37 protein-coding genes (1 of these 37 cut by a window edge) are annotated in these 43,027 nt (G+C 69.7%); 19 read left to right on the top strand and 18 right to left on the bottom strand.

The window, feature by feature from the left end; translation table 11 throughout:
- Window positions 1-762, top strand: a 762-nt coding sequence (locus AB0O93_RS11440; protein ID WP_363343413.1) for an NAD(P)-dependent oxidoreductase, incomplete at its 5' end; no start/stop codon positions are given.
- A 66-nt stretch (window positions 763-828) separates the two neighbouring features.
- Window positions 829-2,880, top strand: coding sequence for an acyltransferase family protein (locus AB0O93_RS11435; RefSeq protein WP_363343411.1), 2,052 nt, complete (start codon window positions 829-831; stop codon window positions 2,878-2,880).
- Here AB0O93_RS11435 and AB0O93_RS11430 read toward each other — a convergent pair.
- The gene (locus tag AB0O93_RS11430; protein ID WP_363343409.1) at window positions 2,843-4,351 is read right to left on the bottom strand and encodes a glycosyltransferase family 39 protein; all 1,509 of its coding nucleotides are present in this window, start codon (window positions 4,349-4,351) and stop codon (window positions 2,843-2,845) included. The two genes, AB0O93_RS11435 and AB0O93_RS11430, sit on opposite strands and share 38 nt — an antisense overlap.
- Here AB0O93_RS11430 and AB0O93_RS11425 point away from each other — a divergent pair.
- Together AB0O93_RS11425 and AB0O93_RS11420 are read left to right on the top strand one after the other, a co-directional pair.
- Window positions 4,295-5,458, top strand: a complete 1,164-nt coding sequence (locus tag AB0O93_RS11425) for a glycosyltransferase (RefSeq protein WP_363343407.1) — start codon at window positions 4,295-4,297, stop codon at window positions 5,456-5,458. The two genes, AB0O93_RS11430 and AB0O93_RS11425, sit on opposite strands and share 57 nt — an antisense overlap.
- A gap of 23 nt (window positions 5,459-5,481) precedes the next feature.
- On the top strand, window positions 5,482-6,591 hold the full coding sequence (locus tag AB0O93_RS11420; RefSeq protein ID WP_363343405.1) for a glycosyltransferase: 1,110 nt from the start codon (window positions 5,482-5,484) through the stop codon (window positions 6,589-6,591).
- Here the strand turns inward: AB0O93_RS11420 and AB0O93_RS11415 are convergent.
- From AB0O93_RS11415 to purE, 7 genes are all read right to left on the bottom strand, one after another.
- Window positions 6,542-8,266, bottom strand: coding sequence for a glycosyltransferase family 2 protein (locus AB0O93_RS11415; RefSeq protein WP_363343403.1), 1,725 nt, complete (start codon window positions 8,264-8,266; stop codon window positions 6,542-6,544). The genes AB0O93_RS11420 and AB0O93_RS11415 overlap by 50 nt on opposite strands.
- Window positions 8,256-9,005, bottom strand: coding sequence for an ABC transporter ATP-binding protein (locus AB0O93_RS11410; protein ID WP_363343401.1), 750 nt, complete (start codon window positions 9,003-9,005; stop codon window positions 8,256-8,258). Before AB0O93_RS11410 ends, AB0O93_RS11415 begins: the two co-directional genes overlap by 11 nt.
- Window positions 9,005-9,880: an ABC transporter permease gene (locus AB0O93_RS11405; protein WP_363343399.1), complete on the bottom strand. Its 876-nt coding sequence runs from the start codon at window positions 9,878-9,880 to the stop codon at window positions 9,005-9,007. The genes AB0O93_RS11410 and AB0O93_RS11405 overlap by 1 nt, the downstream gene beginning before the upstream one ends.
- A gap of 76 nt (window positions 9,881-9,956) precedes the next feature.
- A complete protein-coding gene (locus tag AB0O93_RS11400; protein ID WP_363343397.1) occupies window positions 9,957-12,419 on the bottom strand; it encodes an SH3 domain-containing protein in 2,463 nt (820 codons plus the stop codon).
- A gap of 171 nt (window positions 12,420-12,590) precedes the next feature.
- On the bottom strand, window positions 12,591-13,715 hold the full coding sequence (locus tag AB0O93_RS11395; protein ID WP_363343395.1) for a glycosyltransferase: 1,125 nt from the start codon (window positions 13,713-13,715) through the stop codon (window positions 12,591-12,593).
- Between the two features lie 3 nt (window positions 13,716-13,718).
- Window positions 13,719-15,092 carry an LCP family protein gene (locus AB0O93_RS11390; protein WP_363343435.1) on the bottom strand — a complete coding sequence of 458 codons (1,374 nt, stop codon included), beginning with the start codon at window positions 15,090-15,092 and terminating at the stop codon, window positions 13,719-13,721.
- Between the two features lie 65 nt (window positions 15,093-15,157).
- Window positions 15,158-15,625 (bottom strand): 5-(carboxyamino)imidazole ribonucleotide mutase, encoded by a 468-nt coding sequence (purE, locus tag AB0O93_RS11385; protein WP_363343433.1) that lies wholly within the window; start codon window positions 15,623-15,625, stop codon window positions 15,158-15,160.
- Between the two features lie 183 nt (window positions 15,626-15,808).
- Between purE and AB0O93_RS11380 the strand changes: the two genes are divergently transcribed.
- Window positions 15,809-16,651 carry a nitroreductase family protein gene (locus AB0O93_RS11380; RefSeq protein WP_363343393.1) on the top strand — a complete coding sequence of 281 codons (843 nt, stop codon included), beginning with the start codon at window positions 15,809-15,811 and terminating at the stop codon, window positions 16,649-16,651.
- A gap of 45 nt (window positions 16,652-16,696) precedes the next feature.
- Here the strand turns inward: AB0O93_RS11380 and AB0O93_RS11375 are convergent, their stop codons facing one another.
- The 3 genes from AB0O93_RS11375 to AB0O93_RS11365 all read right to left on the bottom strand — a co-directional run bounded on the left by AB0O93_RS11375 (window position 16,697) and on the right by AB0O93_RS11365 (window position 19,402).
- Window positions 16,697-17,836, bottom strand: a complete 1,140-nt coding sequence (locus tag AB0O93_RS11375) for a 5-(carboxyamino)imidazole ribonucleotide synthase (protein WP_363343391.1) — start codon at window positions 17,834-17,836, stop codon at window positions 16,697-16,699.
- Between the two features lie 85 nt (window positions 17,837-17,921).
- Window positions 17,922-18,491 carry a PH domain-containing protein gene (locus AB0O93_RS11370; RefSeq protein ID WP_310890157.1) on the bottom strand — a complete coding sequence of 190 codons (570 nt, stop codon included), beginning with the start codon at window positions 18,489-18,491 and terminating at the stop codon, window positions 17,922-17,924.
- A 113-nt stretch (window positions 18,492-18,604) separates the two neighbouring features.
- Window positions 18,605-19,402 carry a biotin--[acetyl-CoA-carboxylase] ligase gene (locus AB0O93_RS11365; protein ID WP_363343389.1) on the bottom strand — a complete coding sequence of 266 codons (798 nt, stop codon included), beginning with the start codon at window positions 19,400-19,402 and terminating at the stop codon, window positions 18,605-18,607.
- A gap of 122 nt (window positions 19,403-19,524) precedes the next feature.
- Here AB0O93_RS11365 and AB0O93_RS11360 point away from each other — a divergent pair, with 122 nt between their 5' ends.
- Both AB0O93_RS11360 and AB0O93_RS11355 read left to right on the top strand, forming a co-directional pair.
- Window positions 19,525-21,114, top strand: coding sequence for an acyl-CoA carboxylase subunit beta (locus AB0O93_RS11360; RefSeq protein ID WP_363343387.1), 1,590 nt, complete (start codon window positions 19,525-19,527; stop codon window positions 21,112-21,114).
- A complete protein-coding gene (locus tag AB0O93_RS11355) occupies window positions 21,111-21,320 on the top strand; it encodes an acyl-CoA carboxylase subunit epsilon (protein ID WP_363343385.1) in 210 nt (69 codons plus the stop codon). The genes AB0O93_RS11360 and AB0O93_RS11355 overlap by 4 nt, the downstream gene beginning before the upstream one ends.
- Before the next feature lie 553 nt (window positions 21,321-21,873).
- On the opposite strand, the gene AB0O93_RS11350 is transcribed toward AB0O93_RS11355, so the two are convergent.
- Genes AB0O93_RS11350 through AB0O93_RS11335 form a run of 4 tightly spaced genes read right to left on the bottom strand, consistent with a single transcriptional unit; the run spans window position 21,874 to window position 26,265 of the window.
- Complete coding sequence (locus AB0O93_RS11350) at window positions 21,874-22,938, bottom strand: hypothetical protein (RefSeq protein ID WP_363343383.1); 1,065 nt, start codon at window positions 22,936-22,938, stop codon at window positions 21,874-21,876.
- Window positions 22,935-24,182, bottom strand: coding sequence for an ATP-binding protein (locus AB0O93_RS11345; protein ID WP_363343381.1), 1,248 nt, complete (start codon window positions 24,180-24,182; stop codon window positions 22,935-22,937). The genes AB0O93_RS11350 and AB0O93_RS11345 overlap by 4 nt, the downstream gene beginning before the upstream one ends.
- The gene (locus tag AB0O93_RS11340) at window positions 24,172-24,861 is read right to left on the bottom strand and encodes a response regulator transcription factor (RefSeq protein WP_363343379.1); all 690 of its coding nucleotides are present in this window, start codon (window positions 24,859-24,861) and stop codon (window positions 24,172-24,174) included. The genes AB0O93_RS11345 and AB0O93_RS11340 overlap by 11 nt, the downstream gene beginning before the upstream one ends.
- 9 nt (window positions 24,862-24,870) lie before the next feature.
- Window positions 24,871-26,265: a TRAM domain-containing protein gene (locus tag AB0O93_RS11335; RefSeq protein WP_363343377.1), complete on the bottom strand. Its 1,395-nt coding sequence runs from the start codon at window positions 26,263-26,265 to the stop codon at window positions 24,871-24,873.
- A gap of 83 nt (window positions 26,266-26,348) precedes the next feature.
- On the opposite strand from AB0O93_RS11335, the gene AB0O93_RS11330 reads away from it, so the two are divergent.
- Window positions 26,349-27,023, top strand: a complete 675-nt coding sequence (locus AB0O93_RS11330; protein ID WP_363343375.1) for a Maf family protein — start codon at window positions 26,349-26,351, stop codon at window positions 27,021-27,023.
- A gap of 101 nt (window positions 27,024-27,124) precedes the next feature.
- A complete protein-coding gene (locus AB0O93_RS11325; RefSeq protein ID WP_363343373.1) occupies window positions 27,125-28,891 on the top strand; it encodes a biotin carboxylase N-terminal domain-containing protein in 1,767 nt (588 codons plus the stop codon).
- A gap of 33 nt (window positions 28,892-28,924) precedes the next feature.
- On the opposite strand, the gene AB0O93_RS11320 is transcribed toward AB0O93_RS11325, so the two are convergent.
- On the bottom strand, window positions 28,925-30,037 hold the full coding sequence (locus AB0O93_RS11320) for an alpha/beta hydrolase (RefSeq protein WP_363343371.1): 1,113 nt from the start codon (window positions 30,035-30,037) through the stop codon (window positions 28,925-28,927).
- A gap of 56 nt (window positions 30,038-30,093) precedes the next feature.
- Window positions 30,094-31,542, bottom strand: coding sequence for an NAD(P)H-quinone dehydrogenase (locus AB0O93_RS11315; protein WP_363343369.1), 1,449 nt, complete (start codon window positions 31,540-31,542; stop codon window positions 30,094-30,096).
- An 88-nt stretch (window positions 31,543-31,630) separates the two neighbouring features.
- Here AB0O93_RS11315 and AB0O93_RS11310 point away from each other — a divergent pair, with 88 nt between their 5' ends.
- Genes AB0O93_RS11310 through AB0O93_RS11300 form a run of 3 tightly spaced genes read left to right on the top strand, consistent with a single transcriptional unit; the run spans window position 31,631 to window position 34,846 of the window.
- Window positions 31,631-32,464, top strand: a complete 834-nt coding sequence (locus AB0O93_RS11310) for a purine-nucleoside phosphorylase (protein ID WP_363343367.1) — start codon at window positions 31,631-31,633, stop codon at window positions 32,462-32,464.
- A complete protein-coding gene (locus AB0O93_RS11305; RefSeq protein WP_363343365.1) occupies window positions 32,461-34,233 on the top strand; it encodes a phospho-sugar mutase in 1,773 nt (590 codons plus the stop codon). Before AB0O93_RS11310 ends, AB0O93_RS11305 begins: the two co-directional genes overlap by 4 nt.
- Before the next feature lie 31 nt (window positions 34,234-34,264).
- Window positions 34,265-34,846, top strand: a complete 582-nt coding sequence (locus AB0O93_RS11300) for a GNAT family protein (protein ID WP_363343363.1) — start codon at window positions 34,265-34,267, stop codon at window positions 34,844-34,846.
- 104 nt (window positions 34,847-34,950) lie between these two features.
- Here AB0O93_RS11300 and AB0O93_RS11295 read toward each other — a convergent pair whose 3' ends face one another.
- The gene (locus AB0O93_RS11295) at window positions 34,951-36,915 is read right to left on the bottom strand and encodes a PTS sugar transporter subunit IIA (protein WP_363343362.1); all 1,965 of its coding nucleotides are present in this window, start codon (window positions 36,913-36,915) and stop codon (window positions 34,951-34,953) included.
- A 138-nt stretch (window positions 36,916-37,053) separates the two neighbouring features.
- Here AB0O93_RS11295 and AB0O93_RS11290 point away from each other — a divergent pair, with 138 nt between their 5' ends.
- From AB0O93_RS11290 to AB0O93_RS11260, 7 genes are all read left to right on the top strand, one after another.
- Window positions 37,054-37,359: a PTS sugar transporter gene (locus tag AB0O93_RS11290; RefSeq protein WP_363343360.1), complete on the top strand. Its 306-nt coding sequence runs from the start codon at window positions 37,054-37,056 to the stop codon at window positions 37,357-37,359.
- A gap of 56 nt (window positions 37,360-37,415) precedes the next feature.
- Window positions 37,416-37,694: an HPr family phosphocarrier protein gene (locus tag AB0O93_RS11285; protein WP_363343358.1), complete on the top strand. Its 279-nt coding sequence runs from the start codon at window positions 37,416-37,418 to the stop codon at window positions 37,692-37,694.
- On the top strand, window positions 37,694-39,373 hold the full coding sequence (ptsP, locus tag AB0O93_RS11280) for a phosphoenolpyruvate--protein phosphotransferase (RefSeq protein WP_363343356.1): 1,680 nt from the start codon (window positions 37,694-37,696) through the stop codon (window positions 39,371-39,373). The genes AB0O93_RS11285 and ptsP overlap by 1 nt, the downstream gene beginning before the upstream one ends.
- On the top strand, window positions 39,370-40,932 hold the full coding sequence (locus AB0O93_RS11275) for a PTS mannitol transporter subunit IICB (RefSeq protein WP_363343354.1): 1,563 nt from the start codon (window positions 39,370-39,372) through the stop codon (window positions 40,930-40,932). The genes ptsP and AB0O93_RS11275 overlap by 4 nt, the downstream gene beginning before the upstream one ends.
- Before the next feature lie 141 nt (window positions 40,933-41,073).
- The gene (locus AB0O93_RS11270) at window positions 41,074-41,514 is read left to right on the top strand and encodes a PTS sugar transporter subunit IIA (protein ID WP_363343352.1); all 441 of its coding nucleotides are present in this window, start codon (window positions 41,074-41,076) and stop codon (window positions 41,512-41,514) included.
- Entirely contained in the window at window positions 41,511-42,677 is a 1,167-nt protein-coding gene (locus AB0O93_RS11265) for a mannitol-1-phosphate 5-dehydrogenase (protein ID WP_363343350.1), read from the top strand. The genes AB0O93_RS11270 and AB0O93_RS11265 overlap by 4 nt, the downstream gene beginning before the upstream one ends.
- Window positions 42,678-42,686: 9 nt before the next feature.
- Window positions 42,687-43,027, top strand: the 5' end (the start) of a protein-coding gene (locus AB0O93_RS11260) for an alpha/beta hydrolase (protein WP_363343348.1). 493 nt of this gene lie beyond the right edge of the window; the window shows 341 of its 834 coding nt (coding positions 1-341); the start codon lies at window positions 42,687-42,689; its stop codon lies off the right edge, out of view.

The following is a 43,027-nucleotide window of genomic DNA, read 5'->3' as shown; positions in this document are numbered from 1 at the left end:
CGGGACACCCTCGACCTCACCTCCCCCACCCTGGACACCGACCGGCGGTGGCGGGACTACGACACCATCATCAACGCCGCCGCCTACACCGCCGTGGACACCGCCGAAACCCCCACCGGCCGCACCACCGCCTGGGCCAGCAACGTCACCGCGACCGCAGCGCTCGCCCGCATCGCCACCGACAACGGCATCACCCTCGTCCACATCTCCAGCGACTACGTCTACGACGGCACCCACACCGGCGAATACACCGAAACCGACCCGATCAACCCCCTCGGTGTCTACGGGCAAACCAAAGCCGCCGCCGACACGATCGTTGCCACCGTCCCCCGCCACTACATCATCCGCACCAGCTGGGTCATCGGCGACGGCAACAACTTCGTCCGCACCATGGCCACCCTCGCCGAACGCGGCATCAACCCCACCGTCGTCAACGACCAAACCGGACGCCTCACCTTCACCACCGACATCGCCGCCGGCATCCACCACCTCCTCACCACCCCGGCGGCCTACGGCATCTACAACCTCACCGGGACCGGGCAACCCACCACCTGGTACGACATCGCCCGCCACGTCTACCAACACACCGGACACAACCCCGACCGCGTCACACCCGTCAGCACCGAGCAGTACTACGCCAACACCACCGGACCCATCGCACCCCGACCCTGGAACAGTCTCCTCAACGTTGACAAGCTCACCGCAACGGGATTCATGCCACGGGACGCGGCGAAGGGCCTCGAGACATACCTTTCGCAATAGTTCCTGTTGATGACGTCTTACACTTCTCCCCGGGCGGAACTCATCGTCCGGAAACGGAACGACTGAGTGGCAAGCAGCACGGTGTCACGCCGGCAGTCGACACCTGTCGGCCGTCATGTGCGTGCGGATATTCAGGCCCTTCGAGCGGCGGCGGTGCTGGCGGTCGTCCTCTTCCATCTCTGGCCGGGCGCCCTTCCCGGCGGGTACGTCGGCGTGGACGTGTTCTTCGTCATCTCGGGCTTCTTGATCACAGGCCAACTCGTACGCTTGCGTTCCGAGAACCGACTGCGGCTGCCGCAGTTCTGGGCCGCCCGGGCGCGGCGCCTTCTCCCGGTGAGCTTGTTTGTGCTCGCAGTTAGCGTCGCGCTCACTGTTGTATGGGCGCCCCCGACTGTTCAGGCTCAGTATCTGCGATCGATCATCGGGAGTGCCCTGTACGTCGAGAACTGGTTTCTCGCCGCGGACGGTATCGACTACCTCGCGGCGGACAACGCCCCGCCGATCGCGCAACACTACTGGTCGCTATCCGTTGAAGAGCAGTTCTACCTCCTCTGGCCGCTCCTCATCCTTGCTGTGGCGGGGCGAGCAGTGTTCGGCGCAGGAACGCGCCGACGGCTCTACATCGTCCTTGGAGCTGCAAGCGGACTCTCCTTTGCCCTGAGCGTGACCCTGACCTTCGTCAGTCCGCCGTACGCATACTTTGCGACCCCAAGTCGCATATGGGAGTTCGGTCTCGGCGCTCTGCTCGCCCTCTCGCCAGCACTCACCCTTCGACGAGCCTCGCGTGTGGCCATCTGGGTGACGGCGTGGGGGGCGATCGTCGCATCGGCTCTCTTCTTCGACAAGTCGACCCCATTTCCTGGATTTGCGGCGCTCCTGCCGACCGTGGGCACCGCGGCGATCATCGCAGCCGGACCGCACCTCGGCGTCCGGCGGCTCGACCGGGCCGTAACAACACGGCCTATTCAATGGATCGGCGACCAGTCGTATGGGATCTACCTGTGGCACTGGCCTCTCATCGTCATCGCGCCTGCGGTCGTGGGGCCGGATGTTGACTTCTGGGAACGCTTGACGATTCTCGCTCTGACGCTCGTCGCGGCTGCTCTCACTACGCGCTTCGTCGAGGATCCCATTCGATTCCACGAGCGTGCCCGTTCAGCTCGTCCGCGCACCGTCGCGGCGTTCTCCGCGATCGCCATGGCGATCGTCATCACGATGGCCGTCATCCCGCTCGGAACTAACGCGGTCGCCGCGTCGCAGCGGGAGGCGGAGGTGGCGGAGCAGCTCGCAGCCCCGAGCGGTTGCCTCGGCGCGAGTCTCCTCTTGGAGAGCGAGTGCGCCGACCTCGGTGACGAGTCGATTCCAACAGACGAACTGGTCCCGGCACTCACGTCTTTGTATGAGGACACGGGCGGAGCGTTCGCGTGCTACGACCAACAACCTTCTGCGACGCTCTCGACCTGCACCTTAGGATCGGACGCCTCCGACGCGGTCCGTGTAGCCGTCACCGGCGACTCCCACGCCGCCATGCTCATTCCCGGACTCCGAGACCACGCAGAGCGCCTGAATTGGCGCGTGGACACCTTCGTCGGGCGCGGGTGTGTATGGCAGGACGCATCGACAGCGGGTGCCGAGTGTTTCGAGCGGCAGGCGGCGCTCGAGCGAACCCTGGCGTCCGGAGAGTACGACGTAATCCTTGTGGCGCGATGGAATCGAGAAGAGGATGCAGAGGCGCGTGCCGCCGCGGCTGACGGTATGGCAAGAGCCTGGACGGAAGCCAAGGAGCGCGGCTCAACGGTGATCGGTCTTATCGACAACCCCACGGTCCCCGAATCGTCGGCCACGTGTCTCGCGGCCGAGGCGGAGTTCAGCTCGGACACATGCGCCTTCGCACCGGACTTTGATGCTTCGGCGGAAGACCCGATCCGCGCGGCCGCGGCACTGTCGGATGCCGAACTGATCGACTTTTCATCAGCGTACTGCCGAGACGGCAGCTGCCCGATGGTAGCCGGCGGAGTGGTGATCTACCGCGATCTGCACCACATCACGGCGACCTTCAGCCGGACGCTTGCGCCCTATCTCACCGAGGAGATTTCTGCGGTTCTGGGTACGCAGTGACGGCGTGCTCGGCCCGCGGCGTGACGAGCTCCGTAACTGCGGCGACGACGACCGCCACGACTGACACCGTGAACACGGCGTGCACCGCTATCGACACGCCATATGGCAGCGGCGACCAAGAGTAGATGGCGTCCAGCCGCTCGAGAAAACTCGCCCCTGTTGCGCCCCACGAAGAGAAGATCGCGATAAGAATGCGCCAGAGAGTCGCGGCCAGCCCCGCGGCGAGAATCGCACTGAGGGCGACGCGCTGGAAGGAGTCGCGGAGGACGATGCTCGCGACGAGCGCAAAAGCCGCGGCTGCCCCGATCAATGCGGGGTAGAGGTAACGTCCCTGAACGCCCGCAGCGACCCCGGTGACAACGGTGTAGCGGTAGGACTGGACGGCGACGATAGTAGCCATGACAAAAAGGGGCGCGGACAGCACGAGCGCGTTTGCCACCGCACGACGGTGCCGCTTGCCTCGCGCGAGGAGAACAACGAGAACCCCGACATACAGAAGCGTGACCGCGGCCGCAAGACTCACTCCGATGGCACCGACCGTCGGTCCGTTCGCCCCGAGCCAGTACCGAGCGAAGAAGCGATCGACGAAGGTGTGGAAGTAGATCGGCCACGCGTCGACCCACGCCAAGGGCCCGTCCTGGAGCGCCTGGCCGTGCCCCGATGGCTGGAGGGTGCCGTAAATGAACAGATTTCGCACCCACCACCACCACCCTGTCGCCGATACGACGACCATCGTCAGGAGTGGACCGACCACCGGGCGCAGAGACCCGCGGCGCACAGCAACGAGCAGGTACGCCGATCCTGCTACGGCCGCGATCGGAAGGGCGAACGCCTTGGTGAGGAGAGCGATGGCGAGCGCGACACCGATCCCCACCGAGGTTCGAAACCGCAGGTCTCCGGTCAGGACGCATCCCACACCGAGCAGAGCCCATGCGGATGCGGCGACGAGCAGATTGTCGTTGTTGACCGACGCTGCGACCACCTGCACGCCCGGGATAAGAGCCGTCGAGGCTGCGGCGGCGATCACCATCAGGCGTGATGCACCGAGCCGGCGGGCGAGAGCCGCCGCCAAGAGAGGCAATGGCGCGATCAAGACGACAGAGAGGAACCTCCACGCCCAGATCTCGAGGTCGAAGGGGAGGTCCCCCGGCGCCACAAGCTCGTGCAACACGGCCAGCCCGGCGTAGTAGAGCGGCGGATGTTGCGACATCTGATTGAGCGTCGTCGCGCTGAGATGATTTTCCGGTGTCGTCAATTCTCGGAACGACGGTCGCTCCGGTCGCGGTTTCGCCTCGTCAACGGCAAACGGTGATCCCCCGATCTCCTCAGCGGCGCGCATCGCCGAAAGCATGAGCGGCATCTCTTTGAAACCCGGCCAAGCCTGAAACTCGTGGGCATAAAGCACGGCGCTCACATGCGCGCGTTCGTCCTGAGCCGTCAGAGTTGCGCGGCTGAACGTCCACAGACTCATCGTCGCCACCATGAGTGCACAGAGGAGCCAGACAAGCGCGGGCAGGCCTCGGAAGAGAGGTGTGTGGTTCACCGGAGATGTGGCCGGGGGCATGGATCTCTCAGACGCGGTCACCGGTCCATCGTAGGCACGACGACCTGGGCGGACGCTCCCTGTAGCCTCGTGGAAGCCACCCCACCGCCGGAGTCCCTGATGCCGCCTCGCGTTTCCATCATCACCAGAACAAAAGACCGACCTGTCTTTCTCCTTCGCGCGCTGAGAAGCGTAAGAAGACAGACATTCTCAGACTGGGAGGTCGTCGTCGTCAATGACGGCGGAGACCGTTCGATAGTCGACGACGTGATCATCCGCTCCGGAATCGACGCAAGGCGTGTTCGCGTCATCGATCACCCTGTCAGCCGGGGCCGCTGGGAGGCGGCGAACGCTGGTGTGCTCGCCGCCGCGGGAGAGTTCATCGTCTTGCACGATGACGACGACTCTTGGGCCGAAGCGTTTCTCGGCGCCGCTGTCGCATATCTCGACGAGCACCCGGACCGCCGAGGCGTGGTCTCTCGAATCGAAATCGTGTGGGAACAGCGGGTCGGTGACAGAATCGAGGTGCTGGGGCGCGAAGAGTTCCTCCCCGACGCGGTTGCGCCGCTCCTCATGGATCAGCTGCAGTTCAATCGATTCGTTCCGATCGCCTTCCTCTACCGGCGCACGGTACACGACGAGGTGGGCCTTTACGACGAAGACCTCCCTGTCGTGGGCGACTGGCTGTTCAACACCAAGGTCTTGCGGCTCGGCCCCCTGGAGTACCTCGCAGGAGACCCTCTGGTCTACTGGCATCAGCGCCCATCGGCTACCGGCGTCGACGGCAACAGCGTCATCGAGTCGGGCAGGGAGCACGCGCTGCACGACGCTCTGGTGAGGGATTCGGCGCTGCGCGAATCGATGGCGCGCGATGGGGAGGGGCTAGCCCTCTATCTGACCCGCTACATCGACAAGCGAGTTGCCGAGACCGAGTTCGCCATTCGCGCGGACCTGCGCGCGATCCGCGACGAAGCCACCAACCCGCTGTTCGTGGGAGCCCGCCGGGCGTGGCGACAGCTTCGGCGCCGTCACTGAACACAGCCGGGTATGATCGTCCGGTGACGCCTGGACCGACCGTGCTCGTCTTCCCAGCGTGGCGGTCGAATCCGTACCTGAATATGCTCAGTCTTTCTGCGCGCGCCAGCGGTTATCGCTTCGACGGTGAAACGGAGTTCTTCGGATTTCTGCGAGCGATACGACGTCTATCGCGCGGCGATATCGTTCACGTGCACTGGACGTCTCCGATCGCGCAGGCTGCCCTCAGCGGTCGGGAGGCGAGGGGACGAGTAAACCGCTTCGTCCGAGCTCTGCGGCGTTCGAAGCGCAGAGGCGTGAAGCTTGTCTGGACCGTCCATAACCGGCTCCCCCATGAGCTGGACTATCCGGACGACGAGACGCGAATCTACGGCTCTTTGGCAGAACTCTCCGACGCGATCCACGTGATGACCCCCGACACGGCAAACGTCATCAAGGATGTGACAGAGCTCCCGCTCGCCAAGATCCGCGTCATCCCGCATCCGAGCTATCAGGGTATCTACGACACAGGCATGTTTCGTGACGATGCGCGTGACCATTTCGGGTTGACCGACGAGGAAGTCGCAGTGCTCTTCCTCGGACAGATCCGTCCCTACAAGGGCGTCACAACGCTACTCCGCGCCATCGAGCGAGCCAATCGCAGTGACGGGAAGCGCCTCGTACTACTTCTTGCCGGACACACGACCCCGACTTCCCTCGCCGAGTTGGAACCTGTCCTTCCCGAGCGTGTGCGAACGATCACCCACCTGGATTTCGTCCCTGACAGTGAGATTGCAACCTGGTTCCAGGCAGCGGACGTCGCTGTCTTCCCCTATCGTCAGATCTTGAACTCCGGAAGCGTTCACCTCGCCGCGACGTTCGGTGTCCCTGCGCTTCTCCCACGCGAACCGCACCTCGAACTCCAATACGCGGGGCAACGATGGGTATCACTCTTCGACACCGTCGACTCGGAGGCGTCGCTGGCGGAGCACCTCGGTGATCCTCGCCTCACGGGCGACGTCACTCGTGAGGACTTTCGCGCCTACATCGACGCGGTTTCACCCTGGCGTGTCTCCGCGCTCTACAAAGAGCTCCTGGACGCACTCACGCGCCCCGCGGACGAACCAATCGCCGGAGCTGAGCGGCAACAATGATCAGTGCCCGCCGGACCGCGCGGAAGACCCGTCCGCGCCGGCGGTACAGTACGACCACATCGCGGTGGCGCTCATAGATGAAGGAGTCGAATACCGAATACTCCGGCAACGGCGGCCTCGAGTCGATGCTCACGATCCGACCGTTCTGACGCAGACGCAGGCAAGGCTGGAGTTCGGTCAGTAGGGGGAGAGCAGTCCGCCGGTAATCAGCGGTCCACTGCCAATGAGAAGTTTGGTGGCCTTCACCGACCTCCCGACTCCAGCTGACGGAGGACGGGACTACGACGCGGGCCTTGCCGGAAAGATCCCACAGCACCGGCTCGCATTCGGCGCCCGAGAGGTCGCTTTGGCCCTCGACCGTGAGACGGGAGCCTCCCCGCAGTGCGCGAACGACGCCCCCCGCCTGTGCTCGCCCAGGGACGACGTCGAGCAGGGGCACCTTACCGCCGTCGAGGTCCGCGATGGAATCAAGCACCTTACGGCCGAACGCGGCGCCCGCCGTCTCCGCGGCGTACGCCCACAGGCCCGCGTCCCTGCGCTCGGGAATGTCCGCCTGAAGTGCTCGCCGGGTGAGCCAGCCGACCCTCTCACGGGACTCAGCACGACGGGGGGTTTCAACGAGAGTCGTGTAGGCGCGGAGAAAGTCCGCGAGGTCGCCCAGGTCCGGAGTCAGAAACCCGGTTTCCCACTCCCCCGCCACTTTCGCCGCAGCCCAGCGCCCCTGCGCACCGAGCGACATCGTCAGGACTTTCAGGTCTCCGACGCTCGAGGGTGGCGGGCCCGCATATGTCAGGAGCTCGCGGAGGAGTTCAGCGGCTCGACGTTCTCGATCGTCATCCGCCCTTTGCGCAGACGCAAACTTCGCCACGTGGACGAATCCGTCGCGGTCCCAGATCAGACGCGAGTACGTCGATGTGAGCGCCTCATCGCCCATCGCGGAGATCAGACGCGCGCAGGCAAGCTCTTGGGTGAGATAGCTCAGCATGGAATCAGTCGAATCCGCCCGTGCTGTCATCGACGTCGATCCGGGCCGTTCTCGGTACAGGTAGACGACCGAATCGATGATGTCGACGGCCCCCGCGCGCACGTACGCCTGCGTCATTGGCACGATGTCATTGGAGCGGGGGACGTCCGGGAAAGCGAGTGCTTCACGCACCCAGAAGTCACGCCGAAACACCTTGTTCCAGCACGGTCGGGACAGGATGAGAGTGGGCTCATCGACGAGTCGCCGTCGCTGTGCGGGGCGGGAGAACGCCGCCATGGTCGCCGTCGGCCGCCACGTGTCCGTCGGCGAGAATTTGAGGAAGTCGCCGAAGGCGATGTCAGACCCACTTGCCTCGAGGGAATCAACGAGCGCCCGATACGCACCGGCGGGGACCAGATCATCGCCGTCACAGAAGGCGATGTAGCGCCCTCTCGCCTCTTGAACTCCGCGATTGCGCGCCGAGCCGCCGCCGCGCGCAGCGGCACGGATGAGCCGAACTCTTGAGTCCTCCGCAACGGCGAGGTTCACGAGCGACAGGGTGTCGTCCTCAGATGCGTCGTCCACCACGATGATCTCCATGTCGGGGAGATCCTGCGCAAGCACCGATCTGAGGGTCTCCTCAATCCACGGCCCGACGTTGTGGGTTGGAATGACGACGGAGAGCGATATGGCGGGAGGTTCAACCGGCAACGTGCTCGACCGCCTCGTCGATGACCCCGTCAAAGACCTTCTTGCCCTTCCGGATGACGATGCCTCGGCGACAGAGCTCCTTGATCATCTTGGTGTCGTGACTGACGACGACCATCGTCACGCCGCTCGCGGTGAGTTCGCGAATCTTCGCATAGCACTTCGCGCGGAATGGGGCATCGCCGACGGACAGCACCTCGTCGACGAGGAGGATGTCGACATCGACGTGGATCGCTACGGAGAAGGCCAGACGCATGAACATGCCCGACGAGTAATGCTTCACCTCTTGGTCGATGAACTCGCCGATCTCGCTGAACGCGACGATATCGTCGAACCGCTCGTCGATGTCCTTGCGGCCCATCCCGAGGATCGCGGCGTTGAGGTAGACGTTCTCGCGACCCGACAAGTCCGGATGGAAGCCGGCCCCGACTTCGATGAGCCCTGCGACGCGACCACGGGTGTAGACACCGCCCGCGTCTGGCTCAAGGACTCCGGAGATCAGCTTCAAGGTCGTCGATTTGCCGGAGCCGTTCAGTCCGAGGATGCCGACGGCTTCGCCTTCGCCGATCTGGAAAGAGATGTCGTTGAGAGCGGTGAACGTATCCGCCCTCACCTTCTTGCGCTTTATCCAGCCGACGAAGGCCTCCTTGAAAGAGTGCGTATTGCGGCGCAGGAAGCGCTTGGAGACATGGTCGACGACGATGCAGGGAGGCGTCGCCGTCTCGGCGATCAGCTGGCTCATCACAGGTCCTGTGCGAAGGTTCGCTCGAAACGGCGGAACGTGAGCTGACCGGCCACCAACGCCAGAACGGTGACGGCGACGGCCGTGAGGGCGGAGTAGCCGAACCAGTCGGGAAGCGCATATGCCGAATCGGTGGTCGGTTGCCAGAAACCGGCATGGAACATTTCCACCGCGACGGTGATCGGATTGGACATGTACAAGAAGAAGAGCCATTCGTGATTTCGCAGCGCCTCGGCGACGAGGGCCCACGTGTACAGCACTGGGGACGTCCATGTGGAGAACATCTTGATCAGATCGACGAAGTTCTGCGCGTCGCGAAAGCGGACGTTGAGGCCGCTGAAGAACAGGCCGAGCCCGAGCGAGAATGCCACGACGAGCAGAATGCCCAGGACGACGCCGATCAATCCGATCACGCTGGGTGCCCACCCCACGAGGAGACACACGGCCAGGAGTATGACCAGCTGCGGCAGAAAGTGGACGAAGGCGACGATGATGGCGGCGATTGGGAACAGCTCACGCGGCAGGTAGATCTTTTTTACGAGAGCTCGGTTGTCGACGATCGCGTTTGTCGCGTTGCCGAATGCTTCATTGAAGAGATTGACGACCACGATGCCGGCGAACAGGTAGATGGCGAAATTCTGAACATCGCGGTGGAACTGCAGGATGATCCCCATCACGAAGTAGTAGATGAGGAATTGCGAGGCGGGCTTGACGTACGACCACACCCAGCCGAGAACCGAATTCCGGTAGCGGGTCGCTGTGCCCTTCCTCACCAGAAGCCGCAAAAGGTAGCGCCACTGAAGGACATCGAGCAGCCCGCGTCCGCGGCCTGGTACGTCGAAGTCAGCGACGTCGAGACGGGTTCCTGCCGACAATGCTCACACTCTCTCCCGGGGCGCCCTTGCGGGCCAAGGGAAGATACTACTGGACCGTGCTGAGCGGAACTCCGACTCAGCCGGCGAGTGCCTTCGCGGTGTCGGATCGTAGGACCCAGTACTCGCCGTCAGTCAGGCGCAGCTTCAACCAGTCACCCGCTGCGGTCACGGCAGTTGCCGTGGCGACCGTGCCTGCCGCGAGGGCGGCCGAGCCGGATGCACAGTCACCATAAGGCGCCGTCCGCGCCACGGTGTCCACAGTGATGATATACGTCAATCGAGCCGGCTTCGCATCGCTCGGAGCAGGACAGGTTTCGCCCGTCGTGGCATAGCGGACCGAAGCGCGCGGAACCCACAGCGATCCCTCCTCGAGGTTGAGCCGCAGCCAATCCCCTGCTCCCGTCACCTCGGTCGCAACCGCGGTCCGGTTTGATGGCACCGTCACCGCTCCGGTGCCGCACTCGGGATATGGCGCGGTGCGTGCCGTTTCTTCGGCCAGGAACGTGTATACCTTGTGCGCTTCTCGCGTACCGGAGACCGGGGCGCACGACTCGGCAGCAGTGGCGTAGCGGACGGCATCCCGCGGGACCCACAGCTCCGATGATCCCAGCCGAAGTTTGAGCCAGTCGCCTGCCGCCGTCACCGCTGTAGCCGTCGCAACCTGGCCGACGACGACTTCAGTGCCCCCCTCGGAACACTCTGGATACGGTGCAACCCGCGCCGAGGTGGCGGCGATCACTGTGTATGTGAGCTTCGCTCCGCGAGCGTCCGCGGGCTGCAACTGGCACAGTTCCGATACCGAGATTGCGCGTGCAGAGATCCGCGGCACCCACCGCTCGCCATCCGGCGAGTCGACGCGCAACCACTCTCCGGCAGCCGTGCTCTCGCTCGGCCTCAGGATGGAGCCGGCCGAAAGAGCAAGAGATCCCGCGGTGCACTCGAGAGACGGTGCACTGTAGGCGCGCCCCTCCCCCTCGACCACGTAAAGGCGAACAGCCGCTCGCGACGTGCCAGAGAATTCGCACAGATCGGCTGACCCGGTCGCTGTCAAGTGTGCACGATTGACCCACTTCTCCCCGTGCGCCGTTGCGACCTTCAGCCAGTCTCGCGCCGCGTTGGCCCCGACGGCTCGGACGATCGTCCCGCCGCTCAGACTGACATGTTCAATCCCGCAACCGGTGTCCGGCGCAGCCCGCCCCGACGTCCCTGCTGCGCGGATCGTGTAAGTGAGCTTCGCCGCGCCGGTGTCTCCCGGGACCACACAACGCGCCTGCGCATCGGTCGCCTTGATAAGCGCGGCTCGATCGATCCAGCGGTCACCACCTTCCAAGCGAACCTTGACCCAGTCGCGAGTCGCGTTGACAGCGAACGCCTGAACGACAGTTCCGGTGGGAACATCCGTCGTCGAAACGGCACAAGCAGCGTTCGGGACAATCCGTCCTGCGGTGTCCGACGTCACTAGATACGCATACTGTGCGGTCCCCGTACCGCCCGGCAACGCACATGCGGTCTCGGACTCCGACGCATAACGTACGTACTCCCGGGCGACCCATCGATCGCCCGACTCGGTGTTCACCCGCAGCCAACCATCTACTACTGCAGTCGCCTGAACCACCGTGCTCTGCGGAAGCGAGAGCACCCCGCGCCCGCACGAGGTAGACGGTGCCGATCGGGCGTTGAGGCTCGACGGTGTGACGACGTATGTCTTGAACGCTGACTTCAGGTCGCTTGGGACCGCGCACGGATCGACGGGGGGCGCCTGCGCGGACCCGAACCAGTCGGTGAAGAAGTTGTAGAAGTTGCGGTTGCCGTATGCGGAGCAGCCGTCGCCCGTGCCGTAGCCGGCGCGGAGCGCGGCGACGTTCGGCTGATACGGGGTGTAGTAGTAAAGGTTCGCCGTGGCCTGGTTCTGGATGTAGACCGGCGAGGAGCCGCAGGAGTGATTCGGGTTGTAAAGAACGTTCCATGTCTTCCCCGGGGCGTACCAGGTGAAGTACTGGCTGGTGCCGGCGGGGTTCGCGTAGCGCTTGAACTGCCAAGCCGCGCCGTAGACCTGATTGAAGAAGCCGTAGTACCGGGTGTCGCACGCGGCGGTGTCGGGGCACCCCTGGCCCATCGCGATCGTGTAGCGCCACTCGCTCGGCCACGTGTGTCGGACGAGACCCTGCTCCTTCTCGAGAGTGGCGAGGATGACCTGCGGGTTGATGCCGCACGCCTGCGCAACCTTATAGATGATGCGCGACGCCCGCTCGCGCACGCCGCCCGAATAGGCGCCGCACATGGCATCCGCCGTCGTCGTGCGTGACGTGTCGTACCAGTCCTTGAGACAGGTGTATCCGGACTGGCAGTTCGGAACGCGAGCCTCGAGGAAGGCCTGGATCTGCCCCTCGGTCATGGTCGAGCTGTTGAAGAACGCGGCGTCCGAGATGATGTTGCCCGGCTGGAACTTCGTCAGATCAGCGGAGGGTACGTGTGCGGACTTCGCGTAGGTGACGGGGGCTGCGACCGCGGTCGGGACGGGGGCCAGCGGCCCTGCCACGAGCGCTATCCCGGCGACCACCGCCGCGATCCAACGTGAAACTGCTCTGCGTCGTGCGGGGAGTCGGGCGCCAGGCATGTGAACAGTGTGACGGATGTGACGAATGAGTACAACAATCGCCGATATCGGGCCCGTTCGACACGCCGAAGTCAGCGTTCTTGCGGATGTCGTTCAGAGTTCGGCGTGCAGGTGCCAGACCTTGTCGGCCGCTTCGCTCCACGAGAAGGCCCGGCCGCGGTCGTCGGCCATCACGGCGAGGCGCTCGGCCGCCTGCGTCGAGCCCAGCGCCCGCGACAGGGCGACGCCGAACGCGTCGCCGGCGGCTGCGGCATCCGTCACATCGATGAGCTCTCCCCCGTCGGCGACGACGTCGCGATGCACCGAGGTGTCGGCCGCGAGGACGGGCACCCCGAGCGTCAAGGCGTCGAGGACGCGCCAGGGGAACGCCGTGCGCGTGGCCGGGGCGACGAACGCCAACGCCGCGCCGAACACCGCAGCGCGGTCGGCGGTGTCGAGGGATCCGCGCACGTGGACGCGCCGTTCCGGAACGCCGGCGGCCTCGGCGAGCTCGGCGACGGCGGGCTCTTGCCCCTCGGGCACATCGATGACGACGACGGGGTGATCGACACCGGATGCCGCGATCCCCGCGAACCCGGTCGAAAGGCCGGTCGAAGCGTGGGTATCGCCGCTCAGCAGCACGAAGCCCTCGGGCAGGTCCATCTCGCGCCGTCGGCCGATGTCATCGGTGGGCACGGCGAAACCCGCAGGCGCGGCGCCCGCGATGACCCGCACGCGATCGCCGAGCTTGGCGAGCGAACGCAACCGCTCGGCCATGGAGTGGGTGGGGGCGACGATGGCGTCGGCGTGCTTCGCAGCGCGCTTCAGCATCGCCTTCTGCCAGCCGACCGCGAGGCGCGAGAGCTCATCCGGCGCCTCCCACGCCCGCAGGTCCCACACCGTGACGACGGTCTGATCGCCGTCGTGCGTGCGGTCGTGCTTGACGAGCGGCGCGAAGAGCGTCGGCGCGTGGATCATTCCGCCGCCGATCCCGGTCGGCGCTCCCAGCTGCAGAGCCGTCGCCAGCTCGCGACGCGGCAGTCCCGCGCGACGCACGTCAGCGAGTCCCGCAACGACCGCGGACTCGGCATCCGTTCCGCCGGGCACGATCCCCTCAACGACGCAGCCGCTCGGCGCACCGTCGACGAGTGCCCGGGCGAGCTCGCGCGACGCCTCGGCGAGCACCGGGGAGGTGGGAGCGACGACCTGGTCGAGCATGACGCGGAGGGTGGCCACCATCGCTCAGCCCTCCGGCGTCGGGGTCGGGGTCGGCGGATACAGCGCCTGCTGGATCAGCTCGCGGATGTAGGGGTAATCCGGGTTGTACTCGTCGATGCCACCCTGGGGTGTCAGCTCGATCGTCGTGACCGGGAGCTCCCGCGCCTTCAGCGCCAGCTCCGACAGCGTCGGCAGCAGCTCGTCGGGGATGTCGGTCTCGACGAGATCCGCCCCGGCAGCGGCGAGCTGCTGGAAGTTCGCGAGCACCGTCTGCGGCGTGAACTGGGCGAGGATCGCCTGCTGGAGGATGCGCTGGCGCTCCATACGGTCGAAGTCGCTCGTGGTGTAGCGCGAGCGGGCGTACCACTGCGCGGTGTCGCCGTCCATGCGCTGCAGGCCCGGTTCGATCCAGCCGATCGCCCACTCGTCCACGGGCTGACCGTCGTAGGCCGGGCCGCCGCCCTTGGGCAGACGCTCGGCGACCTCGATCTCGACACCGCCGAGGGCGTCGACGAGCGCCGCGAACCCGTGCATGTCGACGAAGACGTAGTACGGGATCTCGATGCCGAGGATTCCCTCTGCGGCATCCTTCGTCGCCTCGATGCCGGGCGCCGAGCCGTTGCCCGCCGCATCCGGGTACAGAAGCGAGCCGTCCTGGCAGACTTCGACCTCGGTGCGGAGCTGGTTGATGCCACTCCCCCATCCGCAGGTCGGATTGGCGAAACCCTCGTGTCCGTTCGGGTAGGTGTCCTGCATCGGACCGGGGGCGAACGGGAAGTTCGGCATGTCGCGCGGGATGCCGGTGATCGTCGTCGCGCCGGTCTCGGCGTTGACCGAGACGACCGAGATGCTGTCGAAGCGCATGGAGTCGCGCCCCTCACCCGAGTCGGCACCGAGCAGAAGGATGTTGTAGTAGCCGTTCGAGGGCGGGACGACCGGGCCGCCCTGCCCGAAGATGTCGCCGAGCGTCGTGCGCGTGGTCCCGGCGAGCGTCGCGCCGTACGCGGCGGTGCCCCCCGAGACGACGAGGAGGACGATCGCGAGCACGGCGATCCCCACCCGCGCGAACGGCGCGGTCTTCACGAGGCGGACGAGCCGCAGCGTGTCGACGGTGAGCACCGCCCACAGGAGGGCGTAGCCGGCGAGCAGAACCTGTGCCGCCAGGAGGAAGAAGGGGTTCGTCCCGAGGACGAAGAGGACCCCGGGCCACAGCGCCGCCGTGACGACGCCGGCGATGACGAGCAGCCACATCGCGAGCGTTGCACCGAGGCCGATGCGCGCGAGGCGGCGCCCACCCGCGACGGCCTGCGCCGAGCCGGGGATCAGGAAGTTGAGCCCCACGAGCCACCAGCCGCGGCGCGACATCAGCGCGCGCGAACGGGTGTCGGGGAAGCGCATCGGGCGCTCCTGGATGAGGCGCGTGCGGGACGCCCCGGCGCGCGGGCGCGTGATGTCGGCGACGCTCACAGGGACTCCTTGAGCCGCCGGTTCTTCTCCTCGACCTGCGCTTCCAGCGATCGCGCGTAGTCCTCGAGTGCGTCGGCGACCGCGGGATCGACCGCGCCGAGGACGCGCGCGGCGAGGAGACCGGCGTTCTTCGCGCCGTTGATCGACACGGTGGCCACGGGGATGCCGGCGGGCATCTGCACGATACTGAGGAGCGAGTCGAGACCGTCCAGCGTCGCCAGCTGCACGGGCACGCCGATGACGGGCACCGGGGTGACCGAGGCGAGCATGCCCGGAAGGTGCGCCGCCCCTCCGGCCCCGGCGATGATCGCCTTCAGCCCGCGGGCACGCGCCGAACGGCCGTACGACATGAGCTTGTCGGGGGTGCGGTGGGCCGAGACCACCTCCACCTCGTGACGGATGCCGAGATCGGTGAGGATCTGCGAGGCATCGCTCATCACGCGCCAGTCGGAATCGGATCCCATGACGACGCCGACCAGCGGCTCGTCGGAAGAGTGCAGCGGCCGGGTCACCCGACAAGGCTAGGGCGAGAGGCTGGACAATCCCCGCAACGGCGCGGAAGACCGGCGAACCCCGGGAAGAATCCGATGGGTGGCGGCGTTCGCCTCTCGAGTGCCCCGTCCCTCCCCCCGACCTCAGGAGCCCCCGTGACCCCGGCCACCACCACTGACACCGACGTGAACACGCTGCTGCGCGCCCGCTACGGCGACGCCGCTCCCGAGCTGACCGAGGCCGGCCTCCTCGAATCGCCGGTGCTCGCGCAGCTGCTCCAGCACCGCTCCGTCCGCCGGTTCACCACCGAGCCGGTGACACCCGAGACCGTCACCGCTCTCGTGGCCGCCGCGCAGTCGGCCGCCACGTCGTCGAACAACCAGGTGTGGAGCGTCGTGGAGATCCGCGATGAGACCGCCCGGACCCGGCTGGTGCACGAGGCGGGTGGGTCGTCCTTCGTGGCGGATGCCCCGGTGATCCTCCTGTTCGTCGCCGACTGGGCGCGCGCGGCGGCGATCGCCGACCAGCACGGCGAGCCTGCGGAAGCTGCGGACTACCTCGAGTCGACCCTCGTGGGCTTCGTCGACGCCGCCCTCGCCGCCCAGAACGCCGTCGTCGCCGCCGAGGCCCTCGGGCTCGGCACCTGCTATCTCGGGTCGCTCCGCAACCACCCCGAGGTCACGGCGAAGATCGCGGGGCTCCCCCCGCGCTCCGTCGTCGCGTTCGGCGTCGCCGTCGGGCATCCCGACCCGACCGACCGCGCCGGCATCAAGCCGCGTCTCGCCCCGCACGTCGTCCACGGGATGGAGACCTACCGGCCGGTGGAGCCGACGGATGTCGAGGCCTACGAGCGCGAACTCGCGGCGTACAACGCCACCCAGGGCCGGGCATCCGGGTGGGTGCGTGCGGTCGTCGGGCGCGTCAGCCGCGTCGCCGGCCTCCACGGGCGCGAGCCGATGCGCGCGTGGCTCGAGGCGCGCGGGCTCCCGTCGCGCTGAGCGGATCTTCCGGCATCCGCCGCCCGGCGGCCGGACGCTTGCCGGTCAGTCGTCGAGGAAGTGGGATGCCGCTGCCCGCGCCTGGTAGGCGACATCATCGAGGTCGGCACCGATCGCCGTGACGTGTCCGACCTTGCGGCCCGGACGGGGGTCCTTGCCGTAGGTGTGGACCTTCGCCGTCGGGTGCTCGCGCATCGCCGCCGGGAACCGCTCGACGAGCCCCCCTTCGCGGGGGCCGCCGAGGATGTTCACCATCACCGACCACGGCGCGATCGGATCGGTCGCGCCGAGCGGCAGGTCGAGGACCGCCCGCAGGTGCTGCTCGAACTGACCGGTCACTGCACCGTCCTGCGACCAGTGGCCGCTGTTGTGCGGGCGCATCGCCAGCTCGTTGACGAGGATGCGGTCATCGGTGGTCTCGAACAGCTCGACCGCGAGCATGCCGGTCACACCCAGGCCTTCGGCGATGTCGACGCCGACGCGGGCGGCGACCTGCGACATCCGCTCTCCGGCGTGGGGCGCCGGAGCGAGGACCTCCGCGCACACGCCGTTGCGCTGGATCGTCTCGACGACCGGGTACACGGCCACGTCACCGGACGGGCGCCGGGCCACCTGCTGGGCGAGTTCGCGGGAGAAGTCGACGAGCTCTTCGACGAGGAGCTCTCCGCCCCGGGCGTCCTCGGCGAGCGCCGTGAACCATTCGTCGGCCTCGGTCGCGGCCGAGACGACGCGGACGCCCTTACCGTCGTACCCGCCGCGCGGGGTCTTCACCACCGCGCGTCCGCCGTGGGCGTCGAGGAAGTCCTGGAGACCGGCGCGATCGGACACCGCGGCCCAGTCCGGCTGCGGCATCCCGAGCTCGGCGAGCCGGGCGCGCATGTGCAGCTTGTCCTGGGCGAACCGCAGCGCGTCGGGTCCCGGATGCACCGCGACGCCGGCGTCGACGAGGGCGGTGAGGACGTCGTGCGGCACGTGCTCGTGATCGAAGGTGAGCACATCGACCTCGCGGGCGAACGCACGGACGGTCTCGACGTCGCGGTAATCGCCCACCGCGGTCGCGGCGAGCGCAGCCGACATCCCCTCGGCCTCGGCGAGGACCCGGATCTCGACGCCCAGCTCGACCGCCGGGGCGATCATCATGCGCGCCAGCTGTCCGCCGCCGACGACTCCCACACGCAGAACCATGCCCGACCTCCTCGATGCTCGGCGCGCCCGGAGGCCGCCCGTGTCCGGGGTCCATCTTTCCGCACCGTCGGAGCGGATTCGACCGTCAGCGGCGCGGGAGCGGCGGAGGCGGTCCGGGCGGGAGCGGCTGCGCATCGCGGTGCGCGAGGATCTGATTCACCTCGACCTGGTCGACCAGCACCTCGTGCACCAGCGCGGCACTCGGGACGTTCACCAGACGCAGGGGCGCATCCACCCCGTTCGAGAGCGTGAGGGTGCCCGCACCCCACATCCGCTGCAGGATGCCGCGGCGCATCCCGATCGTGTATCCGCGGACGTGGCTCAGCTCGCGCCGGCGGGCGACGAAGATCCCGGTGCGTTCGATGACGCGCCGCGTGGTGATCGTGTAGACGTGCGTCCACCACGCCAGGAACGGCAGGAGCGCGAAGAGGAACACCACCGCGCTGGCCGCCGCCACCAGCATCCAGTTCTCGAAGCCCGCCGGGAGATTGTCGAAGAAGTACCCGGTCGCACCGGCGACGGCGATGACGACGAGCGCCGACCAGACCAATCGCCGCGCGTGCGGACGGAAGCGCGCGACACGCAGCTCCGGTGTCGGCGCACCGGGCGCCGGCATCAGAGGCCGTCCCCCGTAGCTGGCCGTCGGCTGCGTCATGCCTCCCATTGTGGGGGACGCCGGCGGGCACTCCGCGGCGCCTCGCGGGCATCGGCGGGTCTCCGGCGTCGCTCACGCGGGGTCACCGGATGCGGAGGTCAGCGGACGGGGGGTCAGCGGACGTGGACGACGTCCCCGGCCGAGACCGCGGTGGCCGATCCGTCGTCGCGCTCCACCAGGAGCCGCCCGTCCGCGTCGAGCCGGGTGGCGACACCCTCGAGCACGGAGCCGTCCGGAAGGCTCACGCGCACACGGCTGCCGATCGTCGTGCACAGCTCCTCGATCCTCGCGTGCAGGCTCGCACCGGCCGCGCTCCCACCGGCCTTCGTCAGCGCCTGCACCTGCGCGTCGAGATCGCGGAGGAAATCCGCCAGCAGCCGGTCATCGTCGCACTCGAGGCCCACCGCCTCGAACGAGGTCGCGGTCGAGACCGGGAGGTCGACGGCCGCCATCCGGGTGTTCACCCCGGCGCCCACCACGACGGCATCCGGATCCGTGTGGGAGACCTCGGCGAGGATGCCGCAGATCTTGCCGCCGTCCACCTGCACGTCGTTCGGCCACTTCAGCCCCACCGCGTGCGCCTCGGACGGCATCTGCGCCGCGACGGCGCGCGTCATCGCGGCGCCCGCGAGGAGCGGGAGCCAGCCGCGCGCGGTGACCGGGAGATCGCGCACGCGCAGCACCACCGACACCGCGAGCGCCGTCTCGGGGGGCGCGGTCCACGAGCGGTCCATCCGGCCGCGTCCGTGACGCTGATCGGTGGTCAGCAGCACCGAGAGGTGCGGCCACTCCGCGGGCTCCTCCGCGAGGTGGTGCAGGACATCCGCGTTCGTGGAGTCGGTCTTCTCGACGACCTGGACGCGCGGGCTGACGGCGGCGGTGAGCGGGTACCCCTCGGCGGGAATCGGCATGCGGCCACCCTATGCGCTCGCACGCCGCCGCGGACCGATGGTTCGCGCGGGTGGAGGAATCCACTGGTCCTTTGTACGAACCCTCCAAGCTCCGCGGGCATCCCGCCGATAGGGTGGATGCCGTGACCGACCAGCCCGATCTCTACACGACCGCCGGCAAGATCGCCGACCTTCGCGCGCGCTACCAGGAAGCGGTCGTCGACGCCGAGCAGACGGCCCAGGACAAGCAGCACGCCAAGGGCAAGCTCACCGCCCGCGAGCGCATCGCGCTGCTGGTCGACCCGGGCAGCTTCGTCGAACTCGACGAGTACGTCCGCCACCGCACGACCGCCTTCGGCATGGAGCGCTCCCGCCCCTACGGCGACTCCGTCGTCACCGGCACCGCGACCATCCACGGCCGGAATGTCGCCGTGTACGCGCAGGACTTCTCCACCTTCGGCGGATCGCTCGGCGAGGTGGCCGGCGACAAGATCATCAAGGTCATGGAGCTGGCCCTGCGCAGCGGCATCCCGATCGTGGGCATGCTCGACTCCGGTGGCGCGCGCATCCAGGAGGGCGTCGTGGCCCTGGGCAAATACGGCGAGATCTTCCGACTCAACACCGCGGCATCCGGCGTCATCCCGCAGATCTCGATCATCATGGGACCCGCCGCGGGCGGTGCGGTGTACTCCCCCGCGCTGACGGACTTCGTGGTGATGGTCGACAAGACCAGCCAGATGTTCGTCACCGGCCCCGACGTCATCAAGACCGTGACCGGCGAAGACGTCGGCATGGAAGAGCTCGGCGGCGCGCACACGCACAACACCCGATCGGGCGTCGCGCACTACCTCGCCGAGGACGAGGACGATGCCCTCGACTACGTCCGGACGCTGCTCGGGTTCCTGCCCGACAACAACATGTCCGACATCCCGCTGTACGAGCACGAATTCGAGTTCGAGACGACGGATGCCGACCGGGCGCTGAACACGATCATCCCCGACTCGCCCAACCAGCCGTACGACATCCACGAGGTCATCCGCGGGATCGTCGACCACGAGGACTTCCTCGAGGTGCAGCCGCTGTTCGCGCCGAACATCGTCATCGGCTTCGGCCGGATCGAGGGCCGCTCGGTCGGCATCATCGCCAACCAGCCGTCGCAGATGGCCGGCACGCTCAACATCGAAGCGGGCGAGAAGGCGAGCCGCTTCGTGCGCTTCTGCGACGCGTTCTCGATCCCGATCGTCACCCTCGTCGACGTTCCGGGATACCTCCCCGGCACCGACCAGGAGTGGACCGGCGTCATCCGGCGCGGCGCGAAGCTGCTCTACGCCTACGCCGAGGCCACCGTCCCGCTCGTGACCGTGATCCTGCGCAAGGCCTACGGCGGCGCCTACATCGTGATGGGCTCGAAGCAGCTCGGCGCCGATGTGAACCTCGCCTGGCCGACGGCCGAGATCGCCGTCATGGGCGGTCAGGGCGCGGTGAACATCCTCTACCGCGGCGAGATCAAGAAGGCGGAGGAGGCCGGTGAAGACGTCGCCGCCGTCCGCACCCGGCTCGCCAACGAGTACACCTACAACGTCGCCTCCCCCTTCCTCGCCGCCGAGCGGGGTGAGCTCGACGGCATCATCGAGCCCGCGCAGACCCGCGTGTCGATCGCGAAGGCGCTGCGCGCCCTCCGCGGCAAGCGCGCGAGCCTGCCGCCGAAGAAGCACGGCAACATTCCGCTATGACCGGCGAGATCCCCCGCGAGGACATCACGATCGACGTGCGCCGCGGCAATCCCACCGAGGAGGAGCTCGCGGCGCTCATTGCCGTGGTCAGCGAGGCGTACGCGACCGAGGCGGCCACCGCCGTGGTCGAGGAGGAGCCGAGCCGCTCGGCCTGGGCGGTCTCTCAGCGCGGCCTGCGGACTCCGCTTCCGCGCGTCGGGTGGTGACCGCGCGGGCACTCTGACCCATGGCCTTGTCCCCCGAAATACCTACAGACAGGTCGTCCGAAGGCGTCGGATACTGAAGGAGCTGGAACGCTTCTGCGTTCGGTCGACCCGCCTTCGCCTCGCGAATGCCCAGGGTTCGGCCATGCGGTCTGTTTTCGGGTAACGGATCGCGTGAGGCGGGGGGCGTGCGTTTCGCCGCTCCCCGCCTCCTCTCACTCTCTCCGCCTCGGCACTCTCCTCCCCCGCCGGGGCGGGGAGGAGTGTCGCCGCACGGCCGCCGTCCCTAACTCCTCCTATTCGGGCCGGAACGGCCGGTGTGTGCGCGCACACACCGGCGTGGGCGCCGAAACTGAGGAGTTCGGTACAGGGCTGGCCCGACGACCCCGCGGCCGACGTGTCCGGCACCGGCGGGTGGCGCGGCCGCAGCGCGGGCCGGGCGAGGCGGGCGTAACTCCTCTGATCCGGGCCGGAAGGGCGGGTGTGTGCGCGCACACGCGCGCGTGGGCGCCGAAACTGAGGAGTTCGGCCCGGGTGCGGGAGGGGGCGCGTCGGGTCAGCCGGCGTCGACGGGGGCGCGCCCGGGGAGCGGGATCTCGCGCCACAGGTCGACGGCGTCCTCGTCCGACGGGCCCGCAGACCGGCCGTCCACCGGCATCGAGCGTCCGACGACGGTCACCGCCACCGTCTCGTGCGGCGACGTGCGGATGTACAGGCGGTCCGACCCCGCCGAACGCAGCGTCTCGGCCAGTTGGGCGCGGATGGCGGCCAACTCGTGCTCCTCGAGCGCGTCCAGGCCCCCCTCGTCGAGGACGGTGACCGTCGCACCGCGCCGGCGCGCCCGCTCCAGCTCGGCGCGGACGTCGTCATCAAGCAGCCGCGGTCCGCGCAGTTCGTCGCGCAGACGCCCCTCCGCCAGCCGCGCCTCGAGGCGTTCGTCCTCGGTCAGCGCACCGCCCGAGGCGACGGTGCGCGTGAGCACCGGACCGGCGACCTGCAGCGCCCGCTGCACCTGGACGCGGCGTTCCCGCTGACGCACGAGCTGCGACGCCTGCCAGCCGGATGCCGCGCGCTGCAGCTGCGCGAGACGATCGGTGTCGCGGGCTGCGCGGTCCATCGAGAGCACCAGGAGCTGAGCGGCGAGCACCCAGACGACCGAACCGACGAGCCCCTGCGCCAGAGCGTTCGCCGGCCCCATCCACGTCATCGACCCGGCCGCGAGCATGCCGATGCCGATCCAGGCGGCCCAGGGCCGCCGACGCGCCATGACCACGGTCATGAGCGCCCCGATGCCGCCGAGGTACCAGGTTCCGTACGACTGCAGACGACTCTCCTCCCCGACGGCGATCGCGATCGCGGTGGGGACGATCGCCGCGGCGGCGAGCGCGAGCCCCTGCGCGAGGCCGGGGAGCTTGCCGGCGCCGCGTTCGGAACCGCCGGACGCGGCATCCGTCTTGGGCCACCAGAAGATGCAGAGCCAGGTCGTCGCGAGGTACAGCACGAGGGCGGCGACGACGAGCCACGGATAGTCGACCGGACCTCGCCACCACAGTCCCGTGGCGGCGAGGTAGGCGGTCATCGCCAGCGCGAGGGCCAGCAGAACCGAACGGACCTGGATCATGCCGCCCCCTCCCGCCAGGTGAGACGCACGAGGGTTCCCCAGTCGCCGCTGTCGATGTCGGCACTGCCGCCGACGGCGGCGACGCGCGCGATGATCGACGCGCGGATTCCGAGGCGATCCGCCGGTACCGCGGCGAAGTCGAACCCCTCCCCCGCGTCGCGGACCTCGATGCGGATGCCGTCGTCCTCGGCCGCGAGCTCGGCGACGAGTCCTTCCCCACCGGCGTGCTGCAGCGCGTTCGCCACGGCCTGTGCCGCGGCGAGCGCGAGCGCCCGCGCCACGCGTCCCGGCACCGGACGCGCCGAGGCGCTCACCCGCCGGTGGACGCTCAGGGTCTCGCCGAGTTCCATCGCGGCCGCTTCGATGTCGTCGGCGATGGTCTCGGCATCTCGCGGCTCGTCGCTGCCCTCGTGGGCGTCCTGCTCGGTGTTCGCCAGCCGGGTGAGGGCTTCGCGGGCCATCGCCGCGGCGAGGATGCCCTCGCGCGGGGTCACCGCGCGCTCAGCGGCGATCAGCGCGGCCAGCACACTGTCGTGCATGAGTGCGGCGACGGCCATCCGCTCCTGTTCGGACGCATCGGATGCCGCGGCCTTGGCGTAGGACGACACGGCCTTGGTGCGGGTGTCGTCGACGTTCGCCGCGATCTTGCGGAACAGCCACCCGAGCGCAAGGATCACGCCACCCAGGATCACGCCGAAGGCGGCGTCGAGGCCGACCGCGAACCAGTAGTCCGGGGCGAAACTCCCCTGCACCAGGCGTCCGTAACCGTAAAGGATCGGCGCGAACAGGGTCACACCGACCTGGAGTGCGAAGGGAAAGGCCAGCACCGCGGCGAGGGTCGCGATGTTGACGAGGTACCAGATCCACGGCTGGTCCCGGGTTTCGGTCGGCAGGCCCACCGTCGCCAGCGGCCAGAAGGCGAGTCCGACGAGGTACACGATCGCGAAGGTGCCGGCGGCGATGCGGACTCCCCTTCCCCACAGGCACGCGACGATCATGAGCGCGAGAGTGCCGAAGATGATGACCTTGTACGGCAGGTCCCACGCCGGGAGCGTGACGGGAGGGCCCAGAGCGCTGACCAGGGCCTGCGCCCCGAGGATCATCGACCCGAGACCGGCGACCAGCGCCATGATCCGCTCGACCCGCGTGCGGGTGAACGACCCGATGCCGGACGTCGACTCGCGCGAGGAGGGGATCTGCCCCCAGGCGCTGTCGAGACCCGAAGACGAGACGTCAGCGCTCACCGTCGCCTCCCGTGGCCACGGTCTCGGCTTCGAGGCCCGTGGGCGAGACGATGCCGTCCTCCATCGCGCGGCGGAGCAGGTCGACCTTGGTGGGCGCGGGGCGTCCGACGTCGACGTACTTCACACGGATGCGGGTGATGTTCTCCTTGGCCGTGGAGTAGGCCACCCCGAGGCGCTCGGCGACGACCTTCAGCGGGAGTCCCGCGGCGTAGAGGCGGAGGACGTCACGCTCACGGGCCGACAGCTGCGCGTCGGCGAAGTCGCGATCGCCCTCGACGGCGCTCGCCCACTCGACGTTGTTGAGCTGCTCGCCGCGCGAGACGGTGTGGATCGCGCAGATCACATCGTCGATGCGCGAGGACTTGCTCACCACTCCCGCGGCTCCCGCGGCGAGCGCCTCCCGCACGGCGGCGGGGCGGTCGGCGACACTGTGGATAATGACGCTCGAGCCGTCGCGGACGAGGCGCGAGACGTTCTCGGTCACCGTCGTGCCGTCACCGAGGGTCAGGTCGAGCACGACGACGTCCGCCGGCGGCGAGGAGCTGAAGGCGCGCCAGTCGAGATAGGACGTCACGGTGCTGCCCGAGAACACGACCTGCTGGTCGTCCGCGCGCGCGCACGCGCCCTGCAGACCCAATCGCACCGATTCGTGGTCGTCGATCAGGGCCACGCGCGTCATGCCGCAACTCTATCCGCGCGCGTCGCTCCGGGAGAGCGTCGCCACCGCCTCGAGGTGGTGCGAGTTCGGGAAGAGGTCGATCGGCGTCAGCGACGTGGCCTCGTATCCGGCCTCCCGGAACGCCCCCAGGTCGCGGGCGAGGGCGACCGGATCGCAGGCGACGTACACGACCGTCCGCGGCGAGAGCGCGGCGATGTCGGCCACGACGTCCGTCCCGGCGCCGGCGCGCGGGGGGTCCAGAAGCACGACGCCGCGCTGGAGGCGCTCCCGCTCCGCCGGCGACGCGTCGGCCCGAAGGCGCCGGATCCAGCGATCGACGCGATCGGTTTCGGCGCGGGCGCCGATCCACTCCACGAGGTTCTCGCCCGCGTGCTCGGTGGCCCGGGCATCCGACTCCACGCTCGTCACGCGGGTGGTGGGGCCGCCGATCTCGGCGAGCGCCGCGGCGAAGAGGCCGACCCCGCCGTAGAGGTCGAGGTGCCATGCGTCCGGGTCGACTCCCGGCGCTGCGTCGGTGCCCGTCAGGGCAATCGTGACCGCGCGCGTGAGGGTCGCCGCCGCGTGGCGGTGGACCTGCCAGAATCCGCCGGCGTCGACGCGGAACTCCCGGTCGCCGACGCGCTCGCGGATCGTCTCGTTCTCGGGGGCACCGCGACGGGGACCGTCGGATGCCGCACCCGCCGGTCGCCGCCCACGACCACGACCTTGTGGGGAGGCCGGCTCGGGCCGGTGCAGGATGCGGACCCGTCCGTCGGCCGGCTGCACGAGGTCGATGCGCCCCGCGTCGCCGCCGCGCAGGGCGAGGGCCGCACGCTCGATCGACGCCGTGGCCAACGGCAGCTCGGAGACCTCGATCACGCGGTGGGAGCGGGCGGCGTACGGGCCTACCCGGCCGGCGTCGTCGACGTGGAGGGACACCCGCGTGCGCCACCGGATGCCGTCGGCATCGGCATCGGCATCGGCATCGGCATCGGCATCGGCATCGGCATCGGCCTGACCCTCGCCGAGGATCTCCGCCACCGTCCGCACCGGCTCCGCGGCCAGGGATGCCGCGTCGAGCCGGCCGATCCGCTCGAGGGCGTCCACGAGCACGCGGTGCTTCAGCTCCCGCTGGTGGGCCGGGACGATGTGGCCGAAGTCGGCGCCTCCGGGGCGGGCTTCCGGCGCCACATCGACGTCGGCCTGCGCCCACACGTGCGGGCGGCGCTCGGGCGCGGCATCCAGGACCTCGAGCACCTCGCCGCGCCAGAACGACGACTTCCGCGTGTCGGTCAGCCGCACGCGCACGCGCTCGCCGGGCAGCGTGTCGGGGACGAACACGACGCGCCCCTCGTGTCGCGCGACGAAGACGCCACCGTGGGCGACGCCGGAGACGTCGAGGTCGAGAAGATCACCGGGTTGCATCCTTCGATGGTTCCACACGCGCTCGCCCCCACGCGCGCGCCCCGCACGCGCTCGCTCCGGCGGGCGCCGCCTACCCTGGGGTCATGCGCGTGTGCCTCGCCTCGACCTCCCCCGCCCGCCTGATGCTGCTGCAGCAGTTCGGCATCCGTCCGCTGACCGTCGCGCCCGACGTCGACGAGGACGCGGTGGTGGCCGCCGTCGCCGCGGGCGAAGGCCGCGAGCTCGCCCCCGACGAGCACGTCCTGCTGCTCGCCCGGCGCAAGGCCGCCGACGTCGCCGCGCGCCTGGCCGACGACATCCCCGACTTCGACGGGATCGTGATCGGCGGAGACTCGATGTTCGAGATCGACGGCGCCGTCCTCGGCAAGCCCTACACGCCGGAGAACGCCACGGCCCGGTGGCACGCGATGCGCGGGCACACCGGGGTGCTGCACTCCGGGCACGCCGTGGTGCGGGTGTCCCCCGGCGCGCCGTCGCGCGAGGTCCACGCCGTGGCCGAGGCATCCGTCACCTTCGCCGACGACATCACGGATGCCGAGATCGACGCGTACGTCGCCACCGGCGAACCGCTGCACGTCGCCGGCGCGTTCACCGTGGACAGCCTCGGCGGGGCGTTCATCCGCCGCATCGAGGGCGACCCGTCGACGGTCGTGGGGATGTCGGTGTCGACGCTGCGGTCGCTCATCCGCGAGGTCGGCGGCGACTGGACCGCCCTGTGGCATACCGTCGACCCCTCTCTCTCGGCGCCCACCCCCTGACGCGATCCCCCGATCCGGTTGTGGGAGAGTGACACGAATCGCCGTGCTTCTTGTACGAGTTGGTCAAAAGAGGGCCTCGCAGCCTCGGTAGGCTGACATCCATGTCTCAGATCGCCAAGGTCCTCGTCGCCAACCGCGGTGAGATCGCCGTCCGCGTCATCCGTGCCGCTCGCGATGCCGGCAAGGCATCCGTCGCCGTGTACGCCGACCAGGACCGCGACGCCCTCCACGCCCGCCTCGCCGACGAGGCCTACGCGCTCGACGGCTCCACGAGCGCCGAGACCTACCTCTCGATCGAGAAGATCCTCTCCGTCGCGCGCCGCTCCGGCGCCGACGCGGTGCACCCCGGCTACGGCTTCCTCGCCGAGAACGCCGACTTCGCCCGCGCGGTCATCGATGCGGGCCTCATCTGGATCGGCCCGTCGCCGGAGGCCATCGAGGCGCTCGGCGACAAGGTGACCGCCCGCGCGGTGGCCGAGAAGGTCGGCGCGCCTCTCGCCCCGGGAACCCCCGGCCCGGTCGCCGGCGCCGACGAGGTCATCACCTTCGCCGAGCAGGTGGGCCTCCCCATCGCCATCAAGGCTGCATACGGCGGCGGCGGACGCGGCCTCAAGGTCGCGCGCGAGCTCGACGAGGTCGCCGAGCTGTTCGAATCCGCCACGCGCGAAGCGATTGCGGCGTTCGGCCGCGGCGAATGCTTCGTGGAGAAGTACCTCGACAAGCCCCGTCACGTCGAGACCCAGTGCCTCGCGGATGCCGCCGGCAACGTCGTCGTGGTCTCCACGCGCGACTGCTCCCTGCAGCGCCGTCACCAGAAGCTCGTCGAGGAGGCTCCCGCGCCGTTCCTCACCGACGAGCAGAACCGCATCCTCTACGACTCCTCCAAGGCCATCCTCCGCGAGGTCGGCTACCAGGGGGCGGGCACCTGCGAGTTCCTCATCGGCGCCGACGGCACCATCTCTTTCCTCGAGGTCAACACGCGCCTCCAGGTCGAGCACCCGGTCTCGGAGGAGGTCACCGGCCTCGACCTCGTCCGCGAGCAGTTCCGCCTCGCCGAGGGCGAGGAGCTCGGCTACGACGACCCCGCTCCCGTCGGCCACTCGATCGAGTTCCGCATCAACGGAGAGGATGCCGGTCGCGGCTTCCTCCCCCAGCCAGGCCCCATCCACGTCTTCAAGACGTTCGGCGGTCCCGGCATCCGTCTCGATTCCGGCGTGACCGCCGGCGACAGCGTCTCGGGCGCCTTCGACTCGCTCCTGGCCAAGATCATCGTCACCGGACGCGACCGCGACGAGGCCCTCGAGCGCGCGCGCCGCGCCCTCGACGAGTTCGAGGTCGCCGGGATGCCGACGGTGCTCCCCTTCCACCGCAAGGTCGTGCGTGACCCGGCCTTCACCGCCGAGGACGGCACGTTCGGCGTCTACACGCGGTGGATCGAGACCGAGTTCGTCAACGACATCGCGCCGTGGGACGGCGAGCTGGAGGCGCCCGGCGCCGAGGCCGCGCGCCACACCGTGGTCGTGGAAGTCGGCGGTAAGCGCCTGGAGGTCAGCCTCCCCGACCGCATCGCGGTCTCGCCGAGCGCCGTGGGCCGCCCCGCCGCCGTTCCCCCGTCGCGCCGCTCGCACGCCACGACGGCGATGGCCGGCGCATCCGGCGATGCGGTGAAGGCCCCGATGCAGGCGACGATCGTCAAGGTCGCCGTCGAGGAAGGCCAGCAGGTCGTCAAGGGGGACCTCGTCGTCGTCCTCGAGGCGATGAAGATGGAGCAGCCGATCCAGGCCCACAAGGACGGGCAGATCGGGGCGATCAACGCCGACCCGGGCAGCACCGTCTCGGCCGGGCACCAGCTCCTCACCATCAGCTGACGCGCGCCTCCGTCCTCCGCCGGTGCGCGAAGGTCACAGATGCGCGGCGAGGAACTCCTTCACGCGCGCGTAGGCGACGTCCCCTTCGGGGATCTGCACGTCGGGGAAGAACGCGAACCCGTGCGGCATCCCGGCCGGCCAATAGCCGTCGGCGACGCCGCCCGCCTCTTCGAGGAGCGCCGCGAACGCCCGCCCGGAATCGATGATCGGGTCGTGCGTGCCGGTCGCGAGGAACGTCGGCGGGTACCCCGTCAGGTCGGCGTAGATCGGGCTCGCGAGCGGATCGGTCCAGGCCGTCGTCGGCAGGTACGCCCCGCGGATGAACCCGAAGAACGCGCTGTCGTAGACGATCCCCCGCGGGGCGAGTTCCTGGAACGACGGCCAGCGCTCCTGCGCGAAATCGACGAAGGCGCCGAACATCACCACGGCCTGCGGCGGGGCGATTCCGCGGCTGCGCGCGGCGATCGGCAGGGCCGCGGCGAAGTTCGACCCGGCGCTGTCGCCCGCCACGGCGATCCGCGAGGGGTCGCCGCCGATCCGACCCGCATCGGTGCGCAGCCACGCGTAGACGTCGACGACGTCCTCGAGTGGTGTCGGGAACGGGTACTCGGGAGCGAGCCGGTAGTTCGCCGAGACCACGACGGCTCCGGCATCCGTGGCCAACCGCCGCGTGGTGTAGTCGGTGTCTTCTGCCGACCCGACGGTGAACCCGCCGCCGTGGGCGTAGAGGATCACCGGGAGGGCCCCGTCCGGGAGGGCGGCGGGCCGATAGACCAGGCAGCGCGCCACCCCGTCCCGGACCGGCAGGTAGACCGTCGTGACATCCACCCCGGGCACCGCCTCCGCGCCCGTCGGCGGAACGAGCGCCGGGTCGGGTTGGGCACGGTCCTGCCCGATGTACCCGGTGCGCACCGGGAGGATCATCATGTCGCGCAGGGCGACGGGCTGCCGGTTGTTGGCGATGACCCGGTACGACGGCATCGCCGGGTCGTCCGGGTCGATGTAGCTGAGCCCGTCGATGGCGGCGACGACGGTGACGTCGCGCTGCCCCTCGGGAATCGTCGTCAGCGCGACATCGATGTGCGGAGCGGACGCCGCGTCCGCGGACGCGGCGGCGGGTGAGGACGCGGCGGGATGGATCGGCACGACCGCAGTCTAAGGACGCCGCCGCGCCCCGGGAAGGGGTGTCGCGGCGCCCGGGATCACTCCCCGTAGACGGTGTGGTCCACCACGTGCATGGCCCGCGCGGCGTCGGTGATGCTGCCCGAGAGCGAGGGGTAGACGGCGAACACCCGCGAGACCTGGTCGACCGTCAGGCGGCGTTCGACGGCGATCGCGATCGGGTAGATCAGCTCGGATGCCCGGGGCCCGACGATGACGCCGCCGATGACGGTGCCCGACCCCTGGCGCGCGATGAGCTTGACGAACCCGTCCTTGATGCTCATCATCTTCGCCCGCGCGTTGGCCGCGAGAGGCATCTTGTGGACGACCCCGTCGATGGTGCCGGCGTCGATGTCGCGCTCCTGCCAGCCCACCGTCGCGATCTCGGGCGCGGTAAAGATGTTCGACGCGATGCGGCGGCGATCCAGCGGAATGACGACGTCGCCGAGGGCGTGGAAGATCGCCGTGCGCCCCTGCATGGAGGCGACCGAGGCGAGCGGGATGAAGGTGGTGCAGTCGCCGGCGGCGTAGATGTTCGGCACCGAGGTGCGCGCGGCGCGGTTGACCTGGATGTGGCCCGAGTCGGTCATCTGGACGCCGGCGGCCTCGAGGCCGATCCCCGCGGTGTTGGGGATCGAGCCGACCGCCATGAGGCAGTGGCTGCCCTCGACGGTGCGCCCGTCGGAGAGGGTGACCACGACCCCGTCGCCCTGGCGCTGGACGTGCTCGGCGCGGGACTTCGACAGCACCGTCATCCCGCCGCGGGTGAAGACGCGCTCGAGGACGGCGGCGGCATCGGCATCCTCACCGGGGAGGACCTGATCGCGGCTGGAGATCAGCGTCACCTTCGAGCCGAGGTTCATGTAGGCGCCGGCGAACTCGGCGCCGGTGACCCCGGAGCCGACGACGATCAGATGCTCGGGGAGCGCCTTCATGTCGTACAGCTGGGTCCAGGTGAGGATGCGCTCCCCGTCCGGCGGCGCGCTCGGCAGCTCCCGCGGGGACGCGCCGACCGACACGACCAGGGTGTCGGCCTCGACGCGGTCGAAGTCGGTGCCGCCGGGGCCCGTGGACACCACGACGGCGTTGTCGCCCTCGAGACGGCCGTGCCCGGAGATCAGGCGGACGCCGGCTTCGGCGAGCGAGGCGCGCATATCGTCGGACTGTTGACGCGCCAGCGCGAGGAGGCGCCGGTTGACGGCGGCGAGGTTGATCGCGATCTGCGGCTTCAGCGGCTTCCCGTCGTCGCCGCGGGCGTAGAGCTGCACCCCGAGGTCGCTCGCCCCCGCGATGGCCACGGCGGCGTCGGCCGTCGCGATCAGCGACTTCGACGGGACGACGTCGGTGATGACCGCGGACCCGCCGATGCCGGCGCGCTCGACCACCGTCACCTCGGCTCCGAGCTGGGCGGCGGCGAGCGCCGCCTCGTAGCCTCCGGGTCCGCCACCGAGGACGGCGACCCGCTGAGTGCGCTCGAAGCTCACAGACATGTCTCCCATTGTGTCTCCTCCGGGGCGGCGCTCACGACTCGAACGCCCATGTGGCCCGCCGCCCCGCCGGGAATCTAAGGTGGGGTCCATGTCACAGACCTTCGCCCACCCCCTCGACGACCCCGCCGCCGACCCCTTCGAGGTCGCCCGCGTCGCCGCCGCGGACATCGCTCGCCTCACCGGGGTCGAGCAGCACGACATCGCCCTCACCCTCGGCAGCGGCTGGGGCAAGGCAGCGGAGCTCATCGGCGAGACGACCGCGACCTTCCCCGCCACCGAGGTCACCGGCTTCAGCGCCCCCGCCCTCGCCGGACACGCGGGCACGATCCGCAGCATCCTGACTCCGCAGGGCCGGCGCGTCCTCGTCATCGGCGCGCGCACCCACTTCTACGAGGGACACGGCGTGCGCCGCGTCGTCCACAGCGTGCGGACGGCCGCCGCGACGGGCGTGACGACCATGGTCCTCACCAACGGTGCGGGCGGCATCAAGGCCGGTTGGAAGGCCGGGCAGCCCGTTCTGATCAGCGATCACATCAATCTCACGGCCGCGTCGCCCCTCGAGGGCGCGACCTTCATCGACCTCACCGACCTGTACTCCCCGCGCCTGCGCGAGGTGGCCCGGTCGGTCGACCCCACGCTCGACGAGGGCGTGTACTGCCAGTTCCGCGGACCCCACTACGAGACCCCCGCAGAGGTGCGGATGGCCCGCGCGATCGGCGGCGACATCGTCGGCATGTCCACGGCGCTCGAGGCGATCGCGGCCCGTCAGGCCGGAATGGAGATTCTCGGCTTCTCGCTCATCACGAACCTCGCCGCCGGCATCCAGACCACCCCACTCAGTCATCAGGAGGTCATCGATGCCGGCCGCGAGGCCGAGCCGGTGATCTCGTCGCTGCTGGCCCGTGTGATCGAGGCCCTGTGAGCACCGCCGAGGGCGCCGTCGCGGCCGCCCGCGCCTGGCTCGCGCAGGACCCCGACCCCGAGACCCGCGCCGAGCTCGAGCAGCTCCTCGCGGCGGCCGACGACGGAGACGCGGATGCCGCAGCCGACCTCGCCGACCGCTTCGGCGCGCGCCTGGCCTTCGGGACCGCCGGCCTCCGCGGTGAGCTCGGGGCCGGTAGCAATCGGATGAACCGCGTGCTCGTGGCGCAGGCCGCCGCCGGATTCGCGGCCTTCCTCCGCGAGCGGGCGGGTCTCGGCGAGGCCGATCCGGCCGACGCCGGCACCGTCGCCGACGGCGACGCCCACGCGGACGGCGACGCCCCCGCGGACGCCGCGCCGGCCCGTGTCCCCACGGTCGTCGTGGGGTACGACGGACGCCGGAACTCCCGCGTGTTCGCCGAGGACTCCGCGCAGATCTTCGCCGGCGCGGGCCTCCGCGCGATCCTCCTCCCCCGCCTCCTCCCGACGCCGGTGCTGGCCTTCGCCGTCCGTCACCTGGATGCGGATGCCGGAGTCATGGTGACCGCGAGCCACAACCCGCCGAACGACAACGGGTACAAGGTCTACCTCGGTGGCGCCGACGAGGGTGCGCAGATCGTCGCGCCCGTGGACGCCGAGATCGCCGCGCACATCGACCGCGTCGCCGCGGAGGGGGACGCGGCAGCCCTCCCCCGGTCGCTCGCGTTCGAGACGGCACCCGAGTCGGTCGTCGAGGCGTATGTCGCCGCGACCGCCGCCGTGGCCCCCGCATCCGCCGGCGCCGAAGGGCTCCGGTGGGTGTACACCGCCATGCACGGCGTCGGATGGGAGACGGTGCAGCGCGTCGTCGAGCGCGCCGGGTACCCGGCCCCGATCACCGTCGACGCCCAGCGCGACCCCGACGGCACCTTCCCGACGGTCTCCTTCCCCAACCCCGAGGAGCCCGGCGCCATGGACCTCGCGTTCGCCACGGCCCGCGAGCACGGCGCCGACCTCGTCATCGCCAACGATCCGGACGCCGACCGCCTCGCCGTCGCCGTTCCGGACGAGGACGAGGAGGGCGGCTGGCGTCGCCTCACGGGCAACCAGATCGGGCTGCTGCTCGGCTGGCGCGCGGCGCGCCTCGCGGCGGAGTCCGGCGTCACCGACGGCACTCTCGCGTGCTCGCTGGTCTCCTCCCCCGGTCTGCAGACGGTCGCCGAGCACTTCGGCCTCCGCTCGGCGGCGACCCTGACGGGATTCAAGTGGATCTCCCGTGCGCCTGGCATCGTCTTCGGGTTCGAGGAGGCCCTGGGGTATCTCGTGAACCCCGAGGCCGTGCGCGACAAGGACGGCATCTCCGCTGCCGTGGCCTTCCTCGGGATGGTGTCGGATGCCCGGACCGAGGGCCGCGGCATCCGTGACCTGCTGAACGAGTTCGACGAGACGTTCGGCTTCTTCGCCAGCGGTCAGATCTCGGTGCGCGTGGACGATCTGAGCGTCATCGGACGCGTCATGAGCGCCCTCCGCGCCGACCCGCCCGCGCGGATCGGCGAGGTCGCGGTCGACCGCGTCGACGACCTGCTGACGGGCGTCGACGATCTGCCTCCCGGAGATGTGCTGCGGTACTGGCTCGCGGACGGCTCGCGCGTCATCGTGCGTCCGAGCGGGACCGAGCCGAAGCTGAAGGTGTATCTGGACGTCCGCGGCGACTCGGCCGACGACGCCGCCGCGCGCATCCACGCCGTGACCACGGCGATGCGCGAGCTCGTGGACACCCTGTCGGCCTGAGGCCTCTCGCCGCGCCCCCTACGGTGGAGGGGTGCTGCTGAGAGAGCCCCTCACCCTCGCCGACGACCACGTGCGTCTGGAACCGCTGTCCCCCGACCACGCGCCCGATCTCGCCGAGGCCGCGCGGGGGTTGGAGCACGCCTGGTACACACACGTGCCGCATCCGCACGAAGTCGAGGACGACATCCGTCAGCGTCTCGCGTGGCGCGACGAGGGGACGATGAACCCGTGGGCCGTGCGGCGGCTCGAGACGGGGCGCGTGGTCGGGGTGACGACGTTCTGCAACATCGACCAGCCGAACCGGCACGTCGAGATCGGGCACACGTGGATCGGCGTCGACGCCCAGCGGACGGCGGTGAACACCGCGGCGAAGCTGCTGCTGCTCGCCCACGCGTTCGAGGACTGCGACGCGATCGCGGTGGAGTTCCGCACCCACTGGCACAACCGCCAGTCTCGCGCGGCGATCGCCCGGCTCGGGGCGAAGCAGGACGGCGTGCTGCGCAACCACCGCCTCGGACCCGACGGAACCCTCCGCGACACCGTCGTCTTCTCGATCCTCCCGCACGAGTGGCCCGCCGTGCAGAAGGGCCTCCGCGCCCGCCTCGCCCGCTGATCGCGCGGGTGCGGCGTCGTTCGGGTGGCAGTCGTGGCCGCCTCGAGCTCGACGAGGCGGCCACGACTGCCACCTGAGGCGAGCGGAAGACCCGCCCGGCCGCGCTACCCGTCGATGACGGCGACGAGCTCGTCGAGGAAGCCGCCGAAGTCGACCGCGCGGCGGACGATGCGCTGCACGCTGTCGCGCTCGGAGAAGACCTCGACGAACTGCTCGAACACCGTCTGGAACGCCTCGCGGTCGGTCTCCGAGAACGCCACGAGTGCCACGACCTGCACGCGGCCGTCGCCCCACGGGATCGAGGGGTCGGCGATCCCGATCGCGATCGCGGTGCGCGTCGCCGTCATCCCGATCGCGTGCGGCACCGCGAGCGCGTCGGTGAACGCCGTCGACGACAGCTCCTCGCGCTGGATCGTCCGCTCGATGTAGTCCTCGTCGATGACCCCCTGCGCGACGAGCGTCGCTCCCAGCCGGCGGATGACGGATGCCGCGTTCCCAGCGTCCTCGTGCACGTCGGCGAAGCCGCGGACGAACGCGTCGGGCGAGAAGTAGCGCTCGAGTTCGGTGCGCAGGCGCGCGAGCCGGCGCCCGCGGCGGACGCGGCCCGCCGCGGTCTGCACACGCTCCACGTCGGCATCCGTGAGGAAGGGCTGGATGCGCACGAACCGGTCCCCCGACATCGGCGGATCGATCGTGGTCAGTACCAGGTCGCTGTCGATCGCCGCCCAGTCAGGGTCGACGCGGGTCTCGACACCGACGACCTCGATCGCCTGCCCGAGGGAGCGGTCGACGCTCGAACGCAGCAGCTCGTGCAGCTCGTAGTAACCGGGGCAGACGATCGTCGCCGTCAGCAGCTGGTCGGCCCGGCGGCTGCGCTCGAGCCGTCCGCCCACGTGCATGGCGATGTAGGCGATCTCGTCGTCCATCAGCGGGATGCCGAGCTGCTCGTGCAGGCCGTTGGCGATGAAGACGGCGACGTCGAAGATCATCGGGTAGGTCGCCTTGAGCGAGCGCGTCAGGGGGTTCCGTGACCAGGCCTGCTCCCGCGCCCGCAGGCGGAGGTTCTGCACGTGCAGCGCGAGTCGGAGGATGAAGTCCTCGTGGGCGATGTCGACGAGGAACTCCGCGGCCGCCTGCTGCACCACCGCACGGACCACGTCCTCCACCTCGGGCTCCACCCGGTCGCGCGCGCCGTCGCGGGCGGTCCGGGCGGGGTCGAGGTCCGACCCGCTGCCCGGCGCGCCGGGAGCGACGATGCGGGTGAGGACGAGGGTCGCGAGATGCTGCTGGTCCCCCGCCCCGAGCCGGACGCCGAGGTGCCGCTCGGCGAGCTCGGCGAGGATGCGCTCCACCTCCGCGTGGGACTCGCCGGATGCCGCTCCCGCGCCCTCCAGGGCGCGGCCCTGCGCCACGCGGTCGGCGGCGATGGCGATGTGCATGACGACGTCGGCCATGCCCAGCTCGTTGACGAACCAGCCGCGTTCGCCCAGGCGCGACACGAGCTCGGTCTTGAAGGGGCCGAAGGCGTTCTGGCCGACGGACTCTTCGCCGAGCGTGCGCCGCAGGGCCTGCAGGTCGAACGAGCCGGCATCCATCTCGTCGTGCGCGAGCCGGCTCAGCAGGCGCCGCTGCGCCGCCTCGGTGCCGCGCAGCCGCGCCGTCGAGGCCGAGCGCTCGAGGGTGAGGTCCGTGCCGCCGAGGAGCCCCCGGACGCGCGCGAGGTCGGCGTCGAGGGTCGCGGAGCTGACGTGGAGGGCGTCCGCGGTCTCGAACACGTCGATGCCGTCGGGGGTGTCCAGGAGCGCCCGCACGAGGCGGTGCAGGCGATCGCGCGGCGTGCCGCTCTCGGTGCCCGCGCGGACCGCGGTTCCCGCATCCGGACCCGCCCGATAGCCGTGCGGGCCCGACTCGACGGCGATGCCGGGGGCCACGCGCGCGTTCACCGCCGTGACGTAGGAGCGGATGCTGCGCGGGGTGACCCCGAGCGCGTCGGCGAGCGTCGCGGCGGTGGACCAGTCGCCGTCACGGACGAGGAGGCTGAGCAACCGGTCCTGTCGCGCCCGTGTCACCGACTCACCCCCGCCCTCGTCTCGCGTCGATGCGTGCCAGTCAACCATGCCGGACACGCGCTTTCCGCCCCCGCGGAAGAAGGACTGGTTGTCCCGCTCCCAGGGTTCTCACAAGATGGGAGCGAAGGAGGCGGGTCGATGAGGATCCTGATCGTCTGCGGTGCGGGTGCGTCCAGCACCTTCGTCGCGCAGCGCGTGCGACGTGCGGCGGACGAGCAGGGGCTGTCGTGGTCCGCCTTCGCCGGCACCGAGCAGTCGTTCCCGACCGACGTCGATGCCGCCGATGTCGTCCTGCTCGGACCGCATCTCGCTCCCGCGCTGTCGCGTTTCGAGCGGGACTCGGCCGAGCGGAACATCCCGGTGGTCCTGCTGCCGGCCGACATCTTCACCGACCGGGACGGCACGCGGACCCTCGCGCTCGTCCAGGCCGCCGCCTCGCCCTGACACCCGCCATACCGCTTCATCCGCCAGACCCGCCGTACCGACAGAGAGGTCACCCCATGCCCCCGATCACCCGGACCGTGCGCGTCGGTTCGTCGCATGGGCTGCACGCCCGCCCCGCGAAGCTCTTCGCGCAGGCGGCGAAGGACGCCGGCATCCCCGTCACCATCGCGAAGGATGCCGGGTCCCCGGTCAACGCGGCCAGCATCCTCGGAGTGATCGCGCTCGGCATCGAGCACGGCGACTACGTCACCCTCACCGCCGAGGGTGACACGGCGGAGAAGACCATCGACACGCTCAGCGAACTGCTGACCACCGACCACGACGCGGAGGCATGATGACGGAGATCAGAGGAGTCGGAATCGGGCTCGGAGTCGCCCAGGGGCCCGTGGCCCGCATGGCGGAGCCGCTGCCCGCACCGCTGGACGAGCCGAGCACCCTGACCCCCGACGAGGAGACCGCGCGCGTGACGGATGCCGTCGCCGCTGTCGCCCGCGAACTCGAGGAGCGCGGGGCGCAGGCCGGCGGCGCCGCGCGCGACGTGCTCGAGGCGCAGGCGATGATGGCCGAGGACCCGACCCTCGCCGACGAGGTCGGAACCCGCATCCGCGCGGGGAAGACCGGCGAGTTCGCCGTCCACGACGCCTTCGCCTCCTTCCGCGAGCAGCTCACCGCGCTCGGCGGCTACCTCGGCGAGCGCGCCGCCGATCTCGACGATGTGGCGCAGCGGGTGATCGCGCGGCTGCGCGGCGTCGCGGCGCCGGGCGTGCCCGACCCCGGGCATCCGTTCGTGCTGGTGGCGAAGGACCTCGCTCCCGCCGACACCGCGCTGCTCGACCTCGACAAGGTCCTCGCGCTCGTCACCACCGAGGGCGGCCCCACCTCCCACACAGCGATCCTGGCGCGCGAGAAGTCGATCGTCGCGATCGTCGGCGCGGGAGCCGCGAAAGATCTCGTCGACGGCGAGACGGTCATCGTCGACGCCGCGAAGGGCGTCGTCACGACGAACCCGACCGACGAGGAACGGGCCCAGGCCCAGCACCGGGCCGATGCCCGCGCGTCCGCGGCATCCGCTCCGATCACCGACGGCGCCCTCGCCGACGGGACCGCGGTGCCGCTGCTGGCGAACCTCGGAAACCCGGCCGCGGCGGCCGAGGCGGTCGCCCTCGGCGCCGAGGGTGTGGGGCTGTTCCGCACCGAGTTCCTCTTCCTCTCCTCCGCGCAGGCGCCGACCGTCGAGCAGCAGCGCGAGGCGTACACGCAGCTGCTGCAGGCTTTCCCGGGCAAGAAGGTCGTCGTCCGCGTGCTGGACGCCGGCGCCGACAAGCCCCTCCCCTTCCTCAACGACGCCCACGAGGAGAACCCGGCGCTCGGCCTCCGGGGCCTGCGCGCGCTCCGCGCGAGCGAAGACATCCTGCGCGAGCAGCTGACCGCGCTGGCGGAAGCGGATGCCGCGACGGATGCCGACCTCTGGGTGATGGCGCCGATGGTGTCCACGGTCGAGGAGACGGAGTACTTCACCGCCGTCGCGCGGGAGTACGGCGTCAAGACCGCGGGCGTCATGGTCGAGGTGCCGTCCTCGGCGCTGCTGGCCGACCACATCCTCGCCTCGGCCGACTTCGCCTCCATCGGCACGAACGACCTCACCCAGTACACCCTCGCCGCCGACCGCCTCCTCGGCTCGGTCGCCTCGTTCCAGGACCCCTGGCACCCCGCCGTCCTCCGCCTCATCCGCGAGGTCGGGCGCGCGGGCGCCGAACGCGGCAAGCCCGTCGGCATCTGCGGCGAGGCCGCCGCCGACCCGCTGCTGGCGGTCGTCTTGGTCGGCCTCGGCGCGACCTCCCTGTCGATGGCCCCCACCGCTCTCGCCGATGTTCGGGCGACCCTGCTCGAGCACACCCTCGACGATGCCCGAGTCATCGCCGACGCCACCCTCGCCGCGACGGACGCGGCGACCGCACGAGCCGCGGCGATGACCGCCGCAGCACGAACCCACCAGAAGGAGACCCAGCAATGACAACGGCGTCCGCACCCACGAAGGGCGGATCCAAGGCGCAGGTGCACGTCCAGCGCTTCGGAACCTTCCTCTCCGGCATGATCATGCCGAACATCCCCGCGCTCATCGCGTGGGGCATCTTCACCGCGTTCTTCATCGACGTGGGCTGGACGCCCAACGCCGACCTGGCCACGATCGTCGGTCCCTTCATCCACTACCTGCTGCCGATCCTCATCGCCTACACGGGCGGCACGATGGTCTACGGCATCCGCGGCGGCGTGGTCGGATCGATCGCGACGATGGGCGCCATCGCCGGGTCCGACCTCATCGTGGCGAACATCAACGCCGCGCTCCCCGAAGGCGCGTCGCAGCTCGGCCAGGTCCACATGTTCATCGGTGCGATGATCCTGGGCCCGCTCGGCGCCTGGACGATGAAGAAGATCGACTCCATCTGGGAGGGCAAGATCAAGGCGGGCTTCGAGATGCTCGTCAACATGTTCTCGGCCGGCATCTGGGGCTTCGTCATGGCCGTCGTCGGGTTCTACCCCGTCGCGTGGCTGGTCAACGGCATCATGCAGGCCCTCAGCACCGCCGTGAACTGGCTGGTCGAGATGAACCTCCTCCCGCTGACGAGCATCATCATCGAGCCGGCGAAGGTGTTCTTCCTGAACAACGCCATCAACCACGGCGTGCTGACCCCGCTCGGCGTCACCCAGGCGGCCGAGACCGGTTCGTCGATCCTGTTCCTCCTCGAGGCCAACCCCGGCCCCGGCGTCGGGCTGCTACTGGCGTTCACCATCTTCGGTCTGGGTGCCGCGCGCGCGTCGGCTCCCGGAGCCGCGGTGATCCAGTTCTTCGGCGGCATCCACGAGGTCTACTTCCCCTACGCCCTGATGAAGCCGGTCCTCATCGTCGCGCTCATCGCCGGTGGCATGACCGGTGTCACCACCAACATGCTCCTCGGCGGCGCCCTCCGCGCCCCCGCGGCGCCGGGGAGCATCATCGCCGTGATGCTGCAGACGGCGCAGGGCGCGTACTTCGCGGTGATCCTCTCGGTGGTCCTCTCGGCCGCGGTGACCTTCGTCATCTCCGCGGTGATCCTCCGGGCCTCGCGCAAGCGCGACCTCGAGTCGATGGCGGCCACCGACGACGCGTTCGGCGCGGCGATCACCCAGACCGAGGCGGCCAAGGGCAAGTCCTCCGACCACCTCGGCGGCCTCCGCGGCGGGGCGGCGACCGGTGCCGGCGGAGCGGCGGGAGCCGCGGCCACCGCCACCGAGCGGGAGGTGAAGAACATCGTCTTCGCGTGCGACGCCGGAATGGGGTCGTCCGCGATGGGCGCGAGCGTTCTGCGCAACAAGTTCAAGAAGGCAGGCGTCGAGAACGTCACGGTCGTCAACAAGGCGATCGCGAACCTCGACTCCTCCGCCGACCTGGTCATCACCCAGAACCAGCTCACCGACCGGGCCCGGCAGCAGACGCCGGACGCGATCCACGTCTCGGTGGACAACTTCATGAACTCCCCGAAGTACGACGAGGTCGTAGACCTCGTCCGTGCACAGCACGAGGATGGGGTGTAGGCATCCCCGCGGCCGCGGGGTCGGGCAGGCGTGATGCCCCCGGCCCCGCGGCTCTTCCGGACACCGGATGCCGCGGCATCCGTTCGGAAGATCATCCGAACCGCAGGAATCGAGCATCCGCTCGCGACGAAAGGCGACGACATGGCACGTGACGTTCTCGGCACCGGACAGGTGCGCATCCACTCCGGCAGCGCGACCCGCGAGGAGGCGATGCGGGAAGCCGCCGACATCCTCCAGTCGGTCGGCGCCGTCACCGGCGCCTACTTCGACGCCATGCAGCAGCGGGAGGAGACCGTGTCGACCTACATGGGCAACGAGCTCGCCATCCCCCACGGCACGAACGAGACCAAGGACAGCATCCTCGAGTCCGCCCTCTCCGTCGTGCGCTACGACGGAGGAGTCGACTGGGGCGGCGAGCACGTGAGCTTCGTCGTGGGGATCGCCGGCAAGGGCGACGAGCACCTGGAGATCCTCTCGCAGATCGCCATCCTCTTCTCCGAGGAGGACGAGGTGGCCAAGCTCAAGGCCGCGCAGACCCCCGAGGAGCTCTACGAGCTGGTCTCGGCGGCGGGCGTCGGATGAAGGCCGTCCACTTCGGCGCCGGCAACATCGGTCGAGGATTCGTCGGCCTCCTCCTCCACGAGGGCGGGTACGAGCTCGTCTTCTCGGATGTCGCGGCGCCCCTGGTCGACGCGATCAACGCCGTCGACCGCTACACGGTGCGCGAGGTCGGTCCGGGAGGCGTCGACACCGTCGTCACGGGGTTCCGCGCGATCAACTCGGCCGAGAACGCCGATGAGCTGATCGACGAGATCGCGAGCGCGAACGTGGTCACCACCGCCGTCGGCCCGACCGTCTTGCGCTTCGTGGCGCCGCACATCATCGCCGGACTCGCGTTGCGCGACCCCTCGTCGCCGCCGCTGCAGATCATGGCGTGCGAGAACGCGATCAACGCCACCGACGTCCTCCGCGAAGAGATGAAGGTCGCCGCGGGCGGCGCGTGGGACGCGCTCGAAGGCCGTGCGGTGTTCGCCAACACCGCGGTGGACCGCATCGTCCCCGCCCAGCCCGAGGGCGGCGGAGTCGACGTCACCGTCGAGCCGTTCTTCGAGTGGGCGATCGAGCGGGGACCCTTCGGCGTCGAGCCGCCGGTCATTCCCCGCGCGCACTTCGTCGACGACCTCGCGCCGTACATCGAGCGGAAGCTCTTCACCGTCAACACCGGGCACGCCACCGCCGCCTACTTCGGCGCCGCCGCCGGATCCGACACGATCGCGGCGGCGCTGGCCGACCAGGTGATCGCCGGACGCGTGGATGCCGCGCTCCGCGAGACGTCGGCGCTGCTGGAGGTCAAGCACGGGCTCGACGCCGAGGAGCTCGCTCGCTACCGCGCGACGATCCTCGACCGGTTCCGCAACGACGTCCTCCCGGACACCGTGTGGCGCGTCGGACGCCAGCCGCTGCGGAAGCTCTCCCGGCACGAACGCTTCATCGGACCCGCCGCGCAGGCGATCGAGCGTGGGCTCGGCGTGGACGGGCTCCTCGACGCGATCTCGGCCGCCCTCGCGTTCGACGACGCCGAGGACGCCCAGTCCGTCGACCTTCAGCGGATGCTGCGGACCCAGGATGCGGCATCCGTCACCGCGGAGGTGACCGGGCTGGAGGCCGACCACCCCCTGTTCGCACGGGTCGAGGCGGTCGTCGCGGCGCGGCAGCGGGACCTCGGAGCGGGTGCCGACGCGTAGCCTGGAGGGGTGAACTCCGTACCGGATCGGACCCCTGACGCTGGATCGACGGACGGGGCTGACGCGTCGGCCGCCGCGTCAGCCGCCGCGTCAGCCCGGAAGACGCCGCGTCGGCGCGGGCTGCGCGTCCTGTGGTGGATTCTCGGGTCGATCGGGGCGCTGATCGTGGCGGCCGTCGTGGCGTTCCTCGTCTGGGCGAATGTGGGGGTCATGGCGGCGGAGCCGACCGCTCTCGCCGCGGTCGAGTCCGACCCCGCCGTCACGCTGACCGATGAGGGGTCCGCGTGGGTGCTCGCGCCCGCGGAGGGCGGGTCCGACACCGGGCTGGTGTTCATCCCCGGCGCGAAGGT

This window comes from Microbacterium sp. NPDC077184, assembly GCF_040687055.1.
Classification (GTDB): Bacteria; Actinomycetota; Actinomycetes; order Actinomycetales; family Microbacteriaceae; genus Microbacterium.
The sequence above is the reverse complement of the archived record's forward strand: the minus strand, read 5'-3'. Positions and strand labels throughout refer to the sequence as shown.

What these genes read in the sequence shown, in the direction of transcription:
- AB0O93_RS11265 (WP_363343350.1), top strand. Translation starts at nt 41,511, where the DNA reads ATGAAGGCCGTCCACTTCGGCGCCGGCAACATCGGTCGAGGATTCGTC.
- AB0O93_RS11430 (WP_363343409.1), bottom strand. Translation starts at nt 4,351, where the DNA reads ATGAGTCTGTGGACGTTCAGCCGCGCAACTCTGACGGCTCAGGACGAA.
- AB0O93_RS11370 (WP_310890157.1), bottom strand. Translation starts at nt 18,491, where the DNA reads ATGACGCAGCCGACGGCCAGCTACGGGGGACGGCCTCTGATGCCGGCG.
- ptsP (WP_363343356.1), top strand. Translation starts at nt 37,694, where the DNA reads ATGACGGAGATCAGAGGAGTCGGAATCGGGCTCGGAGTCGCCCAGGGG.
- AB0O93_RS11390 (WP_363343435.1), bottom strand. Translation starts at nt 15,092, where the DNA reads ATGCGCTTCCCCGACACCCGTTCGCGCGCGCTGATGTCGCGCCGCGGC.
- AB0O93_RS11335 (WP_363343377.1), bottom strand. Translation starts at nt 26,265, where the DNA reads ATGCAACCCGGTGATCTTCTCGACCTCGACGTCTCCGGCGTCGCCCAC.
- AB0O93_RS11270 (WP_363343352.1), top strand. Translation starts at nt 41,074, where the DNA reads ATGGCACGTGACGTTCTCGGCACCGGACAGGTGCGCATCCACTCCGGC.
- AB0O93_RS11355 (WP_363343385.1), top strand. Translation starts at nt 21,111, where the DNA reads ATGACCGGCGAGATCCCCCGCGAGGACATCACGATCGACGTGCGCCGC.
- AB0O93_RS11410 (WP_363343401.1), bottom strand. Translation starts at nt 9,005, where the DNA reads ATGAGCCAGCTGATCGCCGAGACGGCGACGCCTCCCTGCATCGTCGTC.
- AB0O93_RS11365 (WP_363343389.1), bottom strand. Translation starts at nt 19,402, where the DNA reads ATGCCGATTCCCGCCGAGGGGTACCCGCTCACCGCCGCCGTCAGCCCG.
- AB0O93_RS11285 (WP_363343358.1), top strand. Translation starts at nt 37,416, where the DNA reads ATGCCCCCGATCACCCGGACCGTGCGCGTCGGTTCGTCGCATGGGCTG.
- AB0O93_RS11275 (WP_363343354.1), top strand. Translation starts at nt 39,370, where the DNA reads ATGACAACGGCGTCCGCACCCACGAAGGGCGGATCCAAGGCGCAGGTG.
- AB0O93_RS11350 (WP_363343383.1), bottom strand. Translation starts at nt 22,938, where the DNA reads ATGATCCAGGTCCGTTCGGTTCTGCTGGCCCTCGCGCTGGCGATGACC.
- AB0O93_RS11395 (WP_363343395.1), bottom strand. Translation starts at nt 13,715, where the DNA reads ATGGTGGCCACCCTCCGCGTCATGCTCGACCAGGTCGTCGCTCCCACC.
- AB0O93_RS11375 (WP_363343391.1), bottom strand. Translation starts at nt 17,836, where the DNA reads ATGGTTCTGCGTGTGGGAGTCGTCGGCGGCGGACAGCTGGCGCGCATG.
- AB0O93_RS11290 (WP_363343360.1), top strand. Translation starts at nt 37,054, where the DNA reads ATGAGGATCCTGATCGTCTGCGGTGCGGGTGCGTCCAGCACCTTCGTC.
- AB0O93_RS11330 (WP_363343375.1), top strand. Translation starts at nt 26,349, where the DNA reads ATGCGCGTGTGCCTCGCCTCGACCTCCCCCGCCCGCCTGATGCTGCTG.
- AB0O93_RS11325 (WP_363343373.1), top strand. Translation starts at nt 27,125, where the DNA reads ATGTCTCAGATCGCCAAGGTCCTCGTCGCCAACCGCGGTGAGATCGCC.
- purE (WP_363343433.1), bottom strand. Translation starts at nt 15,625, where the DNA reads ATGGGATCCGATTCCGACTGGCGCGTGATGAGCGATGCCTCGCAGATC.
- AB0O93_RS11315 (WP_363343369.1), bottom strand. Translation starts at nt 31,542, where the DNA reads ATGTCTGTGAGCTTCGAGCGCACTCAGCGGGTCGCCGTCCTCGGTGGC.
- AB0O93_RS11310 (WP_363343367.1), top strand. Translation starts at nt 31,631, where the DNA reads ATGTCACAGACCTTCGCCCACCCCCTCGACGACCCCGCCGCCGACCCC.
- AB0O93_RS11340 (WP_363343379.1), bottom strand. Translation starts at nt 24,861, where the DNA reads ATGACGCGCGTGGCCCTGATCGACGACCACGAATCGGTGCGATTGGGT.
- AB0O93_RS11425 (WP_363343407.1), top strand. Translation starts at nt 4,295, where the DNA reads ATGCGCGCGTTCGTCCTGAGCCGTCAGAGTTGCGCGGCTGAACGTCCA.